The organism is Nonomuraea sp. NPDC003709 (assembly GCF_040610775.1).
GTDB lineage: Bacteria > Actinomycetota > Actinomycetes > Streptosporangiales > Streptosporangiaceae > Nonomuraea > Nonomuraea angiospora_A.
Genome location: NZ_JBEXMW010000005.1, coordinates 513315 through 570985, shown reverse-complemented (window position 1 = coordinate 570985; position 57671 = coordinate 513315). Strand labels below are relative to the sequence as shown.

40 protein-coding genes and 2 pseudogenes (2 of these 42 cut by a window edge) are annotated in these 57671 nt (G+C 72.9%); 16 read left to right on the top strand and 26 right to left on the bottom strand.

The window, feature by feature from the left end; all coding sequences use genetic code 11:
• The 4 genes in view from ABZX61_RS18850 to ABZX61_RS18835 are tightly spaced (at most 2 nt apart) and all read left to right on the top strand, a layout consistent with a single transcriptional unit that may run on beyond the window.
• A protein-coding gene (locus tag ABZX61_RS18850) for an AMP-binding protein (protein ID WP_355196021.1) crosses the window boundary here: on the top strand, window positions 1-1434 show its 3' portion. The gene continues 27 nt to the left of window position 1, outside the view; only the last 1434 of its 1461 coding nucleotides appear in the window; its start codon lies beyond the left edge, outside the window; its stop codon occupies window positions 1432-1434.
• A gap of 2 nt (window positions 1435-1436) precedes the next feature.
• Window positions 1437-2918, top strand: coding sequence for a condensation domain-containing protein (locus ABZX61_RS18845; RefSeq protein ID WP_355196019.1), 1482 nt, complete (start codon window positions 1437-1439; stop codon window positions 2916-2918).
• A complete protein-coding gene (locus ABZX61_RS18840) occupies window positions 2915-8941 on the top strand; it encodes an amino acid adenylation domain-containing protein (RefSeq protein WP_355196017.1) in 6027 nt (2008 codons plus the stop codon). The genes ABZX61_RS18845 and ABZX61_RS18840 overlap by 4 nt, the downstream gene beginning before the upstream one ends.
• Window positions 8938-14319 carry an amino acid adenylation domain-containing protein gene (locus tag ABZX61_RS18835; protein ID WP_355196015.1) on the top strand — a complete coding sequence of 1794 codons (5382 nt, stop codon included), beginning with the start codon at window positions 8938-8940 and terminating at the stop codon, window positions 14317-14319. The genes ABZX61_RS18840 and ABZX61_RS18835 overlap by 4 nt, the downstream gene beginning before the upstream one ends.
• Here the strand turns inward: ABZX61_RS18835 and ABZX61_RS18830 are convergent.
• From ABZX61_RS18830 to ABZX61_RS18820, 3 genes are read right to left on the bottom strand one after another with little or no spacing between them, the layout of a single operon-like run.
• On the bottom strand, window positions 14290-15684 hold the full coding sequence (locus ABZX61_RS18830) for a 2-oxo acid dehydrogenase subunit E2 (protein ID WP_355196013.1): 1395 nt from the start codon (window positions 15682-15684) through the stop codon (window positions 14290-14292). The genes ABZX61_RS18835 and ABZX61_RS18830 overlap by 30 nt on opposite strands.
• Window positions 15677-16729: a transketolase C-terminal domain-containing protein gene (locus tag ABZX61_RS18825; protein ID WP_355196011.1), complete on the bottom strand. Its 1053-nt coding sequence runs from the start codon at window positions 16727-16729 to the stop codon at window positions 15677-15679. The genes ABZX61_RS18830 and ABZX61_RS18825 overlap by 8 nt, the downstream gene beginning before the upstream one ends.
• A complete protein-coding gene (locus tag ABZX61_RS18820; RefSeq protein ID WP_355196009.1) occupies window positions 16726-17607 on the bottom strand; it encodes a thiamine pyrophosphate-dependent dehydrogenase E1 component subunit alpha in 882 nt (293 codons plus the stop codon). The genes ABZX61_RS18825 and ABZX61_RS18820 overlap by 4 nt, the downstream gene beginning before the upstream one ends.
• Before the next feature lie 179 nt (window positions 17608-17786).
• Here ABZX61_RS18820 and ABZX61_RS18815 point away from each other — a divergent pair, with 179 nt between their 5' ends.
• Entirely contained in the window at window positions 17787-18566 is a 780-nt protein-coding gene (locus tag ABZX61_RS18815; RefSeq protein ID WP_355196005.1) for an SHOCT domain-containing protein, read from the top strand.
• Between the two features lie 6 nt (window positions 18567-18572).
• On the opposite strand, the gene ABZX61_RS18810 is transcribed toward ABZX61_RS18815, so the two are convergent.
• From ABZX61_RS18810 to ABZX61_RS18785, 6 genes and pseudogenes are all read right to left on the bottom strand, one after another.
• The gene (locus tag ABZX61_RS18810) at window positions 18573-19055 is read right to left on the bottom strand and encodes a hypothetical protein (protein ID WP_355196003.1); all 483 of its coding nucleotides are present in this window, start codon (window positions 19053-19055) and stop codon (window positions 18573-18575) included.
• A gap of 83 nt (window positions 19056-19138) precedes the next feature.
• A complete protein-coding gene (locus ABZX61_RS18805; protein ID WP_350727965.1) occupies window positions 19139-19570 on the bottom strand; it encodes a cupin domain-containing protein in 432 nt (143 codons plus the stop codon).
• 51 nt (window positions 19571-19621) lie between these two features.
• Window positions 19622-20134 carry a hypothetical protein gene (locus ABZX61_RS18800; protein WP_355196135.1) on the bottom strand — a complete coding sequence of 171 codons (513 nt, stop codon included), beginning with the start codon at window positions 20132-20134 and terminating at the stop codon, window positions 19622-19624.
• Between the two features lie 48 nt (window positions 20135-20182).
• Window positions 20183-20371 (bottom strand): annotated as a pseudogene (locus ABZX61_RS18795) (FAD-dependent monooxygenase); the annotation flags it as partial.
• A 76-nt stretch (window positions 20372-20447) separates the two neighbouring features.
• Window positions 20448-21107, bottom strand: a pseudogene (locus ABZX61_RS18790) (FAD-dependent monooxygenase); the annotation flags it as partial.
• Between the two features lie 172 nt (window positions 21108-21279).
• Window positions 21280-24672 carry a phosphodiester glycosidase family protein gene (locus ABZX61_RS18785; protein WP_355196001.1) on the bottom strand — a complete coding sequence of 1131 codons (3393 nt, stop codon included), beginning with the start codon at window positions 24670-24672 and terminating at the stop codon, window positions 21280-21282.
• A 105-nt stretch (window positions 24673-24777) separates the two neighbouring features.
• Between ABZX61_RS18785 and ABZX61_RS18780 the strand changes: the two genes are divergently transcribed.
• Window positions 24778-25968, top strand: coding sequence for a cytochrome P450 (locus ABZX61_RS18780; protein ID WP_355195999.1), 1191 nt, complete (start codon window positions 24778-24780; stop codon window positions 25966-25968).
• Here ABZX61_RS18780 and ABZX61_RS18775 read toward each other — a convergent pair.
• The 5 genes from ABZX61_RS18775 to pulA form a co-directional block, all read right to left on the bottom strand.
• On the bottom strand, window positions 25888-28032 hold the full coding sequence (locus ABZX61_RS18775) for a hypothetical protein (RefSeq protein WP_355195997.1): 2145 nt from the start codon (window positions 28030-28032) through the stop codon (window positions 25888-25890). The two genes, ABZX61_RS18780 and ABZX61_RS18775, sit on opposite strands and share 81 nt — an antisense overlap.
• Window positions 28033-28094: 62 nt before the next feature.
• Window positions 28095-30311, bottom strand: a complete 2217-nt coding sequence (locus ABZX61_RS18770; RefSeq protein WP_355195995.1) for a hypothetical protein — start codon at window positions 30309-30311, stop codon at window positions 28095-28097.
• Window positions 30312-30379: 68 nt separating this feature from the next.
• A complete protein-coding gene (locus tag ABZX61_RS18765) occupies window positions 30380-31102 on the bottom strand; it encodes a VIT1/CCC1 transporter family protein (RefSeq protein WP_350727894.1) in 723 nt (240 codons plus the stop codon).
• A 142-nt stretch (window positions 31103-31244) separates the two neighbouring features.
• Entirely contained in the window at window positions 31245-31826 is a 582-nt protein-coding gene (locus ABZX61_RS18760; protein WP_350727893.1) for a hypothetical protein, read from the bottom strand.
• A 192-nt stretch (window positions 31827-32018) separates the two neighbouring features.
• Window positions 32019-34556 (bottom strand): pullulanase-type alpha-1,6-glucosidase, encoded by a 2538-nt coding sequence (gene pulA / locus ABZX61_RS18755; protein WP_355195992.1) that lies wholly within the window; start codon window positions 34554-34556, stop codon window positions 32019-32021.
• A 263-nt stretch (window positions 34557-34819) separates the two neighbouring features.
• Between pulA and ABZX61_RS18750 the strand changes: the two genes are divergently transcribed.
• From ABZX61_RS18750 to ABZX61_RS18735, 4 genes are all read left to right on the top strand, one after another.
• Window positions 34820-36103, top strand: coding sequence for an extracellular solute-binding protein (locus ABZX61_RS18750; RefSeq protein WP_355195990.1), 1284 nt, complete (start codon window positions 34820-34822; stop codon window positions 36101-36103).
• 3 nt (window positions 36104-36106) lie between these two features.
• Window positions 36107-37093 carry a sugar ABC transporter permease gene (locus ABZX61_RS18745; RefSeq protein WP_355195988.1) on the top strand — a complete coding sequence of 329 codons (987 nt, stop codon included), beginning with the start codon at window positions 36107-36109 and terminating at the stop codon, window positions 37091-37093.
• On the top strand, window positions 37090-37965 hold the full coding sequence (locus ABZX61_RS18740; protein ID WP_355195986.1) for a carbohydrate ABC transporter permease: 876 nt from the start codon (window positions 37090-37092) through the stop codon (window positions 37963-37965). The genes ABZX61_RS18745 and ABZX61_RS18740 overlap by 4 nt, the downstream gene beginning before the upstream one ends.
• Before the next feature lie 115 nt (window positions 37966-38080).
• Entirely contained in the window at window positions 38081-39280 is a 1200-nt protein-coding gene (locus tag ABZX61_RS18735) for an MFS transporter (RefSeq protein ID WP_355195984.1), read from the top strand.
• Window positions 39281-39367: 87 nt separating this feature from the next.
• Here ABZX61_RS18735 and ABZX61_RS18730 read toward each other — a convergent pair whose 3' ends face one another.
• From ABZX61_RS18730 to ABZX61_RS18705, 6 genes are all read right to left on the bottom strand, one after another.
• Window positions 39368-39592: a LysE family transporter gene (locus tag ABZX61_RS18730; RefSeq protein WP_355195982.1), complete on the bottom strand. Its 225-nt coding sequence runs from the start codon at window positions 39590-39592 to the stop codon at window positions 39368-39370.
• A 5-nt stretch (window positions 39593-39597) separates the two neighbouring features.
• Complete coding sequence (locus tag ABZX61_RS18725; protein ID WP_355195980.1) at window positions 39598-40134, bottom strand: hypothetical protein; 537 nt, start codon at window positions 40132-40134, stop codon at window positions 39598-39600.
• Between the two features lies 1 nt (window position 40135).
• Entirely contained in the window at window positions 40136-40486 is a 351-nt protein-coding gene (locus ABZX61_RS18720; protein ID WP_350727886.1) for a spore germination protein GerW family protein, read from the bottom strand.
• Window positions 40487-40539: 53 nt separating this feature from the next.
• Window positions 40540-41943: a glucose-6-phosphate dehydrogenase gene (zwf, locus tag ABZX61_RS18715; protein WP_355195978.1), complete on the bottom strand. Its 1404-nt coding sequence runs from the start codon at window positions 41941-41943 to the stop codon at window positions 40540-40542.
• Window position 41944: 1 nt separating this feature from the next.
• Complete coding sequence (pgi, locus tag ABZX61_RS18710; protein ID WP_355195976.1) at window positions 41945-43576, bottom strand: glucose-6-phosphate isomerase; 1632 nt, start codon at window positions 43574-43576, stop codon at window positions 41945-41947.
• 187 nt (window positions 43577-43763) lie between these two features.
• Window positions 43764-45470, bottom strand: coding sequence for an IlvD/Edd family dehydratase (locus ABZX61_RS18705; protein ID WP_355195974.1), 1707 nt, complete (start codon window positions 45468-45470; stop codon window positions 43764-43766).
• Window positions 45471-45531: 61 nt separating this feature from the next.
• Between ABZX61_RS18705 and ABZX61_RS18700 the strand changes: the two genes are divergently transcribed.
• Complete coding sequence (locus ABZX61_RS18700; protein WP_355195972.1) at window positions 45532-47835, top strand: phosphoketolase family protein; 2304 nt, start codon at window positions 45532-45534, stop codon at window positions 47833-47835.
• Window positions 47811-48995, top strand: a complete 1185-nt coding sequence (locus ABZX61_RS18695; RefSeq protein ID WP_355195970.1) for an acetate kinase — start codon at window positions 47811-47813, stop codon at window positions 48993-48995. The genes ABZX61_RS18700 and ABZX61_RS18695 overlap by 25 nt, the downstream gene beginning before the upstream one ends.
• Here ABZX61_RS18695 and ABZX61_RS18690 read toward each other — a convergent pair.
• The 4 genes from ABZX61_RS18690 to ABZX61_RS18675 form a co-directional block, all read right to left on the bottom strand.
• On the bottom strand, window positions 48990-49988 hold the full coding sequence (locus ABZX61_RS18690; protein WP_355195968.1) for a PAS domain S-box protein: 999 nt from the start codon (window positions 49986-49988) through the stop codon (window positions 48990-48992). The genes ABZX61_RS18695 and ABZX61_RS18690 overlap by 6 nt on opposite strands.
• Before the next feature lie 80 nt (window positions 49989-50068).
• Window positions 50069-50497: an ATP-binding protein gene (locus ABZX61_RS18685; protein ID WP_355195966.1), complete on the bottom strand. Its 429-nt coding sequence runs from the start codon at window positions 50495-50497 to the stop codon at window positions 50069-50071.
• A gap of 93 nt (window positions 50498-50590) precedes the next feature.
• Window positions 50591-51235 (bottom strand): response regulator transcription factor, encoded by a 645-nt coding sequence (locus ABZX61_RS18680; protein WP_355195964.1) that lies wholly within the window; start codon window positions 51233-51235, stop codon window positions 50591-50593.
• Window positions 51236-51347: 112 nt separating this feature from the next.
• A complete protein-coding gene (locus tag ABZX61_RS18675) occupies window positions 51348-52067 on the bottom strand; it encodes a hypothetical protein (protein ID WP_355195962.1) in 720 nt (239 codons plus the stop codon).
• Window positions 52068-52515: 448 nt separating this feature from the next.
• Between ABZX61_RS18675 and ABZX61_RS18670 the strand changes: the two genes are divergently transcribed.
• From ABZX61_RS18670 to ABZX61_RS18660, 3 genes are all read left to right on the top strand, one after another.
• Entirely contained in the window at window positions 52516-53052 is a 537-nt protein-coding gene (locus tag ABZX61_RS18670) for a hypothetical protein (RefSeq protein WP_355195960.1), read from the top strand.
• Between the two features lie 97 nt (window positions 53053-53149).
• Complete coding sequence (locus tag ABZX61_RS18665; protein WP_355195958.1) at window positions 53150-53740, top strand: copper resistance protein CopC; 591 nt, start codon at window positions 53150-53152, stop codon at window positions 53738-53740.
• A complete protein-coding gene (locus ABZX61_RS18660; RefSeq protein WP_355195956.1) occupies window positions 53730-54743 on the top strand; it encodes a hypothetical protein in 1014 nt (337 codons plus the stop codon). Before ABZX61_RS18665 ends, ABZX61_RS18660 begins: the two co-directional genes overlap by 11 nt.
• Window positions 54744-54747: 4 nt before the next feature.
• Here ABZX61_RS18660 and ABZX61_RS18655 read toward each other — a convergent pair whose 3' ends face one another.
• Entirely contained in the window at window positions 54748-55332 is a 585-nt protein-coding gene (locus tag ABZX61_RS18655) for an NAD(P)H-dependent oxidoreductase (protein ID WP_355195954.1), read from the bottom strand.
• 113 nt (window positions 55333-55445) lie between these two features.
• Here ABZX61_RS18655 and ABZX61_RS18650 point away from each other — a divergent pair, with 113 nt between their 5' ends.
• Window positions 55446-56300, top strand: a complete 855-nt coding sequence (locus tag ABZX61_RS18650; protein ID WP_355195952.1) for a helix-turn-helix domain-containing protein — start codon at window positions 55446-55448, stop codon at window positions 56298-56300.
• Between the two features lie 6 nt (window positions 56301-56306).
• Here the strand turns inward: ABZX61_RS18650 and ABZX61_RS18645 are convergent, their stop codons facing one another.
• Window positions 56307-57671: the 3' portion of a hypothetical protein gene (locus ABZX61_RS18645; RefSeq protein ID WP_355195950.1), read on the bottom strand. The gene runs 495 nt beyond the window's last position; the window shows 1365 of its 1860 coding nt (coding positions 496-1860); its start codon lies beyond the right edge, outside the window — the gene reads right to left on this strand; its stop codon occupies window positions 56307-56309.

Below are 57671 nucleotides of genomic sequence, written 5' to 3'. Positions count from 1 at the left end.
GCCACCGATCCCGACCACACCGCGCTGATCGTCGCCGGCCAGGGCAGCCTGACCCTGGCGGAGTGGGACGCGCGCTCCACCGCCGCCGCCCGCGCGCTCCCAGGACCGCTCAAGGGCGATCGGGTCGCGCTGGTCTTCGGCGCCCGCGAGTGGCTGGACTACGCGGTGAGCTGGATGGCCGTGCTGAAGGCGGGCGGCGTGGCGGTGCCGCTCTCGGACCGGCTCGCCCCGCCGGAGCTGGCGTACATGATCGAGGACTGCGGGGCGACGACGGTCGTCCACGGCGGCGGGGACCCGGCGCTCCCCCCGGGGCCGGCCCAAATCCCGTTGGCAGAGCTCCTGTCGGGACCGGCCGTCCGCGAGGAGCCGGAGGCCCCGGATCCGCTCTCGCTCGCCCAGATCCTCTACACCTCCGGCACGACGGGCAGGCCCAAGGGTGTCGCCGCCACCCACGCGAACCTGACCTCCCCGCCCGTCCACCCCAAACGCCGCCCGTTCGCCCATTCCCGGCATCTGGTGCACGCCTTCCCCATCGGCACGAACGCCGGCCAGGTGATGCTGCTCCACGCCCTCACCGCCGCCCCTGCGGTGGTGACGCTCCCGCTCTTCACCCCGGCCCGCTTCGCCGCCCTGATCGAGGAGTACGCGGCCGGCACCGTCTTCGTCGTCCCCGCGATGGCCGCCGAGCTTCTCAACGCCCGCGTGCAGGACCGCCACGACCTGTCCAGCGTGCTGCTGCTCGGCTCGGCCGCCGCCGCGCTGCCCCCGTCGATCGCCGCCGGCCTGACCGCCGCGTTCCCCAACGCGACCGTCGCGAACTACTACACCTCCACCGAGGCCGCCCCGGCGCAGACCATCATGATCTACGACGCGGACCGGCCCGGCTCGCTCGGCCGCGCGGCGGGCGGCTCCCGGCTCAGGATCGCAAACGCGGACGGCACCCCCGTGGCGCCCGGCGAGACGGGCGAGGTGTGGCTGCGCGCCGCCGCCCATCCCCGCGCCTACTACGACCGGGAAAGCGACGATCAGAAAGGCGCCGGCCGGGAGGACGCGTTCCAGGACGGCTGGGTGCGCATGGGCGACCTCGGCCGCCTCGACGACGAGGGCTACCTGTACCTCGTCGACCGGGAGAGCGACGTGATCAAGTCGGGCGCGTTCAAGGTCTCGACGATCCAGGTCGAGTCGGCGCTGCACGAGCACCCGGCCGTGGCGGACGCGTCGGTGTTCGGGGTGCCGCACCCGGTGATGGGCACGGCGGTGGCCGCCGCGGTGGTGGCCACCGGACCGCTGGCGCTCAGCGACGTGCGGGCCTTCCTGGGCACCCGGCTGGCCGGGCACGAGCTGCCCACGGTGCTGCTCATCCTGGACGCCCTGCCCAGGAACGCCGCGGGCAAGGTCATCAAGCGGGAACTGCGCCGTATGGCAGAGGAGTGACGATGGTCCTGGCATCGCAGGCCCAGCACGGCATGTGGATCACCGAGATGATGCACGGCGGCGGCACGGCGTACCACATGCCGTTCGCCCTGTGGTTGGACGGCCCGCTGGACCGGGGGGCGATGCTGAAGGCGTGCGAGTCGGTGCTCGCCCGCCACCCGGTGCTGGGGTGCGCGTTCGAGGACCGCGACGGGGAGCTGCACCTGGTGCCCGCCGCCGACCGGCCGCCGGTCGCGTTCGCCGGGGCGGCGGACGCGGACGACCTGCTGCGCGAGGAGATCGCGCGGCCGTTCGACCTGGGGCGGGGGCCGCTGGCGCGGTTCACGCTGGCGGAGGTGGGGCCGTCGCGGCATCTGCTGCTGTTCGTGGGGCACCACCTGGTGTTCGACGGCATGTCGAAGGACCTGCTGGTGCGTGACCTGGCGGCGGCGTACTCGGGCGGGCCCCTGCCGCCGCTGCCCATGCCGTACGGGGCCGCCGCGACGATCCCGCCCGAGGCCACGGTGTACTGGCACGAGCACTGGCGCGACCGGCCGACGGTGGTCATCGACGGGATGGCCGGGACCGCGCGGACGGCCGGCCGCGGCGAGACGGTCCTGCTCGACCTGACGGGCGAGATGTCCGGATGGGAGGGGGTCGGGGTCACGCGGTTCGAGCTGTTCCTGGCGGCCGTGCACGCCCTGCTCTTCCGGTACGGCAACGCCGAGCCGGCGGTCGCGGTCGCCATGTCCACCCGGCGGCCGGAGACCAGGGAGCACATCGGCCTGTTCGCCACCGAGTTACCCCTCTACTCCGCGCCCACGCCGGACACCACCCTCGCGGAGCTGGCCCACGACCTGCGGGCGCGGCTGCGCGAGCTGAACCGCTTCCGCGACATCCCCGCGGCCAGGGCGGCGGGCGGCATCCGGCCGCGCCCCGCGCTGGCGCCGGTGTCGATCAGCTTCCGGCGGCGCGCGGCCGACGTGGTCTTCCCGGGGCTGGGCGTGGTGGCCGAGTGGAAGATGTCCAACCACATGGTCAGGAACGTCCTGCACCTGCAGGCCGTGGACGGCGACGACGGGCTCCGGCTCACCCTGCACCACAGCCCCGACGTCATCGGGCGCGAGCACGTCGAGCGGGCCGGGGAGCACCTGCGGGCCGTGCTCGCCGCCGACCCCGGCCTCCGGCTCGCCGACCTGCCCCTGCCCGCCGCCACGCCGGTGCCGGCTCCCGGGCCGGTCGAGGCCCCCGTACCGGGCGCCGCGGCAGGGTCGGTGGACGGCGAGCTGGTCGAGCAGGTACGCCAGATCTGGATGGAGGTCCTGCGGATCGAGGAGCTCGCCCCCGACGAGGACCTGTACGACCTCGGCGGCCACTCGCTGACCATCACCCAGATCGGCGCCCGGATCAGGAAACGGCTCGGCGTCGAGGTGCCGTTCGACGTGTTCCTCGACGATCCGACGGTCGCCGGGGTGGCGGCGGCGGTCAGCGAGCTGCGCGCATGATCTCCCTCGGCCAGGAACGGCTCTGGTTCCTGCACCGGCTCGACCCGGCCGACCCCGCCTACCGGGTGGCCGTCGTGCGGCGGATCTCCGGCCCGCTCGACGCCGACGCCCTGACCGGCGCGTTCGGCGACGTGGTGGCGCGGCACGAGTCGCTGCGCACCCGCTTCCCCGACCACGACGGACAGCCGGTCGCGATCGTGGAGCCGCCGGGCCCCGTACCGGTCGAGCGCGTCGACCTCGACACGCCCGAGCAGGCCGCGCGGCTGCTCGAAGAGCGCGCGAACACCCCCTTCGAGCTGGGCTCCGCGCCTCCCCTGCGCGTCACGCTGGTCCGGCTCTCCCCCGGCGACCACGTTCTGTGCGTCGTGCTGCACCACATCATCGGCGACGGCTGGTCGCTGAACGTGCTCATGGACGACCTGGGCAGGTGCTACGCGGCCCGCCTGGACGGCACCCCGGCCGGGCTGCCGGAGCTGGCCACGACCTACGCCGAGTACGCCGACGCGCAGCGCGAGGCCGACGCGGACGTGGACCACTGGACGGCCAGGCTCGACGGGGCCGCGCCGCTGGACCTGCCGGCGGACCGGCCGCGCCCGGCCCGCCGGGGCAGCGCGGGCGGGGAAGCCTGGTTCGACCTCGACCCCGTGCTGGTGGCGGCGCTGGCGCGGCTGGCCCGGGCGGAGCGGTGCACGCTGTTCATGGTGCTGCTGGCCGCGTACCAGGCGCTGCTGGCCCGCCACACCGGGCAGGACGACATCGTGGTCGGCACGCCCACGGCCGGGCGAAGCCGGCCGGAGCTGGAGCCGATGGTCGGGCTGTTCGCCTCGACGCTGGTGCTGCGGGGCGACCTGTCGGGCGATCCGGCGTTCACGGAGCTGCTGCGGCGCACCCGCCGGACCGTGCTGGAGGCGATGGCGCACGGCGAGACGCCCGTCGAGCGGGTGCTGTCGGCACTCGACATCGAACGCGACCTCAGCCGCACGCCGCTGTTCCAGACCATGTTCGGGCTGCACAACGCGGCCGTCGGGTACGGCGAGGCCGCCACGTTCGCCGGGCTGACGAGCGAACCGTTCCCGCACGGGACGCCGCCCGCCATGGTGGACCTGCGCGTGGACCTGTGGCCGGACGGCGGCGGGCTGCGCGGCGCGTTCGTCTACAGCGCCGAGCTGTTCTCCCGGGACACGGTGGAGCGGCTGGCGGCGCGGTTCCTCGCGCTGCTGGGCTCGGTCGTCCGCAGTCCCGGCGCGCGGGTGTCCGAGCTGGAGGTGCTGCCGCCCGAGGAACGCGGGCTGCTGGACTCCTGGAACGACACCGCGGCCGATGTCCCGTCCGGCACGGTCGTGGACCTGTTCCTGCGGCAGGCGGAGCTGCGGCCGGACGCCGTGGCGGTGGAGTGCTCCGGGGAGGCGCGCACCTACGCCGAGGTGGCCTCCCGGGCCCGGCTGGTCGCGGCGGGGCTGCGTGCGCGCGGGGCGGGGCCGGGGTCCGTGGTGGCGGTGTGCCTGCCGCGCTCGGCCGAGCTGCCGGGGACGCTGCTGGGCGTCATGATGGCGGGGGCCGCGTACCTGCCGGTGGATCCGGCGCTGCCCGCCGGGCGCGTCGCGGCCATGCTCGCCCAGGCGGGCGTGCGGGTCGCGCTGGCCGGCCCGTCGGCGCCCCTGCCCGGGCACGTCGAGCGGATCGAGCCCGCCCCCGAGGCGTCCTGCGCCACATCACAGGCGGCGGCCGGTGCCCCCGCGTACGTGCTGCACACCTCGGGCTCCACCGGCACGCCCAAGGGGGTGGCGGTGCCGCACTCCGCGCTGGTCAACCTGCTGGCCGGGATGGAGCGGCTGCTCGGCTCCCGTCCGGAGGACGTGTGGCTGGGCAGCACGGCGCTGTCGTTCGACATCGCCGGGCTGGAGCTGTACCTGCCGCTGGTGACGGGCGGGCGGCTGGTGCTGGCCGGCGACGACGCCGTGCGCGACGGGGTGGCGCTGGCCCGGCTGATCGGCGCGTCCGGGGTCACCCACGTGCAGGCCACGCCGTCCGGGTGGAGCATGCTGCTGTCCGCCGGGCTGGACCCGTCGGGGCTGGTGGCGCTGGCCGGGGGCGAGGCGCTGCCGCTCGCGCTGGCCAGGCGGCTGCGCAGGCGGGTGGGGCGGCTGCTCAACATGTACGGGCCGACCGAGACCACGATCTGGTCCACCGCCTGGGAGGTGCCGCCCTCCCCCGACCGCGTGAGCATCGGGCGGCCGCTCGCGAACACCACGGTACGGGTGCTCGACCGCTCCGGCTCGCCCACGCCCATCGGCGTCCCCGGGGAGCTGGTCATCGGCGGCAACGGGGTGGCCCTCGGCTACCTGCGCTCGCCGGGCGAGCCGCCGGAGGCGTTCCCGGACGGGTGGTACCGGACGGGCGACCGGGTGCGGTGGCTGGCCGACGGCACGCTGGAGTTCCTGGGACGCGGGGACGGCCAGGTCAAGCTGCGGGGGCACCGGGTCGAGCCGGGCGAGATCGAGGCCACCCTGGAGCGGCACCCGGGGGTGCGCCGGGCCGCCGTGGTGGTGCGGGGCGGCGACCTGGTCGCCTACGTCGCCTCCGCCGGGGCGGCGTGCCCGGACGATCTGCTGGAGCGGGCGGCCGGGTGGCTGCCCCCGTACATGCTGCCCTCGGTCGTCGTGCCCGTGGAGGCCCTGCCGCTGACTCCCAACGGGAAGGTGGACCGGCTGGCGCTGCCCGAGCCCGCGCGCCCGGCGGCGGGCCGGGGCGGCGCGCCGGTCACCGCCAGGGAGCGGCAGGTGGCGCGGATCTTCGCCGAGGTGCTGGGCACCGGCGACCTCGGCGCGGACGACGACTTCTTCGCGCTCGGCGGCCACTCGCTGCTGGCCACCCGGGTCATCGCCCGGCTGGCGGCGGCGGGCACGGCGGCGCCGCTGCGGGAGCTGTTCACGCATCCCACGGTCGCCGGGTTCGCCGCGACGCTGGACGAGCTCGCGGGCGAGCCGGGCAGCCCCCTCGTGCCGCGCCCGGCCGGCACGCTGCCGCCGCTCTCCCCCGCCCAGGAACGCCTGTGGTTCCTGCACCGCCTGGATCCCTCCGACGCCTCGTACAACATGTACATCGTGCGCAGGCTCCGGGGCCCGCTCGACGAGGCGGCGCTGGAGCGGGCCCTGACCGGGCTGATCGCCAGGCACGAGTCGTTGCGGACCCGCTTCCCCGAGGTGGACGGGCGGCCGGTGGCCGTGGTCGAGCGGCCCGCGCCCGCCAGGATCGAGCGGCTGGAAGCCCGCGACGAGGCCGAGGCCCGCGCGCTCGTCGCCGCCCGCACGAACGCCCCGCTCGACCTGGGCGCCGCGCCGCCGCTGCGCGTCACGCTCGTCCGGATCAGCCCGGACGATCACGTGCTCTGCGTCGTCCTGCACCACATCGTGGCCGACGGCTGGTCGATCACCGTCTTCCTGGACGACCTGGCCGCTCTGTACGCCACCGCCGAGCTCGCGGCGCTGGCCGTGCAGCACGGGGACGTCGCTGGGTGGCGGCGGGAGCAGGACCGCGGCGCGGCCCTCGACTACTGGCGCGCGCGGCTTGCCGACCCGCCCACCCTGGACCTGCGCACGGACCGGCCGCACCGCCCCGGGGCGACGCGCGGCGACTTCCACCTGCTGGAGGTGCCGGGCGAGCTGCTCGCCCAGCTGGAGTCGACGGCTCGGCGGCATCGGGTGACGCTCTTCATGGTGCTGCTGGCGGCGTACCAGATCCTGCTGTCGCGGCACACGGGGCAGGACGACGTGCTGGTCGGGTCGCCGACGGCGGGCCGGGACCGGGTGGAGCTGGAGCCCCTCATCGGCTACCTCAGCACCACGCTCGTCCTGCGCGGCGACCTGTCGGGCGACCCGGCGCTGGAGGAGCTGCTGGCCAGGACGCGCAGGACCGTCCTGGACGCGATGGCCCATCACGACGTGCCGTTCGAGCAGCTGCTGGCCGAGCTGGACGTGGAACGGGACCTCGCCAGGAAGCCGATGTTCCAGACCCTGTTCACCCTGAACAGCCAGACCGCCGACGGCGAACGCGACCGCCTCGGCCCGGTGCGGATGTCGTACTTCGACGACGGGTACCGGCAGGCCAAGTTCGACCTGACCGTGGAGGCGTGGCGGTCGCCCGGGCGGCTGCGGGTGGCGTTCGGGTACGACGCGGGGTTGTTCGACGCGGAGACGGTGGCGGAGCTGGCGGAGCGGTTCGCGGTGGTGCTGCGGGGGGTGGCCGACCCGGGCAACCGGCGGGCGCCCCTGTCGCGCCTGCCCGTGCTGACGCCGTCCGACGAGGCCCTGCTCGCGTCGCTGGACCGCCCTCCGGCGGGCGTGGTGGGGACCGTCGGAGGGCTCATCGCCGAGTCGGGGTCGGCGCACCCCGGCGAGGTGGCCGTGAGCTGCGGCGCCGAGGCCGTGACGTACGCCGAGCTGGAGCGGCGGGTGGCGCGGCTGGCCGGGGAGCTGGCCGGGCGGGGCGCGGGCGACGGGGACCTGATCGGGCTCCGGACGGGCCGCTCGGTCGAGGCGGTGGTGGCCATGCTGGCGATCTGGCGGGTGGGCGCCGCCTACGTGCCCCTGGACCCCGAGTACCCGCCGGAGCGCCTGCGCACCATGGCCGCGGGGACGTCCCTCGTCGTCACGGCGGGGATCGAGCCGGGGCCGGGCTCCGTGGAACGCCGGCCCGGCCTGGCGTACGTGATCTACACCTCGGGCTCCACCGGCACCCCCAAGGGTGTCGCCGTCGAGCACGCCGGGCTGGCCGAGCGGGTCCGGTGGATGCGCTCCGCGTACGGGCTGCGTCCCGGCGACCGCGTCGTCCAGCTCGCCTCGCTGAGCTTCGACACCCACGCCGAGGAGATCTTCCCGGCGCTGGCCGCGGGCGCCACGGTCGAGCTGCTGCCCGGAGGCGGCGCCACCCTGCCCGACCTGCTCGCCCGGCGGCCCGACGTCACCGTGCTCGATCTGCCCACCGCCTACTTCCACCACCTGGTGGACCTGATCGACGAGATCCCCTGGCCGGATGGGCTCCGCCTGGTGATCCTCGGCGGCGAGCAGGTGCGCGCGCAGGCCGTGGCCCGCTGGCGCGAACGCTTCGGCGACCGGGTGCGGCTGGTCAACACGTACGGCCCCACGGAGGCGACGATCATCGCCACGTACGCGGAACTGGAGGGCGGGGACCCGCACCCGCCGATCGGCCGCCCCGTGGAAGCGACTCCCGTCCGGGTCCTCGACCGCCACGGGGCGCCCACCCCGCCGGGCGCGCCCGGCGAGCTGTACGTCGGCGGCCCCGGCGTGGCCCGCGGCTACCTCAACGCCCCCGATACGCCGTTCGTGACCCTGCCGGAGGGCCGCTACTTCCGGACGGGCGACCGGGTGCGGCTGCGGCGCGACGGCCGGTTGGAGTTCCTCGGGCGCCTGGACGCCCAGGTGAAGATGCGCGGGTTCCGCGTCGAGCCGGGCGAGGTCGAGCATTGCCTGCTCGCCCATCCCGACGTCCGGCAGGCGGCCGTGCTCGCGCGAGAGGGCGACCTGGTGGCGTACGTGGTATCGCGTGAAGGGACGAGCGCGGCGGTGCTGGCCGAGCACGTCGCGCGGGCGCTGCCGCCGTACCTCGTGCCCGCGCACTGGGTGCTGCTCGACGCGCTGCCCCTCACCCGCAACGGCAAGCTCGACCGGGCCGCGCTCCCCGAGCCGGACGCCCCCGTCGGGAGCGACGACACGCCGCCCAGGACGGACGCCGAGGAGCTGGTGGCCGACGTCTGGGCGGAGGTGCTGGGCGCGGACAAGATCGGCGCGTTCGACGACTTCTTCGTCCTCGGCGGCCACTCGCTGCTCGCCATCCGGGTGGCCGCCCGGTTGCGCGCCCTGGCGGGGGTGGATCTGCCGATCCGTACGCTGTTCGACCGCCGTACCGTGGCGGCGCTGGCGCAGGCCGTCGAGGAGGCGCTGGTGGCCGAGGTGGCGGGGCTGTCCGACGAGCAGGTCATGAGACTGACGGAGGAAGGCCCATGACCGAGTTGACGCAGGCGCAGCGGGCGCTGCTCACCCAGCGGCTCCGCAGGCGCGGCGGATCGAGGCCGGCCATCCCCGCGCTGCCCGCCGACCGGCCCCCGCCCCTGTCGTACGCGCAGGAGCGGCTGTGGTTCATGGAGCAGTACGCCCCCGGGAACGCCGCCTACACGATCCCGCTGGTGCGACGGGTACGCGGGCCTCTCCAGCCCGACGTCCTGGCGGCGGCGCTGCGCAGGGTCTGCGAACGCCACCAGCCGCTGCGCACCCGCTTCCCCGCCGGCGCGGACGGGCAGCCGGACGTGCTGGTGTCGGACGAGACCGAGGTCCCGCTGACCGTCGCCGAGGCCGGGTCGGCGCAGGCGGCCAGGGAGCTGGTGGGGCCGTTCCTGGCGGAGCCGTTCGACCTGGTGGCGGGCCCGGTCATGAGAGCGCTGCTGGTACGGCTGGCGCCCGACGACCACGTGCTGGCGCTGGCCGTGCACCACATCGCGGCCGACGGCTGGTCGGCGAACCTCCTGCTGCGCGAGATCCTGGCGTTCTGCACCGGCGGGACCGCGCCCGAACTGCCCGTCACGTACGGGGACTTCGCCGCCTGGCAGCGCGAACGCGCGGACGGCGACGTCGGCTACTGGCGCGACCGGCTGGCCGGGCTGGAACCCCTGGAGCTGCCGACCGACGCGCCGCGGCCGCCCGAGCTGACCTACGCCGGGGCCGCGCACCACTTCGCGATCGCCCCCGAGCTGGCCGAGCGGCTGGACCGGCTGGGCAGGGAGCATGGCGCGACGCCGTACATGGTGCTGCTGGCGGCCTTCGCGGTGCTGCTCGGGCGGTACGCAGGGCAGGACGATGTGGCGATCGGCTCGCCGGTGGCCGGGCGGGCGCTGCCCGAGCTGGACAACCTGGTCGGGTGCTTCGTCAACATGCTGGCGATGCGGGTGGACCTGTCCGGGGGTCCGTCGTTCGGGGAGCTGCTGGGACGGGTGCGCGAGCTGGCCACGGACGCGTACTCGCACCAGGAGGTGCCGTTCGAGCGGCTGGTGTCGGAGCTGAACGTGGCGCGGGAGCCGTCCAGGTCGCCGGTGTTCCAGGTCATCCTCGCCATGCAGAACTACGGCGGCGAGCCGGAGCCGGGGCCGCTGACGCTGGAGGGGTTCGAGCCGGGGGTGTGGGCGACCCGGTTCGACCTGGAGCTCTACACCGGGGGCGGCGGGTCGTTCCTGTTCGTCTACAACACCGCGCTGTTCTCCGGCGAGCGGATCGAGCGCATGGCCGGGCATCTGGCCACGCTGCTGGAGGGGATGGCGGCCGATCCGGCGGCGCCGGTGTCGGAGCTGGAGCTGCTGACGCCGCAGGAGCTGGAGGAGCGGCGGCGCTGGAACGACACCGCCGTCGACCTCGGCGCGCCGGGCCTGCTGCACGAGCCGGTCATGGCCGGTGCGGAGAGCGGGGCCGTGGCGGTGCGGCATGCCGGGGGCGAGATCACGTACGGGGAGCTGCGCCGCCGGGTGCGGGCGCTGGCCGCCGAGCTCAGGACGGCCGGGGCCGGGCCGGGCCGGTTGGTGGCCGTCGTGATGGAGCGGGGCTGGGAGCAGGTCGTCGCGGTGCTGGCGATCAACACGGCCGGGGCGGCGTACCTGCCGATCGACGCCGACCTGCCCGACCGGCGGCGCTTCGAGCTGATCGAGCGCGGCGGATGCGCGATCGCCGTCACCCAGCCCTGGCTGGACCTGTCCTGGCCGGACGGGGTGACCCGGCTCGCGGTGCTCCCGGACGCGGACGCCTCGCCCTTCGACTGCCCGGCCTCCCCCGCCGACCTCGCGTACGTGATCTTCACCTCCGGCTCCACCGGCGCCCCCAAGGGGGTGATGATCGAGCACCGGGCCGCCCTGAACACCGTCCGCGACCTCAACCAGCGCTTCCGCGTCGGCCCCGCCGACCGCTTCCTCGCGCTCTCGGCCCTGAGCTTCGACCTGTCCGTGTACGACGTCTACGGCGCGGCGGCCGTCGGCGCGACCCTGGTCATGGGCGACCCGGCCGCCGACAAGGACCCCGCCGCCTGGGCCCGCCTCGTGGAGCGGGAACGCGTCACCGTCTGGAACTCCGTGCCCGCCCTCATGGAGCTCCTGGTGGACCACGCCGAGCACGAGGGCACCGACCTCGGCTCCCTGCGCCTGGTCCTGCTGTCGGGCGACTGGATCCCGCTGACGCTCCCCGACCGCATCCGCGCCCTCGCCCCGGACTCCGAGGTCATCAGCCTGGGCGGCGCCACCGAGGGGTCGATCTGGTCCATCTCGTACCCGATCGGCCGGGTGGACCCGTCCTGGACCTCCATCCCGTACGGCCGCCCCCTCGCCAACCAGACGTTCCACATCCTCGGCCCCGGGCTGCGTGACACCCCCGTCGGCGTGCCCGGCGACCTGTACATCGGCGGCGCGGGCGTGGCCACCGGCTACTGGCGCGACCCCGAGCGGACGGCCGCCTCCTTCCGCACCCACCCCCGCACCGGCGAGCGTCTCTACCGCACGGGCGACCTCGGCCGGTACGCCGCCGACGGCGTCATCGAGTTCCTCGGCCGGGCCGACGCGCAGGTCAAGATCCGCGGCTACCGGATCGAACTCGGCGAGATCGAGACCCATCTCGCCCGCCACCCCGACGTGACCGAGTGCGTGGTCACGACCGACGGGCGGGGCACGGGGGCGCAGCTCGTCGCGTACGTGGTCACGCCGCATCCGGACCCGGTGCGCCTGCGCGCCCACCTCGCCGAGACGCTGCCCGCGTACATGATTCCCGCCCGTTTCGTCGCCCTCCCGAGCCTCCCCCTCACGGCCAACGGCAAGGTGGACCGCCGCCGCCTGCCCGTCCCCTCGGCCGCTCCGGCCGGAACGCGCACCGCGCCGGAGACGGACACCGAGCGCCTGGTGAGCGCCGTCTGGGCGGAGGTGCTCGACGGGGCGGACTTCGGCATCGACGACGACTTCTTCGACGTCGGCGGGCACTCGCTGCTGGCCATCAAGGTCGTGGCCCGCCTGCGCAGGCAGCTCCCGTCGCCGGTTGCGGTGGTGGACCTGTTCAAGCATCCGACCGTGCGCGAGCTGGCCGCGTTCGCCGACGACGGCGCCGCCGGGCCGCGCGGGCTGCTGCACGAGCTGACGCCGCGCCGCGCGCATGCCGAGCTCACGTACGTGTGCGTCCCGTACGGCGGTGGCGCCGCGGTGGCCTACCAGCCGCTGGCCGACGCGCTGCCCGCCACGCACGCGCTGTGGGCGGTCGCGATCCCCGGGCACGACGTGGGGCTGGACGAGGACCGGCTGCCCCTGGAGGAGGTGGCCGACCGGTGCGTGCGGGAGATCCTGGAGAAGGTACGGGGGCCGCTCGCGCTGTACGGGCACTGCGGGGTCGGGTCGGCGCTGACGGTCGCGATCGCGCGGCGGCTGGAGGCGGCCGGGCGGCGGCTCGAAGCGGTCTACATCGGGGCGATCTTCCCGTTCGCCCGGCCGGGGAACCGGGTGCTGGCGGCGCTGTCCCGGCTGGCGCGGCGGGAGTACCTGCGCAGCGACCGCAGCTACGCCAACTGGCTGACCTCGATGGGGCTCGACATGAGCGAGCTCGATCCGGGGCAGGCGCGGCACATCATCAGGAACATGCGCGAGGACACCGAGGCGGCGGAGGAGTATTTCACCGGGCTGTTCGAGAGCGCGGTGGAGCCGTTGCGGGCGCCGGTGATCAGTGTGGCGGGCGAGCGGGATCCGGCTACCGAGTACTTCGAGGAGCGGTATCGCGAGTGGCACTTCCTGAGTCCGACGGCCGCGGTGGTGGAGCTGGATGAGGCCGGACACTTTTTCCTGAAATATCGGGCGCAGGAGCTGGCCGAGATCGTCACCCGCACCCACCTCGCCCTGGACACGGGCGAGCCGCTCTCGGGCCCGAACTGGCGCCTGCACGACACCTCCCACCTCACCTCATCGCCCCCAGCCACAGGCCCATCCGCACGCTCGGTCCCCGCCACTCCCCCTGACCCCGCCCCGGCCCCGGCTCGGGTCCCGCTCGCGGGGCCGCAACCCAGCATGCGGCGGTTCCTGGTCGTGGCCGGGGGGCAGCTGGTGTCGATCATGGGCTCGGCCTTGACCGAGTTCGCCGTTCCCCTCTGGATCTACCTCACCACCGGCTCCCTGGCCCAGTTCGCCCTGCTCGCCGTCCTCGGCCTGGTGCCGGGCATGGTGGTGGCCCCGCTGGCGGGCGCCATCGTGGACCGCAGCGACCGCCGTACCGTGATGCTCGGCGGCGACTTCGCCGCCTTCGGGACGCAGCTCCTGCTCGGCGTGCTGCTGTGGACGGGCAACCTGCAGACCTGGCACATCTACCCGCTGCTCGCGCTGCTGTCGGTGGCGCTCACGTTCCAGCGCCTCGCCTACAGCTCGGCGGTGCCGCAGCTCGTGCCCAAGCGGCACCTCGGCCACGCGAACGGCATCGTGCAGATGGCCGGGGGGATGACGCAGCTCATCGTGCCGCTGGCGGCCGCCGGGCTGATGGCGGTCGTCGGGCTCGGGGGCATCCTGGTCCTGGACGTGGTCAGCTACGTGTTCGCGATCACCGTGACGCTGCTGGTGCGCTTCCCTCGGACGATGGCCTGGCGGCGCAAGGAGCCGGTCATGACGGAGCTGGTGGCCGGGTTCCGGTATTCGTGGGGGCAGCTTGGGTTCCGGCGGATGCTGCTGTTCTTCGCGGTCCTGAACGTGTTCCTGTCGCCGCTCTTCCTGATGATCTCGCCGCTGGTGCTGTCGTTCGCGGGGCTGCAGGACGTGGGGCGGATCTCGTTCCTGTCGGGGCTCGGGGTGCTGCTCGGCGGCCTGGCGATGACGGTGTGGGGCGGGCCCGGTCACGGGCGGATGCGGGCGGTGCTCTGGTGCACGCTCGCGCTGGCCGCGTTCTGCCTGGTCACGGGGTTGCGGGCGGATCTGGTGACGATCGGGATCGGGGCGTTCGGGATGTCGTTGTGGGTGACGCTGCTCAACGGGGTCTACGCCACGATCGTGCAGGTGAAGGTGCCGCAGCGCTTCCACGGGCGGGTGTTCGCGCTGAACACGCTGATCGCCTGGTCGACGCTGCCGCTGGGGTTCGGGCTCGTGGCGCCGTACGGGGCGGCGGTGTTCGACCCGCTGCTCGCCCCGGACGGGCCGCTCGCCTCGACCGTCGGCGCGCTGATCGGGACGGGGGCGGGGCGGGGTGTGGGGTTGATGTACGTCCTGTTCGCGGTCGCGATGGCGGTGCTGGCGGTCGTGGCGCTCCGGTCCCGGCTGCCGTCCCTGGTGGACGACGCCGCCGACGCCGCCCCCGACGACCTGGTCGGCCTACAGTCCCTGGAACGACGCCGCCTCTAGCGCTTCCTTGAGCGCCTGGAGGAACAGGACGGCGTCCCTGCCGTTGACCAGCCGATGATCGTAGGCCAGCCCGATCACCGCCACCGTGCGCTCGCCTTCCCGCTGCGGCGAGGTGAGCGCGAGGGCGCACGCCTGGCCCGGGAAGACGATGGGGATGGCCATGACGATGTCGCGGTCGTGGTGCAGGGTGACGACGATGTTGCCGCCGTCGAAGTGCTCCTGCCTGAACCCGCCGCGCTGGGCCAGCCGCCGGAACCCGGCCAGCTCCCCGGCGATCTCCTCGATCCCCTTGCCGTGGGCGTCCCGGATGACCGGCACGTACAGGCCGGTGCCGAGATCGATCGTGACGCCCACGTTGGGGGCGTCGGGGACGGCGGCCGTGCCCTCGTCCATGAGGGTGGCGAAGCACAGCGGGAAGTCCTGGTGCAGACGGGCGACGGCGGCGATGAGGAGGTCGGGCAGGCCGACGAGCTTGCGCAGGCGCTTGGTGAGGTCGCGGGCGGTTGTGGTGGCCTTGCCCACGTCCACTTTGATGGCGGTGTAGGCGGCGGGGATCGTCTGATGCGAAAGGCTCACCGTCCTTCCGACGGCCTGCTGATTCCCGCTCAACCCCCGCACACTCCCCCCGACCGGCGCGGCTCCAGGTGACGCGGCGGCGGCCGACGTAGCGGAGGCGGGCGCAACCGTGGGCGCAACGGCGGGAGAGATGGCGGCGGGCGTGGGCGATGGGGGCGTCTCCGCGACGGCGGCCACGGGCGATGAGGGCGTCTCCGCGACGGCGGCCTCCGCGGACGGCGAGGGTCCTTCGGTGGCAGGCGGCGTCGGCGGGCGGGGCGGGGGTGAGCCCGCTGCGGCCAGGCGCTCGACGTCGGCGCGCCGCACCACCTTCACGGGCAGGTCGCGCACGCGGGCGGGGTCGATGCCCAGCTCGTCGATGAGCGCCTGCGCGGGCGCCGTGATCAGCGGCGCTTTGGCGGGCAGGCCGTCACCGGAGACCGCCGCAAGCGCGCCCGAGGCGGGCGAGGGGACTGCCGAGGGAAGCGCGAACGAAGGCGGGGTGGGCGCGGGGGTGGGCGCAGGCGTGGGCGAAAGCGGGGCGGGGGTGGGTGGAGGTGGGGTGGGGGGTGGTGCGGGGTGGGGGGTGATGTGGGCGATGGGCTGGCCCGGGGTGCAGTCGGCGCCCGCCGGGATCAGCTGGACCAGGATCCCGTCCTGCCCGCTGACCAGCTCCTCCACCGTCTTGGACGTCTCCACCGACGCCACCACGTCATCCCCCCGCACCGGCGCGCCATCCGCCACCAGCCATTCCAGCAGCACGTACGCCGAGTCATTGGTGTTCAGCTTCGGCACCCGGATCTCAGCCATCCAGCCCCTCCAGCCCTTCCAGCACGGCACGGCGGATCGTGGAGTCCTGGACGAGCACCTCGCGCTCCAGGTGGGCGGCCGTGGGGATCACGCTGTCCGCCGAGCTCACCAGCCGGACCGGGCGCCGCAGGCGGCCCCAGAGGCGGGTGTGCAGGTCGGCGGCCACGTGGTCGCCCCAGGTGCCGCCCGCGCTGCCGTCCTCGGCCACGCACACCAGCGGCGCCCGCCCGAGCAACGGCAGCAGCTCCGACGGGTCGAAGGGGTACAGGCGCGAGGGGACCATCAGGACGCCGGTCAGGTCGTGGTCGAGCAGCAGGGTTCGCATGGCGGCCAGCGCGCGGTGGGCGACCCCGCCGGGGGTGATCAGCACGTAGTCGAGATCGCCGGAGGGGATGTCGAGGCCGCCGGGTCCCCCGGTGTCGAGGCGGACCACCGCCACGTCGTCCACCAGCTCCCACGTGAACAGCTCGTCCACCTCGTACATCCGCCGCGTGTACAGCACCTTGTCCTCGAACAGCAGGCACGGCTCGCCCAGCGCCAGCATGCGGTCGAGCACGGCCCGGTTGTCGTGGAAGGGTGACATCTCGAACAGCGACAGCCCGGGGATCCCGATGAAGTGCTTCTGCGGGCTCTGGCTGTGGGTGGGGCCGTAGCCGCGGTGGCCGCCGGACGGGCACCGGATCACCAGCGGGAGGGGTACGCGGGTCCCGTACATGGTGACGGATTTGCCGGCGAAGTTGAGGATCTGGTCGAAGGCGAGTGCCACGAAGTCGGCGAACATGATCTCCACGACCGCCTTGCCGCCCGCCAGCGCCAGCCCCGAGGCCGCGCCGACGATGGCGCCCTCGCTGAGCGGGGTGGTGAGCACGCGGCCGGGGAAGCGGGTGGACAGGCCCTTGGTGATCTTGAAGGCGCCGCCGTAGGGGTCGAGGAGGTCCTCGCCCAGGACGTACACGGAGGGGTCGTCCTCGAGGAGCCCGTGCAGCGCGCGGTTGAGGTTCTCACCGACCCGCACCCTGCCCGCGGGCACCCCGCCGACCGTCACGCCGGCGTCCAGACGGACGGCGGCCGGGCGGCGACCTCGGCCGCGATCCGGTCGATCCGAGTACGGGCCTCCGCCTCGATCCCGGCGGACTGTACGGGATGCGCGGCCTGGTAGGCGGCGTACCAGTCGAAGCGGGGAAAGTCCGGCGGCCGGGTGTCGTCGCCCTTGCTGTGAGGGCCGAGGCGATGGGTGGCGAACTCCACGACCAGCGGGAGCGACTCCGTCCGTACCCGGTCGACGAGCGGCGCCAACTGGGCGCGGATTTCGTGAATTTCCACGATATCCACCCGGTGGTGCGCCACGCCGAACGCCCGCGCCCGCCCCTCCACCGTGCCCGCCATCTGCAGCCCCGTCGGCGTGGACTGGGCGATGCCGTTGTGCTCGACCACGACCAGGAGCGGGAGCCGCCAGAGCTGGGCCAGGTTGAGCGCCTCGTACACGGCTCCCTCGCCCCAGGTGCCGTCGCCGATGTAGACGCACGCCAGCGCGCCCGGCTCGTGCCGTTTCAGCCGCAACGCGACCCCGGCCGCCACGGGCAGGCTCTGGCCCTGCACGCCGGTGGACAGGTAGCGGTCGCGCTTGAGGTGCTGGCTGCCGCCGACGCCGTCGCAGATCGCCCCCTTCCTGCCCATGATCTCGGCCAGCAGCCCCTCCGGGTCCTCGAACCTGGCCAGATAGTGGCCATGGCCCCGGTGGTTGCTGAAGATCCAGTCGCTCTCGCGCAGGAGCGTCCGCAGGGAGACGGGGACGTACTCCTGGCCGAGGCAGGTGTGGGTGGTGCCGTTGAGCTCGCCGCGCTCGAAGAGCGAGAGCAGCTTCAGCTCGAAGAATCGGATCAGCAGTAACAGTGCCAGGTCGTCGTCAGAGAGTTTGTCCATTGAGTCTCTCGAGCACCAGGAGAACCTCCTGAAAGGCTAACAATCCGCATATTTCCCATCCAGGGCCGCCTCCAAGCGTCGATGGAACGGTCCGATTCTTCCTCAAACGGATCCCTGGCCGAGATCACCGCTCGTTACTCTGGCACCCGATCCACCGCCCCACTGACGGGAGCAGGCCGATGTTCGGGCGTTATCTGAGGTCACAACTGGTCGTCCTGCTCTGCGGAGGGCTGGTCGGCCCGATCTTCGTGATCGTCTACCTCGCGCTCGGCCCGGCCGAGCGCGCGGAGATCCAGTGGATGTTCTACGTCGGCCTGGTGCTCACGGTGTCCGACGTGGTGGTCGCGGTGGCCCTGGCTCGCCGCGGCGCGAAGGCGGCCGCCAGGACCGCCGCCCTGGAGCGGAGCGGGGTGCTGACGCTCGCGCAGATCACCGGCATGTCGGAGACCGGCACCAGGATCAACGACCAGCCGCTGATCAGGCTCGGCCTGCGCATCGAGGGCCCGGGGTTCGCGTTCGACACCCAGGACCGCGTGCTGGCCAGTGTGACGCGGACGGGCAACTTCAACGCGCGCAGGCTCGTCGTACTCGTCGATCCGGCCACGCAGGAGCACCAGATCGACTGGGAGCGCAGCGCTCTGGTGAACGGGCTGATGCCGGCGAAGTTCAGCCTGGCCGAGGAGAACAGGACCTACGACCTGAGCGGCCAGGCCGGACCGCTCATGGAGATCCTGCAGCTCCTCAAGGCCAACGGCATCCCGCTGAACGGCATGATGGACGTGCGTTCCAAACCGGAGCTGCGTCAGCAGATCCAGGCCGTGGTGCGCCGGGCCGCCGCCTCGCCGTCCGAGCGGGCCGCCGCCCAGCGCCTGGAGGAGCTGGAGGCGCTCCGCACGACGGGGGCGATCACGGACGACGAGTACGCCGCCAAACGCCGGCAGATCATCTCCGAGATCTGAGGGCGCCTACTTCGACAGGTAGAGGGTCTTCCAGGTGCCCGCGTACTGGCAGACGAGGGACGGCTTGGCGGACTTGGACTCCGAGCAGACCTTGAGCTCGACCTGGTAGACGTCCCGGTAGGAGAACGAGAACCGCTTCGGGGTGCGGTACGAGCAGTCGCGCACCGCGTGCTGCCGGAACGGCAGGTTGCTCCCGGAGCGGTACGTGATGCGGAAGACCGCCCAGCCGCAGGTGGCGGCGGGCCGCGTGTGGTCGTACACCTTGCCCGAGACCCGGACGACGTCGGCCGTCGGCAGGTCGGAGTGGTCCTCCCCCGTGGCCGTCAGCGTGCCCACGGCGTGGGCGGCGCGCCCCGGCGCGTAGTACGGGCCCCACGCGGCCGAGTCCGCCGCGGTCGCGGCCTGTGCGGCGGGGGCGATGGTCGTGACAGCGGCGATGGTGGCGGTGGCGGCGATGGCCAGACCGGCGAGGGTACGGGGGATCGTCATCAAGGGCCGTCCTTTCGTGGCGAGATGACGACAATGTGCGATACGCCGATTTCAGCTGACTTGCCGCGGACCGACGTACGCTTTCAAGAGCCTTGCGGGCTCTGCCCAGCGGTGGGGCGCGGGGCACGCAGGTGGGCCCGCTGCGCCAGCTCCGCCTCGTCGACGTACGTCAGCATCGGCTGGCCTGGCGCGCACAGCATGAACACGACGAACTTGGTCGGAGCGTCCGGCAAGGCGTTGCCGTCCTGGTAGTGGATCACGTCGCCGCCCGGCTCCCAGAACGTCTCACCGGCCTCGACCACCCGCTCCGGCTCACCTTCGAGCTCGAACCGTATCGCGCCCTCGATCACGTAGCCGAAGGCCGGCCCCGCGTGGCGGTGCGGAGCAAGGCCGGGGTGGCCGGGAGACCACTCGACGAGGATGGTCATCCCCGAAGCACCCTCGGGGATGAAGGGCGGCTTGATGTCCGCCAGCATCTTGAATCCGGGCTCCGCCGCCGAGTCCTTGTTCGACATGGTCACCACACCTCCATGGGCCTGTTACCCACATACGCGCAGGTCAGGCCATCAACCGGGCAGCCTCGTCCCGACCGGGCCGGTCACGGTCGACTCCGGCGGCAGGCCGCACCATTCCGCCAGGGCGGAACGCAGGCCGAGGACACGGGTGGCGGGATCCGCGGCGGCGCTCGCCCAGGCGATGTAACCGTCCGGACGGACCAGCATGGAGGGCAGGCGGGCGCTTCTCGGCGTGGCGTGCCTGACCCGCGCCGGCGGAAGGCTCCCCGTCACGGCGGGCTCGTCGGCGGGGGCCAGGAGCACGAAGCGCCCGTCGCGCAGCGCATCGTACAGCCGGCTCGCGTCGCCGGTCAGGAGGACGTCGGGGACCCGCCGCCCGACCAGCGGGTGCGCTCCCCGGGGCGCGGAGTAGGAGATCGCGAGGCCGGAGATGGCCTCCCGCAGCCGGCGGGCGGCCGGCGGGAACCGGTTCATGATGATCGGGAGCGTCGCCCGCAGGACCCTGTCACGCCGCGTACGGGCCAGGGCCGTGGTGAGCAGGCGGCCGCTGAGCCGTACGATCATGCCGCCCACCGGATGCCGTTCGGCGTGGTAGGTGTCGAGCAGGCCCTCCGGCGCCCAGCCCTGGACCGCCGCGGCGAGTTTCCAGCCGAGGTTGGCCGCGTCCTGCATGCCGGTGTTCATCCCCTGCCCGCCCGCGGGGGAATGCACGTGCGCGGCGTCGCCCGCCAGGAACACCCGGCCCACGCGGTAGCTGGGAACCTGCCGCTCGTCGCTGTGGAACCTGGTCAGCCAGCGCATTGTCGTGCAGGCCGAGGTCGCCGCCCATGACGCTGCGGGTGATGTCACTCACCTCCTGGAGCGTGACCGGCGCGCTGCTGGGAAGCTGTCGTCGCCGGTCCCAGGCGATGATCCGGTAGCGCCCGTCCCCGAAGGGGGCGACGAAGCAGAAGCCCTCGGCGCCGGTGTTGAGGCCCAGTTCCCGCGTCGGGGGCCGGCTGAGGCGCACGTCGGCCAGCATCACCGAGTCCACCGCGGAACGCCCGAGGAACGGAACGCCGAGCGCGTCCCGTACGACGCTGCGCACGCCGTCGGCGCCCACCACGAACTTCGCGCGCCGGCTGTGGATGGTGCCGTCGATGCGCATGCTCACGTCCACGCCGTCGGCGTCCTGGCGCAGACCGACGACCTCGACCCCGCGCATGACCTCCACGCCGAGCCTGGAGGCACGGTTCTCCAGCACGTGTTCGGTGTTGTACTGCGGGGTGCACAGCAGGAACGGGAACCGCGACCGCAACCGGGACAGGTCGATCTCCAGGTTGCCGAACATCGACATCGTCCCGAAGATCGCGCCCGTCTCGATCAGCTCGTCGGCCACGCCCCGGGCGTCGAGCTGTTCCAGCGTCCTGGCGTGCACGACGAACGCCCGCGACAGCTTCGACCCTCGAAGCTCCCGATCCACGATCATGCACGCGACGCCTCTCGCGGCGAGGTCGCCCGCGAGCAGCAGACCCGTCGGGCCGGCTCCGACGATCATCACATCGGTGTCAAAGAGCGCCATCAGCGTCTCCCGTCTCCTCTGAGCGTCTTGCGACGCGATCGCCCGGGAGGAGACGGCGACTCGCTGTTATGAATGCATTCCCTTCATGGTACGACCGGGCTGTTCAGGAGCCCGGGCGGGCCGCCGCGGCGGCCCGCCCGGAGGGAGGTCAGGCGGCGGCCTTGGCGGCCAGCGCCACGGTGGCCTGGCGGGTGACGCCGCTCACCGTGACGGCGACCGTCACCTGCCCCCGCCGCAGCGCCGTCAGCGTCCCCGTCGCGGGGTCGAAGTAGGCCACGTGCCACGGCTTGACGCCGTCACGGCCGCCGACGTACAGGTTGGGCGAACCGGACCACGCCGCCGAGACCGGGTAGGCCGCGGGGACCGTACGGCTCCCCTGCTTGACCGCCGCCGTCACCGCGCCGGGCGCGCCGATCGCGACGGTCGCGGGGGCGGTGAGCACGAGGTCGTCCAGGTGCGGCCGGACCTGCGTGCCGATCCAGTCGGGCGCGTCGGCGAACCAGTTCCGCCGCACGTGCTCGGCCTCGGCCGGCGACACCGGGTCGACGCCCCACAGCGACCACCCGGTGAACCCGCCGTCGTCGGCCGCGGTGGCCGGGTTCTTGCCGGAGTTGCCGTTGATGAAGTACGGCACCGCGTCCACGTGCGAGGCGTGGAACGTCCCCACGTGCGCCCCGATGTACGCGGCCCCCTTGCCGGTGGTGCGCTGGAAGTCCGCCAGCCAGCCCTCCACCAGCGCCGCCTCCTTGCGGTCGCCGAGCTGGCTGCCCTTGCCGGGCGTCGGGTCGCGCGGCGGCACGTGGAACAGCACCGCGACCGAGCCCACCGACGCGTCGCCGGCGGCCTTGTCCAGCTCGGACCGGAGCATGGCCACCTGGTCGTAGCCGCCGCCGCGCAGGTTCAGGCGCGAGGTGTCCAGGGTGACGAAGCGCGTGCCCTTGTGGTCGAAGGTGCTGTACGTGTCGCCGAAGACGGCCTTGAAGTTGTCGATCTTGCCGCCCATGACCTCGTGGTTACCGGGAATGTAGTGATATTCCAGGGTTCCGCCGAGCTCCTCGTCGAGGATCTTCTTCGCCAGCGCGAAGTCCTCCGGCGACGCCTCGTCCACCAGGTCACCGTTGATCAGCAGGAAGTCCGGCTTGGCCGCCTTGATCTCCCGCAGCGTGCGGCGCGCGTTCTTGACGATGTCGCTGTCCGGGTCCCGGGCCACGAACTGCGCGTCCGACATGACCGCGAATCGCCACGGCATCCGGCCCACGTCGGCCTTGACCACCGGATCGGCGACCTTCGGCGCGGCGGGCGCGGAGATCGACGGCGACACCTTGGCCACCAGACCGTCGATGAGGATCTCGTTGGTGTACTTCGCGTCCGCCTTGGTCTCGGCCACGTAGAAGCGCCGCAGCTTGAGCGGGTAGTTCACGCCCGGAGGCACGGCGAACTCGACGTACTTCCAGCCGGTCCACGTCATGTACGGCCCGCGCAGGATCTGCGACTGGCCGAGCGCGTCGTAGAACTCCAGGCTCGGCCACTCGCCCTTGCCGGTGGAGTTGATCCAGAGCCCGAACGCCTGCGGCTGGCCGTCCACCACGATCTGCTGCGGCGGGCTGGCGTACGCGGCCCGGGTCGCGGTCGAGGTGGTGAAGTCGTACGAGAGCTTGAGGCCGCCCCCGCTCTGGCCGGGCGCGGCCGACAGCGAGCCGGTGGCGCGGGCGGCGGCGAACGTCCACTTCGCCGCGTCCTCGAAGTCCGCGACCGGCTTCTCCTCGAACCCGACGGTCACCGGCACCGCCGTGCCGATCTTGCCGACCTTGGCGGTGATCAGGCCGGACCCGACAGCCTTCTTGGCCTTGACGGTGAAGTAGCCGTGCTCGGCCGCGGTGACCTCGAACAGGCTCTTGTCGTAGTCGAGCGTGAGGTCGGAGGGCTCGACGGGCGCGGAGTTGCCGTTGCGGTCGTAGCCGACCACACCGAACGTCGCCACGCCGTCCGCCCCCGCCAGGCCGAGCCGGTCGGCGGTGGCGCCGAGCCGCTGGAGCGGCTGGAGGACGGTCAGGTCGATGGTGCCCTTGGCGCCGCCGCGGGAGGCGGTGACGGTGGTCTGGCCAGGCACCAGAGCGTGGAATTTCCCGTCGCGGATCACGCCGTGCACAGCCGGGTTGGCCCGCCACGACGGCGTGCCGGCGGCCGGGCCGTACGTCTCGTCGTATCCGGCGGCGGTCAGCCGCCGGGTGAGGCCGGGGAAGACGCGGTCGGGGCGGCCACCCGAGACCGGGCTGACGCCGGGCGCCTTGGCGGGGTCGCTCGCGGTCTCCAGCCAGAAGCCCTTGAGCTTGCCGCTGCCCTCGGGCGCGTAGAGCGCGAGGCCGTTGGGCACGTGGCGCTCGCCGCCGTCGGAGGGGCTGTTCTCCACCTGGACGTCGGCGGCGCCGGGCTCGCGGGCGAGCATGGTGGAGGAGCCGCCGCCGTCGAGGTTGAGGGCGTTGGCGGCGCCGAGGTCGACCATCATGGCGGCGAGCTCGTTGAGCGTGACGCCGCGGCTGTCGACCTGGCGGCCGTCCACGGTCAGCAGGTACATCTTCCTGCCGTCGGCCGAGAACCCGACGGCGGTGCGGGGGTGCGCGGCGGGGTCGGTGGAGTTCTGCACGACCCCGTCCTTGACCAGTACCCAGTTGCCGCCCACGGCCGCCTTGACCTGGCTGCCGTCCGACGACTTCGGCTGGTACTTGACGTCCACGCGGTCGCCGGCCTTCAGCGCGGACAGGGCGGTGGCCCCGGCGTCGCGGCCCAGCAGGATCGTGGTCCCGGCGGGGATGGGGCCGGTGCCGGCGGACGTGCGTACCTCGGAGACCACCCCGTCCACCAGGACGACCTCGGCGACGGACGTGGCGCCCTCGACGGCGCGGGCCCGGTTGAACGAGCCCCACAGCGGCGTGAACAGCCCGACGCCGCCGCTCTTCACGATCTGGTTGAACTGGGTGAGCGCGATGGGCGAGCCGCCGGCCGGGGTGGCGGTGCCCTCGAAGTACATCTTGAGCACGCGACCGAGGCCGTCGCCGGTGATCGCGACCGCGTTCTCGTGGCCCGTGACGGGCGACTGCACCAGCGAGCCGTCCTGCACGCCGATGCCCTGGGCGGCGCCAGAGTTGTTGATGTCGAAGAAGTCGCCGTTGACGGCCGCGACGGCGTGCGCGCGCTTGGCGGGCCCGGACAGCGGCTCGGTCTTGGACACCTCGCCGGAGTACAGGTAGTCGGCCTTCGCGCCGCCGAGGTCGGCGGTGACCGCGTCCGCGCGCAGCCAGCCGAGCGCGTCGTAGGTGTCGAACGAGGTGAGCGAGATGCCCGGCGCCACCGGCCGGGTCCTCTTGGCCGTCTCCAGCCGCTGCCCGGCATCCTGGGCGAGCAGCGTGGACGGCGGCGGGTAGGACGACGCCTTGAGCGCGTCCTCTACGGGGGGCGCGGGATCGGCCTGCGCCGGGGCCGTGGCCAGGGCGAGGGGGCCTAACGCCAGCACCGACGCTGTGAGGATTCTGAGGGACTGCACGACCGAACTCAATCGCTCGTGGATATAACTTTCAAGACTTAAGAGTGAACTAAAAGAAAATTTCAGATCTTGTCGACCCTCCACCGGGCTTGCAGGATGGTACGCGTGGATCGAGAGGCGCTCTACCGCGACCCGTATCCCGTCTACGCCCGGGCCCGCGCCGCGCCGGGGCTGACCTTCGTCGAGGAACTGGACGCCTGGCTGGTGGCCCGGCACGCCGACGTGCGCGAGGTGCTGGGGCGCCCGGACGACTTCTCCTCCATGGGCGCGCTGCGGCCCGACGTGATTCCGAGCCCGCGGGCGTTCGCGGAGCTCGCGGGCGCGCCCGGCGGCGCCCCGGTGGTGCTGAGCACGGACGGCGAGGCGCACGCGCGCTACCGCCGGCCGCTCACCCGCGGCCTGTCCCCGGCCAAGGTGGCGGCGGCGCTGCCGTTCGTCCGGGCGACGGCGGGCGACCTGGTCGCGTCGTTCGCCAAGGCGGGGCACGTGGAGTGGATGTCCGGGTACGCCAGGCCGCTCCCGGCCGCCGTGATCGGCCACCTGCTCGGCCTCGACCCGGCCGACGTGCCCGCCGCGATCCGGGCCGGCAACCGGGCCGAGGACCTGCTGTTCACCCCGATGCCGGAGGACGACCAGGTCGCCGCGGCCCGCGAGGTGGCCGCGCTGCGGCACCTCTTCGCCGCGCACGCGACCAGGTCGAGGACCGCCGAGAGCCTGACCGGCGAGCTGTCGCGCGGCCTGGCCCCGGGCCCCGGCGAGCCGACGCCCGAGCAGCACGACGAGATCGTGGCCAACACCCAGAACGTCATGCTGGCCGGCCACCTGACCACGACCGCCCTGCTCGGCACCGTCGTGCACCGCCTGCTGCGCGAGCGCGGCCAGTGGGAGCTGCTGTGCGAGCGGCCGGAGCTGGCGGGCGCGGCGATCGAGGAGGCGGCCCGGTACGAGGCGCCCGTGCAGGGCTTCCGCCGCACCGTCACCAGGCCGCTGGAGTTCGCGGGGACCGCGCTCGGCGAGGGCGAGACGGTGTTCGTGTCGTTCGGCTCGGCCGGGCGGGACGAGGCGGTGTTCGAGCGGCCGGACGAGTTCGACATCGCGCGGGAGCCGGTGCGGCACCTGTCGTTCGGGCACGGCGTGCACGGCTGCCCGGGCGCGCTGCTGGCCCGCGAGCAGCTCAAGGTCACCCTCGAGCTGCTCGTACGCGAGCTGCCCGGTCTACGTCTCGCCCGCGAGGACGTCGTCATGGCGGCCACGTTCATCCACCGGGCCCCCGAGGAGCTCCACCTCGGCTGGTGAGTCCGGCTCCTCCGCCGAACGCACGCCCGCGTGCAGCACCAGCGGCACGGCCAGCGCGACCGCCATGGACAGCACGGCCGTGCCCGAGTCGTTGACCAGCATGCCGACCACGCCGCTGACCAGCGCCCCGACGAGCCCGGCCCGCAGCATGGGCGCCCGCGCGAACGCCTTCGGCACGATGCCGGCGCTGATCTGCCCGGGCCGCAGCACCGCGAAGATCAGGAACGCCAGGCCGGCCAGCACGATCGGCATGAGGTTCGGGGAGAGCATGGTGTTCAGCATGGCGCCCAGCTTGCGCCCGATCATGGGCAGGAACGTCCCGTCGATCACCTGCCCCACGAACCGCCCCAGGTGGGTCTGCGAGGCGGGCGGGCGCAGGTGGTCGAGCACCGCGATGATCGACACCGCCACCCCGCCCAGCACGCAGAACCCGGCCAGCTTCAGCACCGACACCCGCTTGCCCGCGACGAGCAGCGCGGTCACCGCGATGCCCGGCACGAATGCGATCACGCCGCCGAAGTCGCTGCCCACGCCGGGCCAGCCGGCCAGCAGCATCGCCACCACGCCGAGCCCCGTCACCCCGGCCACGGCCAGCCGCTTGCGGCCGACGCGGACGAAGTGCTCGGCGGCCACGGCGGTGACCATCAGCACGGCCGTGGCCAGCAGCGCGAACGGGATGTTCGCCAGCCCGTAGTAACGGCCGCCGACCACGGCGGTGTAGCCCATCAGGCTGTTGAACTGCAGCGTCGTCCCGGTCAGCAGGTCGCCCACGAGCACGGCGGCGGTGGTCGCCGCCACGGCCGCGGGCGGGCCCAGCGGGTGGCGCCGCCACGGGCCGCCGAGCGCGACGGCCGCGATGAGCGCTGTGCACACCAGCACCCCGCCGAGCAGCGTCGTCACGGGAGCCGGGCTGCGCTCCCACGGCACCAGGTTGACCGCGTACGTGGAGACGGGGAGGGAGGCGAGCACGATGGCGGTCACGCCGACCCCGCCCAGCCGCCTGCGCCTGGACAGCAGGAAGTAGGCCAGGGCGTAGAAGGCGACCTGGGCGATGGCGAAGACGGTGAAGAAGACGCCGGTCGTGCCGCGTACGGCGGTGCCCTTGAGGTCGGCCCTGCGCAGGTCGTCGATCGTGGTGCGCTCGCCGAGCCGCCACGGCAGCCCGATCACGGTGGGGGGCGTGGCGATGCCCGCCGCGGTGAGGAGCGTGGGCGTGATGTCGGGCAGCACGACGATGTCCGCGCGCCGGGTGGAGTTCGCCCCCACCGACGGCCCGGCGACCTCACCGCCCGGCGCGGCCGCCATGCCCGGGCGCTTCCACAGCGCCACGCGCAGGTGCGGCACCGAGCCGTGGTCGCCGATCCCGGCCAGCACGATCTCGGTGTCCGGGGGCAGCTTGTCCAGCGCCGCGCCGACCTTCGCGTCGGCCTCGCGGACCAGGGCGCGCCGCCGATCCGGCCCGAGCAGCTCCGGCTCCAGCGGCAGCTTACCGTCCACGATGTACGGCTTGACCAGCGTGTCGACATCGACGGCCAGCATCCGGCAGCGCGACCAGTCGGCCAGCCCGGCGGGCTCGGCGGCGTACAGGTCGACCTTGCCCGTCCGGTCGGCGAGGGCCAGCGCCGCGCCGGGCCCGACGGCGGCCGTGCACTGCCCGGCGGCGTGCACGGCGGTCCCGAGCGTGCCCGCGAAGGTCCCGTCGCGCAGCTGCAGCAACCCGGGGACCTCGGAGACCACGGCCCCGGACCCCTGCACGACCGGCTCGGGCGACATCCCGCACCGGCGCCCGACCGCCGACCGCACGCCCGACGCCACGGTCAGCCACCCGTCGTACGCGCAGGTCACGGTGCCCACGGCCTTGACCGACAGGGACCCGATCCCGCTCTGCCCGGCCAGCCGCCACAGGCGGGGCGTGTCCGCCGGGTCGAGATCGTCCCACATCAGCCCCGGCACCCCGATGAAGGCCACCCGCCCTCCGGCGTCCTCCTGCGCCGCCTGGGACGACGCCGCCTGGGCGGGCGGGGCGGCCCACCACAGGGCGGACGACACCAGGAGCAACAGCACCCACCTCACCGACCGACCCCCGCTCTTGTTGGAAACGCCCGAAACCCTACCGGGCCGGGGGCTCAGGCGAAGGGCTTCGCGACGATCAATCGGCTCAGCGCCTCGTCGTACTCCGGGTCGAGCCAGTAGTCGGAGTGCCAGCGGGCCTCCGGCAGGGGCTCGCCGGGGGCCGGCCGGTGCGGGTCCCAGCAGAACACGTCCACGCCGTTCGGGGCGCCGGGGGTCAGGGGGTCGACGCGGCCGAAGACGGGCCCGCCGATGGGGTCGCTCAGCCGGTAGAGGTTGTACCAGGGGACGGCGTCGCGTACGGCCGACAGCCCGGCGGTGCCGAAGTAGGCGGGGAAGAAGGCGGCGTAGAGGCGGCGCAGCGGCGAGCCGTGGGTGAGCATCCTGACCCGGGCCCGCACCTCGGGGCCGAGCTGCAGCACCAGGGCGGCGGTGATGACGCTCCCCTGGCTGTGCCCGGACAGGACCACCTCGTCCCGCTCCTGCTTGGCCAGCCGGCCCACGCGGTCGATCAGCTCGGGGATGACGCGTTCGGTGTAGCACGGCGGGGCCAGCGGGTGGATGGCGCGGGGCCAGAAGGTGGAGATGTCCCAGAGGATCCCGATCGTCCGGCGCAGCCCGGAGTCGCTGTACGTGCGGCGGCCGAGGAAGACCAGGCCCACGATGACCGCCGCCATGGCCCAGCTGCCGAGGGTGGCGAGCAGCCCCACGATCCCGCCGTTCGGGGTGAACAGGTGGAACTGGTAGATCACGGTCACCGCGGCGAACCCGGCGACGCCGATGCCGGTCAGCACGGCCAGCACGAGCCCGGCGCGGTCGGTCAGGGCGGCGAGCGCCCACTTCTCGGCCACCGCCCCGCCGTCGCGCTCGCCGTAGAGGGGTGTCAGCTCGGGGGTCAGCCGGCCGGCGTCGGACCCGCGGATCGCGAACAGGGTGACGGCCAGGCCGGCGAAACCGACGGCCAGCAGCGGCACCAGCGCGGCCGTCCACCACACCGGGTCGTCCAGGAAGAGCTTCTTGCCGACCGGCTCCGGGGAGGCGGAGGTGCCCGGGACGCCGAAGAACGTGGCGGTCCAGAACAGCAGGCCGAGCCCCAGCACGTTCGCGCTGCCCGCGGCCACCATCAGCACGAACCACGCGGCGATCCCGCCCATCGCCCGGGGCTCGCCGGAAGCGCGGTCCATCCAGGCCAGCACGCAGGTGGCGACCAGGATGAACGCCCCGATCCCGACCGTGAGCGCGAACTGGAACGTCCCCACCCCCACGCCGGGCAGCTGCCGTCCGGGCGCGCCCGGCGCCATCCCGGCCAGCGCCGCCCCGAGGGTGGCCAGGCACACCAGCGGCGCGAGCACGCGCAGCGCCCGGCACGCGAACGTGAGCCAGCCGGGGATCCGCTCGTCAGAGCCGGGGTCCAGCCGCCGGGCGATCCCCGGCAGCACGACCAGCACCACGGCGGCCAGTTCCACGGCCGCGTTCGCGACGGTCAGGGCCAGCCCCAGCGGCGTGCCCGCGAACGGCGCGGCCACGGCCACCCCGATCGAGGCGATCGCGAAGCAGACGTGCACGACCCGCAGCCGCCACACCGGCTCGTCGCCGTGCCACAGGCGCGGCCGGGCCAGCGGCAGCTCGGTGCCGCCGGCGCCGTCGGGCGGCACGGCCGTGCGTTCGTCCCGCTGCCAGGTGCGCCGGGCGATCCACCACAGCAGCGCCACGACCAGCAGCGGGACGAGCGCGGTGACCGCCAGCCGCCGGGACGGCTCGTTGCCCCACAGCGCGCCGAGCCAGTGCACCCACACGGGCGCGGTGTCGTAGGTGCAGGCCCGCCCGGCCGCGGTGCACTGCCAGCCGACGAGGTCGACGCTGGCCCGCGTGACGGCCCCGACGAGGGTGCCGGTCAGCAGCAGGGCGAACAGCCGCTGCGCCGCCTCGGTCACGTGCCGCAGGCCCGTGCCGCGCGCGGGTCTGGGGAGCATGAAGTACGACAGGTTCGCCAGCGCGAACGGCAGCAGGAGCAGCCACAGGGCGATCGTCTTACCGCCGGAGGTGAGGCCGCCCCACGCGTACGCCTCGCGATGGCGGGAGTCCGGCACGTCCGCGTGCTCGCCGTCCGGCGGCCCGTCGGTCCACCAGCGCCGGTAGAACCCGGTGGTGCCGTCGCCCGCGACGATCCAGGGGTGGGGGTGGTTCAGCATGCCCTCGGGGGGTGTGCCGGAGACGCCGTGGACGCGCAGCTCGGTCACTCCCGAGCGGGTCTCGTCGAGGAATCCGTCCATGCCGACATGATCCGCCCAGGGAGACGTCACGTACAGTCACGAGAATGTCACACGTTCCGGGCGGGGTCTCACGAGACGGTGACGCCCAGAAGATGTCCGAGCCCGAACGTCACGGCGGCGGCCCCCGCGCCCAGCGCGAGCTGGCGCAGCCCGCCCAGCCACCACGGCCGCGCGGTCATGCGCGCCACCGCCGCCCCGAACCCGAACAGCGCTAGCACGCTCACGATCATGGCGACCACCAGCCCGGACGCCCCGAACAGGAACGGCACCAGCGGCACCAGCGCCCCGGCCGCGAACGCTCCGAACGACGACGCGGCGGCCACGTACGGCGAGGGCAGGTCGTCGACGTCCACGCCCAGCTCCTCCCGCACGTGCACCCGCAGGGCCTGCTCGGGATCGGCCGACAGCCCCTCGGCCACCCTGCGCGCGAGGTCCGCGTCGAGCCCCTTCGCCCGGTACATCGCCGCCAGCTCCGCCTGCTCGCCCTCGGGATTGCGGGCCAGCTCCCGCCGCTCGACGGCGATCTCCGCCCGCATCAGCTCGGTCTGGGACTTCACCGAGGTGTACTCGCCGGCCGCCATGGAGCAGGCACCCGCGATCAGCCCCGCGACCCCGGCCACCACCGCGCCGCGACCGGCGCCGGCCGCGCCCACGACTCCGGCGATCAGCGCGAGGTTGGACACCAGCCCGTCCATCGCCCCGAAGACGGCGGGCCGCAACCACCCGCCGGTGACGTCACGGTGGCTGTGGTGCTTCTCCGGCGAATAAGGATGAGTCAGCTCAATAGTCACGAAAGTGCCTCCATTCCCAATATTTCCTCTGGAAATGTAGACACAGGTCACCAAGATCCGCAACGAAGGAGAGGCTTCCCTGAGCTGCGAAGAAGCCCGATCACGGGCGGCGCCCGGCACCCGGGCGCCGCCCGTGAACCGGTCAGGCGTGGGCCGGGGCCGGGGTGGTGCGCTCCGGGGTGCGGATGAGGGTCACGCAGTCGTCGATCGCCTCTTCCAGCAGGCGGCGCAGCAGCGCGTCCGGGTCGGCGATGCAGGCCTGGACGATGCCCACCACCGACAGCTGCACCGCGTTCGGCGCCGCGTACCGGCGGAAGCCCTTCTCCGTGATCCGGGCCGCGCGGCTGAAGCGCCGGGCCTGCTCGGCCGCGTGCGGCACCTCCTCCATGGCCCGGCGGCTCCGCTCGCTGAGCTGACCCGACGGGGCTCCTTCGAGCCTGGCGAGCATCTCCTCGGCCGCCAGCACCGACACCGCCAGCGCGAGCTGGCGCTCGGCCGCCGCCACCGGCAGGGCCGTCGTGGCGCAGCGCAGCGCGATGCGGGCGTCCAGCCTCAGGTCGTCGCTGGTCAGGCCGATGATGGTCGGGACGAGGTGGACGAGCTGGGCGCGGCTTTCGTCGCTGGTGTTGTCGTTGACCAGGCGGGCGAGTGCGGCCAGCAACGGGTGGGTGCAGGCCGGGTGGTCGCTCCACCGCTCTCCGGCCAGGTAGGAGGCCAGTTCCATGAAGCAGGCACCGCGTTTCGGATTGCGATGTCTGCCGCGGGACAGGACCGGCATGTGATCAAGGTGATTGTCCACGGGTGCTCCACTGCTCCACGCGATCGCCGTCCATCCAGTTTGCGCTGTCGCGATCGCCAACGCCAGTGATGTATGTTCTTCGTCCTGAATGTTCCCCCTACCCGAGCCGTCCCACCTCTATCCCGGGTGGGTTTTGGCGACGAACACCGCCACCGTGCGGGCCGGGACCGTGAGCGTGCCGGTGTCCGGGTCGAAGGCGGACTCCCGGACGACCGGATCGCCGGAGGCGGCCTGCACGGGATGCAGCGCCACCGATCCCTTGGACCGCCCCGCCAATTGCTCCATCGGCTGGGCCTGCGTGGCCGGGGTGGCGTTGAAGACCACGGTGACCGACGACCAGCGCGGGTCCAGCCCGGACGTGTCCACGTGCATCGCGATCACGCCGTCCGCCGCGTCGGCGAACGTCAGCCGCTCACGCACCTCGGATCCCAGCGCGAACGCCGGCGACGAGGCCCGGATCCGCAGCAGCTCCCCGAACCCGGCCCGGCACTCGCCGATCGCCGCGCAGCCGGGGAGCAGGGCCGGGTCCGCCAGCAACGGCCCGGCGTAGGGCCATCTGGGCTCGTTGTCGGCCCTGGGCGGCAGCCCGCCGCCGAACCCGTTGCCCAGCGAGCAGTCCCACAGCAGCCGGTTGAACCAGTCGCCGGAGTCGAAGGAGTTGCGGTCGAGGGACTTCGAGCGCAGCCGCTCGCTGCCCGCGTGCACGAACGCCGTCCCCTGCGCCAGCAGCACGGTGGCCAGCGACAGCACCTGCATGCGCACCCGGTCGGCCATCGGCGTCGGCTGCGGCAGCTTGTACACCAGCGCGTCGAACAGCGTCTCGTTGTCGTGCGCGTCCACGTACGACACCGTCTCGCCCGGCTCGGCCGCGTACCCGGCGGGTGCGCCGTTGTAGTCGATCTCCGAGCCCTTCTTCCCGGAGGGCAGCACGTAGTCGCGCAGGTTCCCGGCCAGCCCGAGCCTGATCAGGTCGGTGTAGCCGGCCAGCCGGGCCCGCTGCTGCTCGGCCGTGCCGTTGACCGGGGCGCCGTTCGGCGCGCCCGCCAGGCCCGAGCCGAACCCCTGCACGCGCGGGTCGGCCTCGAACGGGGTGCCGCCGCGCACCGCGTCCCGCAGCCGGTCGGTGAACGTGCCGATGCCGGTCCCGGCCAGGTTGGCCTGCGTGGCCTGCTCAAACCTGGCCCCGTCGGCCACCTCGCCGAAGTTCCAGCCCTCGCCGTAAAGGATGATCGACCTGCCGTCCACGCCGTCCCCGTCCACGGTGAGCTCGTCGAGGGCGCGGCGGACGGCGAGGAGGTTGGCCTTCGGGTGGTGGCCCATGAGGTCGAAGCGGAAGCCGTCGATCTTGTACTGGCGGGCCCAGGTGACGACCGAGTCGACCACCAGCCGGCCCATCATCGTGTGCTCGGGCGCGGTGTTGGGGCAGCACGTGGAGTCGGCGACCGCGCCGTCCGCCAGCAGGCGGTGGTAGTAGCCGGGCACGATCGGGTCGAGCACGCCGGTGGAGTGGGTGTGGTTGTAGACCACGTCCATCACCACGCGCAGCCCGGCCCCGTTGAGCGCGGCGACCATGGCGCGGAACTCCTTGATCCGCTCGTCGGGGTCCGTCGCGTACGAGCCCTCGGGCACGGTGTAGTGCAGCGGGTCGTACCCCCAGTTGAAGGAGTCGGTCGCGGCCGTGCGCGCCACGCACTCCTGCTGCCGCCGCGAGTCGGGCGGCAGCGCGGCGAAGTCACAGTCTGGGTCACAGTCTGGCTCGATCCTGTCGGCCCTGCGCTCGGGCACCGTGGCGAAGTCGAACACCGGCAGCAGGTGCACGTGCGTCAGCCCGTCCTCCGCCAGCGCCCGCAGCTCCCGCATCCCGGCGGAGTCGAGGCCGAAGGCCGCGTACGTGCCGCGCAGCCCAGCCGGGACGGTGGCGTCGGAGGCCGAGAAGTCGCGCACGTGCAGCTCGTAGATCGTCGCCCGGTGCTGGGGGACGGCCGGGGGCTTGGCGAGCCGGTCCCAGCCGGGCGGCTTGAGCGCGGGGCCGTCGAGGTCGACGAGCCTGCTGCGCCCGCCGTCCGGGGTCACGGCCAGGCCGTACGGGTCCGTGACCTCGTTCGTCCCCGAGTGGTGCGTGACCAGGAACGTGTACTCGCGGCCCCACCAGGCCGGCAGCCCGCGTACCGACCAGACGCCGGTCTCGTCGTCGCGCCGCATCGGGTGCACGCTCCGGCCGCGCCCGTGAGTGGGGCCGTACAGGGCCAGCTCGACCTTGCGGGCGGTCGGCGCCCACAGCGACAGCCTCGGGGTCGCCCGTCCCCTGGGGCCGAGCGGCGCGGTGGCGGCCCCGGCGTAGAGGTCGTCGAGCACGCCGGGGAGCTGCACGCCCGTCGCCGCCGCGAGCTCGCCCGAGCCGTCCCGCGCCACGGCCAGGACCCGCTCGCGCAGCGCCTCGCGGACGAGACCGGCGTCGCGCGGGTCCACCTTCAGCGCGGTGTACGACGCCAGGTGCGGCCACGCGCTCCGCTGATCGTCGCTCAGCGTCCCGGGCGACAGCCGGATGACCCGCTCGGCGCCGCACCCCAGGCTGTGCTCGAACGACGGGTCGACCTGCCACGCCACCGTGTCGCGGTCGATCCAGTGGGCCCTCGCCTCGCCCTCGCGGATCACGACGCTTTGCAACCCTTTCTGGAAATTTCTGAAACCGCTGGGACCGCTCCCTGACCGGAGGGCCGGCGGACGCGCGGCGGGCAGGGCTCCACCATAGGAGATCACCTGCGAAAACGTCGGGGAACACGCGGTCCGGCGGCCGATCCGCCAGATCCGTGGATCAAGGTAACAACTTGCAAAACCTTACGTACCCATCTTTCAAGGAGCGTCACCTCGGCGTAACGTCCGGCGTGTTCCCCCCTCGGAAAGATGAGGAGAAGGACATGCGACGACTCTTACCCGCCGCAGCGGTCGTTGCGGCACTCGCCTTGGCGGTCTCCGCCTGCGGCGGTGGGACCGCGGCACCCCCGACCGCGACCGTTTCCGATCCCTCGAAGGTCAGCGGCGAGATCACGTGGTGGGACACGACGCGGCCGGACAGCGAGGGGCCGACGTTCCAGGCGTTGATCAAGGCGTTCGAGGCGAAATATCCGCAGGTCAAGGTCAAGTACGTGAACGTGCCCTCCGACCAGGCCCAGGGGCAGTTCCAGACCGCCGCGCAGGCGGGGGCGGGGGCGCCGGACGTGATCCGCTCGGAGGTGGCCTGGACCTCGCAGTTCGCGTCGCTGGGCTACCTGCAGCCGCTGGACGGCACGCGGGCGGTCGACAACGAGGCCGACTTCCTGCCGGGACCGCTGAGCAGCACCAAGTACAACGGCAAGACCTACGCCGTGCCGCAGGTCACCGACACCCTCGCGCTGCTCTACAACAAGCGGCTGCTGAAGGAGGCGGGGCACGAGGAGGCGCCGAAGACGATCGCCGAGCTGAAGCAGACCGCGCTCGACGTCAAGGCCAAGGCCGGCGCCGAGGGGCTGGCGCTCAACGTCGACTCCTACTTCCTGCTGCCGTTCATCTACGGCGAGGGCGGCGACCTCCTCGACGTGGCCAACAAGAAGATCGTGGTGAACTCGCCGGCGAACGTGCGGGCGATCCAGACCGTGGCCGACCTGATCAGCTCGGGCGCCGCGCCCAAGCCCGCCACCACGGAGAGCTACGCCAACGCGATGACCGCCCTCAAGGAGGGCAAGGCGGCGATGATCTACAACGGGCCGTGGTCGTTGTCGGAGATCTACCAGGGCAAGGAGTTCAAGGACAAGAAGAACCTGGGCATCGCGCCGGTCCCGGCCGGCTCGGTCAAGGCCGGGGCGCCGACGGGCGGGTGGAACCTGGCGATCTACGCGGGCTCGAAGAACATCCCGGCCGCCTACGAGTTCGTCCGCTTCATGACCACGGTGGAGGCCCAGGCGAAGATCGCCAAGGAGATCAGCCTGCTGCCGACCCGTACCTCCGCCTACGCCAACCCCGACGTGCAGGGCAACTCCGACGTCGTGGTCTTCAAGCCGATCATGGACACCGCCGTGCCGCGGCCCTGGATCCCCGAGGGCGGGCAGCTGTTCCAGCCGCTGCTGGAGGGCTACCAGGCGCTCGTCGGCGGCAAGTCCGCGCCCGCGGACCTGCTCAAGAAGGTCGACGAGCAGTACCGCGGGATCATGAAGGACTGGAGCTGACCGGTGGCGGTCTCGACCGGACGGGTGGCGGCCGCGGGCGAGGGGGCTCGCGGCCGCCACGACAGGCCAGGGCGGTTACGGCGCGCGCTGTCGGCCCACTGGTACGCGTGGGCGATGATCGCGCCGGTGGTGGTCGTGATGGCGGTGCTGATCGGCTGGCCGCTGGCGCGCGGGGTGTACCTGTCGCTGACGGACGCCACCGAGGCGAACATCGGCCGGACCATCGGGGTGAACGTCATCCCGGCCACCTATGAGTTCGTCGGCCTGGACAACTACCTGCGGATCCTGACCTCCGGCCTGTTCTGGGACAAGCTCGCCTGGACCGTCGTGTGGACGGTGGTCTGCGTGGGCCTGCACTACGGCATCGGCCTCGGCCTGGCCGTGATGCTCAACCGCCGGCTGCGCTTCCGTTCCGTCTACCGTGTGCTGCTGATCCTGCCCTGGGCGGTGCCCGCCTTCGTGGCCGCCTTCGTCTGGCGCTACCTGTACAACAGCGACTATGGCGTGATCAACGGCTTGCTCAAGGTGGCCGGGCTGCCCGCGGTGGGCTGGCTGGACGACCCGACCACGGCCAAGATCGCGGTGATCGCGGTGAACGTGTGGATCGGGGTGCCGTTCATGATGGTCGCCATGCTCGGCGGCCTGCAGTCGATCCCGGCCGAGCTGTACGAGGCGGCCGAGGTGGACGGGGCGAACGCGTGGCAGCGGTTCCGGGCGATCACGCTCCCGGGACTGCGCCAGGTGTCGTCCACGGTGATCCTGCTCGGCACGATCTGGACGTTCAACATGTTCCCGATCATCTTCCTGGTGACGCGGGGCGGCCCCGGCAGCGAGACCGAGATCCTGGTCACGTACGCCTTCCGCGAGGCCTTCACCGGCGTGCGCGACTACGCGGGCTCGGCCGCCTGGGGCGTGATCATCCTCCTCATGCTGGTGGTGCTGGCGGTCGGCTACCGCCGCACGTTGCGTAGTCAAGGAGATCCCTGGTGAGCACGACGACGCGCGGGCACGGTCGAGGGCGCGGTCGAGGGCGCGGCGAGCGCGGCCCGCTGGCCTCGATCGGCCTGCACGCGGGCCTGCTGCTCGCCGTGGCCGTCTCGCTGTTCCCGGTCGTGTGGCTGGTGCTGACCTCGCTCAAGCCGCGCGACAGCTGGCTGTCGGCGGAGCTGCGGCTCTTCGACCACTCCTCGCTCGACAACTACGTCCGCGTGCTGACCGCGACCGAGTTCCCGCGGTGGCTGCTCAACAGCGTGCTCACCGCCGGTCTGACCATGCTGGCCGGGGTGTTCCTGGCGGCGACCACCGGGTACGCCGTCAGCCGGTTCCGCTTCCCCGGGCACCGCTCGGTCATGTGGCTGCTGCTGATCACCCAGATGTTCCCGGTCGCCATTCTCATCGTGCCGCTCTACAACCTGATGGCCGGGCTCGGGCTGCTCAATCAGATCCCCGGGCTGGTGATCGCGTACATGACGATCTCGGTGCCGTTCTGCGCCTGGATGATGAAGAGCTACTTCGACACCGTGCCGGTGGAGATCGACCAGGCGGCGATGGTGGACGGGCTGACCCCGTTCGGCACGTTCTGGCGGGTGGTGCTGCCGCTGGCGCGGCCGGGGGTCGCGGTGACCGCGTTCTACTGCTTCATGACCGCCTGGGGCGAGGTCGGCTACGCCACCGTGTTCATGTCCCAGGAGGACAAGCGCACCCTGGGGGTCGGGTTGCAGCAGTTCGTCGGCCAGCACTGGTCCGACTGGGGGCTGATGACCGCCTCGGCCGTGCTCATCGCCATCCCGGCCGGCGCCGTCTTCCTCCTCGTCCAGCGCCACCTCATCACCGGCCTCACGGCCGGCGCGACGAAGTCCTGAGGGTGGCCTGATTCTTTCGCATAGTGGCCCACCGGCCACTGGTGAAGGTCAGGCAGCGCTGGCAATAATTGCAGACGCCGCATAAAGGCGGACGCACTGCAATGGAGGATTTGACATGCCTGTCGGGCTTCTCGCCCTGGCACTCGGGGGCTTCGGCATCGGGCTCACCGAGTTCGGGATCATCGGTCTGCTGCCCGAGGTCGCGGCGGACTTCGGCGTCAGCGAGCCGGTCGCCGGATATCTGGTCTCGGGTTACGCGCTGAGCGTGGCGGTCGGCGCCATCGGGCTCACCGCGGCCATCGCCCGGTTCGACCGCAAGAAGGTGCTGCTGGCGCTGATGGTGCTGTTCGTCGCGGGCAACCTGATCTCCGCGATCGCGCCGGTCTACCCGGTGCTGATGGCGGGCCGGATCGTGGCGGCGCTGTGCCACGGCGCGTTCTTCGGCGTCGGCTCGGTGGTCGCCGCCGACATGGTCGCGCCGAACCGGCGGGCGGGCGCCATCGCGCTGATGTTCGGCGGGCTGACCGCGGCCAACGTGCTCGGGGTCCCGCTGGGTACGCTGCTCGGCCAGCAGCTCGGCTGGCGCTCGACGTTCTGGGCGATCACGGTCATCGGCGTGGTCGCGCTGGCCGGGATCCGGCTGCTGGTGCCGCCGACGCCGGCGCCGGCCGGGACGAGCCTGCGCGCCGAGCTGGGCGCGTTCCGCCGGCCGCAGGTCTGGGTCTCCGCCGCGGTCACCGTGCTCGCCTTCGGCGGCATGTTCGGCGCGTTCACCTACATCGCGTTCACGCTCACCGAGGTCAGCGGGTTCGCCGGCGCCACGGTGCCCTGGCTGCTGGTGCTGTTTGGGGCCGGCACGTTCGCGGGCAACTTCCTCGGCGGCAAATTCGCCGACCGGGCGCTGAACACGTCGCTGGCCGCGATCCTGGCGCTGCTCACCGCGGTGCTCGCGGTGTTCGCGCTGACCGCGCAGAGCAAGGTCATGACGATCGTCTCGCTGCTGCTGATGGGCGCGGTCGGACTGGCCACCGCGCCCGGGCTGCAACTGCGGATCATGCGGTACGCCCAGGACGCGCCCACGATGGCCTCCGGCGCCAACATCGCGGCCTTCAACGTCGGCAACGCGCTGGGCGCCTGGCTGAGCGGGCTGGCCCTGGGATCCGGCTTCGGGTTCGTCTCACCGCTCTGGGTCGGCGCCGCGATCACCCTCGCCGGCCTCGCCGTCCTGGCCGCCGGCTCGGCCCTCCCGAACCACCGGACGCCGGCCACCGCCGAACCGGCCCTCCCGGACCACCGGACGCCAAACACCGCCTGACCACCGGACGCCAAGCGCCGCCGGACGCCACACGCCACCGCACCGGCCGGGACACGCAGCCCGGCGCCGGCGGTGGCCGAAGGGCCGTTACGGGCGGGTGGTAGCGGCCGGCTTGAGGCCGAGGGCGACGAGGGCGGCGCCGGTCAGGCCGGCCACCACCCGGACGAACACGCCCACGGCGATGCCCATGGCGGCCGCCGTGCCGTGCAGGCGCCCGGAGACGGCGGAGCGGCGGACGACGACCGCGAAGTCGGGACCGGGCGACCTCGCCCCGAGCAGCACGACTCTCCCGAAGGCCACGGACTGCGTCACAGAGGTCAGGGCGCCCACCTCACGAGGACCCGCCCCTCGGGGATCAGGGCCGACCGCTCCCACGTCCAGGTCGGCACGGTGATCATCTCGGCGGGGCCGCCGAGGGCGACGGGCGTGTCCAGGAGGACGGAGTGCGGGGTGAGCCGCAGGCCGCCCTCGGGGATGACGACGCTCTCCAGGGGCGTGCGCAGGCTCGGGCCGTCCGGCTCGTCCAGGTCGCTGGGCACCCAGGTGTCCTCATCGGCGAAGGCCGTGAACGCCAGCGCGCCGCCGGGGGCCGCGCCGGAGTGGCGCAGCGTCCCGGCGGGCAGCCAGCCGTGCTGCCCGGCCGCGTACGTGATGCCGGAGACGGACAGCTCGCCCTCCAGCAGCACGAACTCCTCCCCCGCCAGGTAGTGGCCGCGCTGGGACCGGGCCCAGCCGGGCGGGAAGCGGACGAGCGAGGACATGCCGTCCAGCCGGGCCTGGCGCACCGGCAGGTTGGAGCCCGGGATCAGGAAGTCCCGGGCGGGCAGCTCAGCGTCGAGCAGGTCGATCAGCACGTCAGCGCCCGCGCCGCCGCTTCTTGAGGATGGAACGGACGGTCAGCGCCGCCACGATCAGCACGATCTGGCCGCCGAGCACGATGCGGTTGACGTCGACGGCGGGCCGCCAGCTGACCTCGCCGTCCTTCAGCACGTAGACGCCCGCGGGCGTGGCGCTGAAGCCGAAGCCGCCGCCGCTGCCCCCGCCCTCGCCGCTCTCCCCCTTGCCCCGGCCGTCCCCGCCGCCGCCCCCTTGGACGACCCGGGCGACCGGGATGACGACGACGTCGCCCTGCTGGACGGGCTCACCGAAGACGCGTTTGACGGTCGCGGCGTCCTTCGCCTGCTCGACCACCTTCATGATGTCCATCCCACCATCGTCAACCACAGCTCGCCCCTCTCGCCACCGGCGTCGCTCCCGCGTCAGTCGAACGTCGTCGAGATCTCGTGCCAGCCGCCCGGCGCGATCTTCGCGGCCGCCTCCGGCCCCCAGGAACCCCGCTCGTACGGCAGCGGCCGGTCCGGCAGGTCGAGCACCCGACGGACGATCCGCCACGACTCCTCCACCAGGTCGAACCTGGCGAACCGCCGCGGGTCGCCGCTGACGGCGTCGGCCAGGACGCGCTCGTAGGCGGCCTCCATCGGCCCGAGCACCTTGGTGAAGTCGACGCTGACCGGCACCGGCCTGGTGTGCTGCTTGCCCGGCTCCTTGGCCAGCAGGTCGAAGGTGACCCCCGCGTCCGGCTGCAGCCGGAACCTGATGAGGTTGGGGCCGGGGGGCGCGTCGCCGCCGTGGAACATCGTCACCGGCGGCTTGCGCAGCTCGGCGACGATCTCCAGGTCGGTGGTCGGCAGCCCCTTGCCGGAGCGGATGCACCACGGCACGCCGGCCCAGCGCCAGTTGTCGATGTAGGCGCGCAGGGCGACGAACGTCTCGGTGGTGGATTCGGGCCGGACGCCGTGGGTGTCGAGGTAGCCGGAGTATTGGCCGCGTACGACGTCGGCGGGGTCGATGGCCTGCACGGCGCGCAGCACCCGCCACTTCTCGTCGAGCTGGGCGCGGGCGTCGGTGGACGGCGGCGGGTCCATGGCGAGGATGGCCAGCAGCTGGAGCAGGTGATTCTGCACCACGTCGCGGATCGTGCCGTTGGCGTCGTAGAAGGCGCCGCGGTCGCGCACGTCGAAGTCCTCGGCCATGGTGATCTGGACGCTGCGGATGTGGCTGCGGTTCCAGATGGGCTCCAGCAGCGTGTTGGCGAACCGGAACACCATGAGGTCCTCGACCGGCTCCTTGGCCAGGAAGTGGTCGACCCGCCGCACGTGGTCCTCGTCGAAGTGCTTGAGCAGCTCCTCGTTGAGCTCGCGGGCCGAAGCGAGGTCGTGGCCGAACGGCTTCTCCACGACGAGCCTGGCGTCGTGGTTGAGCCCGGCCCCGGCCAGGCCCTCGGCGACCGTGGCGAACAGCGACGGCGGCACCGCGAGGTAGTGGACGAGGAAACCCTTGCCCGCCGCCTCCTCGCGGAGCCTGGCGAACGTCTCGGGGTCGCGGTAGTCGCCCGCGACCAGCCGCAGGTTGCCGGCGAGCTTGTCGAAGGCCGCGTCGCGCGCGCCGCCGACCGCCTGGCGGACGTGCTCGCGCAGCCCGTCGAGGCCGAGCTCGGTCTTGGCCACGCAGATGACGGGCAGGTCGAGCCTGCTGTCGGCGGTCAGGCGGTAGAGGGCGGGCAGGATCATCTTGCGCGCGAGGTCTCCGGTGACGCCGAACAGCACCAGCGCCCCCGCCCGCTCCGCGCCCCTCCTGTGCTCGGTCCCGGACGCGTGGCGCATGTCAGACACGCCTTCCGCGCAGCTCGCGGTATCTCCGCACGAGCTGTTCGGTGGAGGCGTCGGGGAGCCCGGTGGGCGGGTCCTCGGAGGTGAGCGCGGGCGCCAGGTCGAGCGCCATTTTCTTGCCCAGCTCGACGCCCCACTGGTCGAAGGAGTCGATCCCCCAGATCGTGCCCTCGACGAACACGATGTGCTCGTAGAGCGCGACGAGCTGGCCCAGCGTCGAGGGGGTCAGCTTGGGCGCGAGGATCGTGGAGGTGGGCCGGTTGCCGGGCATCACCTTGTGCGGCACGATCTCGGGCGGCGTGCCCTCGGCGGCGATCTCCTCGGCCGTCTTGCCGAACGCCAGCGCCGAGGTCTGGGCCAGGAGGTTGGCGGTGAGCTGGTCGTGCATGCCCTCGCGGTCCTCGAACGGCTCGGCGAAGCCGATGAAGTCGGCGGGCACGAGCCGGGTGCCCTGGTGGAGGAGCTGGTAGAAGGCGTGCTGCCCGTTGGTGCCCGGCTCGCCCCAGAAGATCTCGCCGGTGGCGACCGGGACGGGGGTGCCGTCGGCGCGCACGGACTTGCCGTTGGACTCCATCGTGAGCTGCTGCAGGTAGGCGGGGAAGCGGTGCAGCCGCTGGCTGTAGGGCAGCACGGCGCGGGTCTCGGCGCCGAAGAAGTCGTTATACCAGATCCCGAGCAGGCCCATCAGCACCGGCATGTTGGCCTCGAACGGGGCGCTGCGGAAGTGCTCGTCGATGAGGTGGAAGCCGGCCAGCATCTCGCGGAACCGCTCGGGGCCGATCGTGATCATCAGGGACAGGCCGATGGCGCCGTCGTAGGAGTAGCGGCCGCCGACCCAGTCCCAGAAGCCGAACATGTTGTCGGTGTCGATGCCGAACTCGGCGACCTTGGCGGCGTTGGTGGAGACGGCCACGAAGTGCTTGGACACCGCGTCCTCGCCCAGCGCCTCGACCAGCCAGCCGCGGGCGACGCGGGCGTTGGTGAGCGTCTCGAGCGTGGTGAACGTCTTGGAGCTGACCACGAACAGCGTGGTCGCGGGGTCGAGGCCGGCGAGGTTGCCGGTGATGTCGGCCGGGTCGATGTTGGAGACGAACCTGGCCGCCACGCCCGCGTCGGCGTAGTCGCGCAGCGCCTCGTAGGCCATGGCGGGGCCGAGGTCGGAGCCGCCGATGCCGATGTTGACCACGGTCTCGATGGGCTTGCCGGTGGCGCCCCTCCACTCCTTGGACCTGACCCGGTCGGCGAAGGCGCTCATCTTCCCGAGCACGGCGTGCACGTCGGCGACCACGTCCTGCCCGTCCACGACCAGCTCGGCGGCGCGCGGCAGGCGGAGGGCGACGTGCAGGACGGCGCGGTCCTCGCTGACGTTGATGTGCTCGCCGCCGAACATCGCGGTGATCCGCTCGCGCAGCCCCGCCCGCTCGGCCAGGGCCACCAGCAGGTCGATCGTCTCGCCGGTGGCGCGCTGCTTGGCGTAGTCGAGGAAGAGGTCGCCGGCGGTCACGGTCATGCGCCCGGCACGGCCCGGGTCCTCCGCGAACAGCTCCCGCAGCCGCCTGCCCGCCAGCTCCTCATGGTGCTTGCCGAGAGCCGCCCACTCCTGGCTCTGGGTGATGTCGCCGTTCACGCTTCCTCCTCGTGTCGCCAAACCGGATCACCATTGTCCCTGCCAACGGGAAACCTGCTCGTCTGACCGCCGCACCTTTGTTGTGCTCCGTTAAGACCGTGGCGTCAGCCAGCTTCGCAGATCTCCCACTGGAACCGCTTACCCACAGGGCCTCATTCCGCGCACGGCGGAGCGGAGTTTTTGGGGCTCAGTGGGATTCGCGGCCCACGTGGTCGCCGCTGGAGCCGATGAGGAAGTCGAGGTCGGCGCCGCGGTCGGCCTGGGTGACGTGCTCGACGTAGAGGCGTTCCCAGCCGCGTACGGGCCGGGCGTACCCGATCTTCACGGGCTCCCTGGCGGCCAGCTCGGCGTCGGGGATGTCCACGTCGAGCCGCCGGGCGGCCACGTCGAGCACGATCGGGTCGCCGGTGCGCACCCTCGCCAGCGGGCCGCCGGCCGCCGCCTCGGGCGCGGTGTGCAGGACGACCGTGCCGTACGCGGTGCCGCTCATACGGGCGTCGCTGATGCGCACCATGTCGCGCACGCCCTTCTCCAGCAGCTTGGCGGGCAGCGGCAGGTTGCCCACCTCGGGCATCCCGGGGTAGCCCTTGGGGCCGCAGCCGCGCAGCACGAGCACCGAGGTCTCGTCGATGTCGAGGTCGGGCGAGTCGAGGCGGGCGTACACGTCCTCGATGCTGTCGAAGACGACGGCCCGGCCGCGGTGGCGCAGCAGCTCGGGCGAGGCGGCGGCGGGCTTGATCACCGCGCCGCCGGGGGCGAGGTTGCCGCGCAGGACGGCGATGCCGGCGTCGGGCAGCAGCGGGTCGGAGCGGCGCCTGATGACGCTCTCGTCCCAGATCTCGGCCTCGGCGAGGTGCTCGACGAGCGGGCGGCCCGTGACGGTGATCGCCTCCGGGTCGAGCAGGTCCTCGACCTCCTTGAGCACGGCCGTGAGGCCGCCCGCCCGGAACAGGTCGTCCATCAGGTGGCGTCCGGCGGGCTGGAGGTCCACGAGCAGCGGCGCCCCGGCGCCGGTGCGGTCGAAGTCGTCCAGGCTGAGGTCCACGCCGAGCCGGCCCGCGACGGCCAGCAGGTGGACGACGGCGTTGGTGGAGCCGCCGACGGCGGCCAGGGTCACGATGGCGTTGAGGAACGCGGCCCTGGTCATGACCTGGCTGGGGCGGCGGCCCTCCAGGACGAGGTCCACGGCCAGGCGGCCGGTCTCGTGGGAGCGTTCGAGCAGGCGGCTGTCGGGAGCGGGGGTGCCCGCGGTGCCGGGGATCGTCATGCCGAGGGCCTCGGCCATGCAGGCCATGGTGGAGGCGGTGCCCATCGTGTTGCAGTGGCCGCGGCTGCGGATCATGGACGACTCGGACCGCAGGAACGCCTCGCGCGACAGCGTGCCCGCGCGTACCTCCTCGCTGAGGCGCCACACGTCGGTGCCGCAGCCGAGTGGCGCGCCGCGGAAGTGCCCCGTCAGCATGGGGCCGCCGGGCATCACGACGGCGGGCAGGTCCACGGAGGAAGCGGCCATGAGCAGCGACGGGATGGTCTTGTCGCACCCGCCGAGCAGCACCACGCCGTCGATGGGGTTGGCGCGCAGCATCTCCTCGGTGGCCATGGCGGCCAGGTTGCGCCAGAGCATGGCGGTGGGGCGCACGTTCGTCTCGCCCAGGGAGACGACCGGCAGGTTGAGCGGCACGCCGCCGGCCTCCCAGACGCCGTTGGCGACGCTCTCGGCGACCTCGTCCAGGTGGGAGTTGCAGGGGGTGAGGTCGGAGGCGGTGTTGGCGATCGCGATGTGCGGCTTGCCGCCCTCGAACGCCTCGCGGGGCAGGCCGCGCCGCATCCAGGCCCGATGGATGTAGGAGTTGCGGTCGTTCCCCGAGTACCAGCGCGAACTCCTGAATGCCATATTCGGCACCTTATCCGGCGTTTGGTGGATTCAGCGTGTTCTGTGGAGGAAGCAGCAGAGCATGGACCATATCGACGCGTACTGGCGGGCGGCGAACTATCTGTCCGTCGGGCAGATCTACCTGCTGGACAATCCGCTGCTGAGCGAGCCGCTGCGGCCCGAGCACATCAAGCCGCGCCTGCTCGGCCACTGGGGCACCACGCCGGGGCTGACCTTCTGCTTCGCCCACCTCAACCGGGTGATCAGGGAGCGGGACCAGGACATGATCTACATCGCCGGTCCCGGGCACGGCGGCCCCGCCGCGGTGGCGCACGCGTGGCTGGAGGGCACCTACACGGAGCGCTATCCGGACGTCTCGCAGGACGTGGAGGGCATGCGGCGGCTGTTCCGCCAGTTCTCCTTCCCCGGCGGGATCCCGAGCCACGTGGCGCCCGAGACGCCGGGGTCGATCCACGAGGGCGGGGAGCTGGGCTATTCGCTCGCGCACGCGTACGGAGCCGCCTTCGACAACCCGGACCTGGTCGTGGCCTGCGTCATCGGCGACGGCGAGGCCGAGACGGGCCCGCTCGCGGCGAGCTGGCACTCCAACAAGTTCGCGGACCGCGACCGCGACGGCATCGTGCTGCCCATCCTGCACCTGAACGGCTACAAGATCGCCAACCCCACCGTGCTCGCCCGCATCCCCGAAACCGAGCTGCTCAAGCTCATGGAGGGCTACGGCTACCGCCCCCACGTGGTGGGGCCGGACCACGAGGAGATGGCGCGCGCCCTGGACACCGCCTTCGACCAGATGGCCGCGTACAAGCAGGGCAGGGCCGACCGGCTGCCGATGATCGTCCTGCGAACGCCGAAGGGCTGGACGGGGCCGCGCGAGGTGGACGGCAAGCAGGTCGAGGGCACCTGGCGGGCGCACCAGGTGCCGCTGGCCAACGTCCGCGAGAATGCCGCCCACCTGGCCATGCTCGAGCAGTGGATGCGCTCGTACCGGCCGGAGGAGCTGTTCGACTCCGATGGCGGGCCCGTGCGGGAGGTCCTGGAGACCGTGCCGCGCGGCACGCGCCGGATGAGCGCCAACCCGCACGCCAACGGCGGGGAACTGCTGGAGCCGCTGCGGCTGCCGGACTTCCGCCGGCTCGCGGTCGAGGTCAAGGCGCCCGCCGGGCAGTCGAGCGAGCCGACGCGGGTGCTGGGCGGGTTCCTGCGTGACGTGATCATCGCCAACCCGCGGACGTTCCGGCTGATGGGGCCGGACGAGACCGCCTCGAACCGGCTGTCGGCGGTGTTCGAGGCCACCGACCGGGCGTGGAACGCCGAGATGCTGCCGACGGACGAGCACCTGGCCCCCGGCGGCCGGGTGATGGAGGTGCTGAGCGAGCACCTGTGCCAGGGCTGGCTGGAGGGCTACCTGCTGACCGGCAGGCACGGGCTGTTCAACTGCTACGAGGCGTTCATCCACATCGTGGACGCCATGTTCAACCAGCACGCGAAATGGCTGGAGTCATCGCAGAAGATCCCCTGGCGGCGGCCCGTCGCCTCGCTCAACTACCTGCTGTCCTCGCACGTGTGGCGCCAGGACCACAACGGCTTCAGCCACCAGGACCCCGGCTTCCTCGACGTGGTGATCAACAAGAAGGCGTCCGTGGTGCGGGTCTACCTGCCGCCGGACGCCAACACGCTGCTGTCGGTCGCCGACCACTGCCTGCGCTCGCGCGACTACGTCAACGTGATCGTGGCGGGCAAGCAGCCGGTGCTGGACCTGTTCACGATGGAGGAGGCCGTCGCGCACAACACGCGCGGCCTGGGCATCCTGCCGTGGGCCTCCACCGACGAGGGCGCCGAGCCGGACGTGGTGCTGGCCTGCGCGGGCGACGTGCCCACCCAGGAGACGCTCGCCGCCGCCGCGATCCTGCGCGAGCACCTGCCCGAGCTGAAGGTACGCGTCGTCAACGTGGTCGACCTCATGCGCCTCCAGCCGCCCACGGAGCACCCGCACGGCATGTCGGACGCCGAGTTCGACGCCCTCTTCACCGCCGACAGGCCGGTCGTGTTCGACTTCCACGGCTACCCGTCGCTGATCCACCAGCTCACCTACCGCCGCCACGGCCACGCCAACATCCACGTGCGCGGCTACAAAGAAGAAGGCACCACGACGACACCGTTCGACATGGCCATGATGAACGACATCGACCGCTTCCACCTGGTCATGGACGTCATCGACCGGGTGCCCGGGCTCGGCACCACGGCGGCGCACCTGCGCCAGCGCATGAGCGACGAGCGGCTGCGGGCCCGCGCCCACACGCGCGAGACCGGCGAGGACACCCCCGAGATCAGGTCGTGGACGTGGCCGGGCGCATCCTCGTACTGAACACGGGCTCATCGTCCATCAAGTACGAGCTCGTCGACGTCCGCACCCGCGAGCGCCCGGCCAGGGGGCTGGTGGAGCGCATCGGCGAGGAGCGCGGGCGGCTGACGCACCACGCCGGGGACCGGCCTCCTTACGTGTCGGAGGAGCCGTTCCCCGGGCACGAGGCGGGGCTGGCCGCGGTCATGAAGGCGTTCGAGGCGGCGGGGCCTGAGCTGGACCCGGTCGCGGTCGGGCACCGCGTCGTGCACGGCGGTACCCGGTTCACCGAGGCGGTGCTCGTCGACGACGGCGTCATCGGGGCGATCGAGGAGCTCGCGCCGCTCGCACCCCTGCACAATCCGGTCAACCTCGCCGGGATCCGGGTGGCGCGCGGCGCCTTTCCGGGGGTGCCGCAGGTGGCGGTGTTCGACACCGCGTTCCAGCTGGCGCTGCCGCCCGAGGCGTACACGTACGCGGTGCCGCGCGACTGGCGCGAGCGGCTCGGCGTGCGGCGCTTCGGCTTCCACGGCACCTCCTGCGCGTACGTCTCCCGCCGCGCCGCCGCCTTCCTCGGCCGCGATCCGGCCACCCTCGACCTCATCGTGCTGCACCTGGGCAACGGCGCCAGCGCGACCGCGATCTCCGGCGGGCGCAGCGTCGACACCTCCATGGGCCTGACGCCCCTGGAGGGACTGGTCATGGGCACCCGCTCGGGCGACGTCGACCCCGCGCTCGCCGGCTACCTGGCACGCGTGAACGGGATGGACGCGCGGCAGGTGGAGAGCGGGCTCGACCGCCACGGCGGCCTGCTGGCGCTCGCCGGGACGGGCGACATGCGCGAGGTGCGCGCCCGCGACGACGCCGAGGCCCGGCTGGCCCTGGCGGTCTACACGCGGCGCATCCGCAAGTACGTCGGCGCCTACTACGCGCTGCTCGGGCGGCTGGACGCGATCGTGTTCACCGGCGGGGTCGGGGAGCACGACGCGGCCACCCGCGCCGAGTCCCTGGCCGGGCTCGACCGGCTCGGCGTCACCGTGGACCCCGCGCTCAATCAGGACGAATCGGCGCGGGAGCGGGCGGTCTCGCCGCCGGGCGCGGAGGTGGCCGTGCTCGTCATCCCGACGGACGAGGAATGGGAGATCGCCCGCCAGACCCTCGCGCTGATCACGCCGGGATCATGACGAGCGGCGCGCGACGGCCGGCACCCAGAAGTCCACCGTCGTGCCCGCGCCGGGCGCGCCGCGGATGCTCCACCAGCCGCCGGCCGTCTCGGCCCGCTCGCGCATCTCGATCAGCCCGAAGTGGCCGTCCTGGCCGTCCTGGCGGGTGATCCCGACCCCGTCGTCGCGCACGCGGACGTGGACGCCCCCGTCGAGCCAGGCCAGCTCCACGGCGACGGCGACGGCCCCGGCGTGCTTGCGGACGTTCGTGAGCGCCTCCTGGCAGATGCGGAAGACGGTGATCGCGGCCTCGGCGGGCGGCTCGCCGTCCAGGCCGTTCACCAGCTCGTACGCCACCCCCGCCATCTCCCGCTCCAGGTACGAGGCGAGCCCCTCCGCCAGCCCCTCACCGGGCAGGCGTAACCGGAAGGCCAGGTCGCGCAGGCGCCCCACGGCGGCCTCGACGGCGTCGCCGAGCGCGCGCACGTCGGCCGCGTGCTCCTCGGGCAGGCCCTCCTCCATCGCCCGCAGCCGCATCCCGACGGCGACCATGGACTGGATGGTGTCGTCGTGCACGTCGGAGGCGATGCGGCGGCGCTCCCGCTCCTGGGCCTGGACCAGGTGGCCGAGCAGGAGGCCGCGCTCGTCCAGCGCCCTGGCCATGCTGCGCCGCTCGGTCAGGTCACGCGTCACCTTGCCGAACCCGCGCAGCTCGCCGCGCCCGTCGCGCAGGGCGGTGATGACCACGCTGGCCCAGAACCTGGTGCCGTCCTTGCGGACCCGCCACCCCTCCTCCTCCCAGCGGCCGTCGGCGGCGGCCGCCTCCAGCCCCGTGAACGGCTTGCCGGCCGCGACGGCCTCGGGCGGGTAGAAGACGGAGAAGTGGGTGCCGATGATCTCCTCGGCCGTGTAGCCCTTGATGCGCTGGGCCCCGGCGTTCCAGCTCACGATCCTGCCGCGGGGATCGAGCATGAAGATGGCGTAATCGCGGATGCTCTGGACGAGCAGCTCCATATCCGCTTGTGGAGGATTATCCACGGCCATACCGCAGCTTTTCACGACGTGGCCTGATGACCCAAACCCGCCCGGCAGGTTCAGGAGTCGTAAGCGCGGGCCTGGAGCGGGGCGAGGCGGGGCGCCAGCTCGCACCACACCACCTTTCCGCCAGTCTCCCCGTCGACGGGCGTGGTCCCCCAGCCGGTGGACAGGAGCCGGACGACGTGCAGGCCCCAGCCGTTCGACGGACCGGGTTCGCGGGGCTCGGGCAGCCGCTCCCCGGCGTCGCCCACCTCGACCCGCACCTGCGCCGCGCTGCCCCGCATCCTCAGGGACGGCGGGCCGTCGCCGTGCACGAGCGCGTTGGTCACCAGCTCGGACACCACGAGGAGGACATCCTCGTGGTAGCCCTGGTAGCCGCACTCCGCCAGGGCCCGACGGACGATCCGGCGCGCCGCCGTGATGCTGTCCATCTCCTTCGGCAGGGGCGTGTCCACCTGGTACTGCCAGGCCTTCTCGCTGACCACCCCTCTACTTTCGGGTAGCCATTATCCGATCACGAGACGCATCCGCGCCAGGCCGCCTGGTACACCTGTGGGACGCGAGATGGTGCACATGCGTCAGTCGAGCAGCCCTTCCCTGCGGGCCAGCGCGACCGCCTCCAGCTTGGTCCGGGCGCCCAGCTTCTCCAGCACGTGCTGCACGTGGTTGCGCGCCGTGTTGCGGGCCACGCCGAGCCGTTCGCCGATCTCGCGCGCGCCCATGCCGTCGGCCATGAGCAACAGCGTCTCCCGCTCGCGAGCCGTCAGCGCGGACCCCAGGAGCCCCGCGCGCCCGGTCAGCCGGTCGAGCACCCCGGGCAGCAGCCCGGGCGCGAACACCACCCCGCCGGCCGCCACCTCCCGCACCGCCGATTCCAGCTCCCCCAGCCGGGACGACTTCACCACCAGCCCGGCGCCCCCGGCCGCCACCGCGCGGGCCGCCACGGAGACGGTCGCCTCGCCGGTCAGCACCAGCACCCGCGCCTTGGGCGCCGCCGCCACCAGCCGCCCGATGGCCGCGATCCCGTCGCCGTCGGGCAGGCGCCGGTCGAGCACGACGACGTCCGGCTGGCACCTGCCGGTCTCGGCCACCGCGCCGGCGACGCTGCCGGTCTGGGCCACCACCTCGATGTCGGGCACCCGCGCCAGCGCCAGCCCGATGGCCTCGGCGACCATGGCGTGATCCTCCACGAGAACCACCCGGATCGAAGGGGGAGTCGCCATGTCTGCCGCTGCCTCTGTCCGCGGTTTCCGCGCCCGCGCGGGGCGCACGCCGGCCCGGCGCCACGAGCAGTGTCCCACGGCCCGCGCGCCCGTGGCCAACGGCGCCGTACGCTCACGGCTTCCAGGGCAGGCGGCGGTGCTTGAAGGTCGGATACTTGGTCTCCCAGTAGCGCCAGCCCTCGACCCTGGCGGGGATGTTGGCGAATCCGCTGGCGACCCTGACGTCGCGGCACGTGCCCATCACCTGCCAGGCCGACCAGCCGATGCGGTAGCCGAAGACGCGGTACCACAGATGGCCGTACATCCCCTTGGTGATCTCCCGGCTGTATTCGTGGCCGGTGAAGACCATGTGACGCTCTTCGAGGTGCGGAAGCCCCATCCTGCGCATCTCGTGCACCACTTCGCGGGTGGTGATCGGTTCCACGAGGGTGAGCGGTTCAGTCGTGGAGACGGCTTTCCGCCTCTCGTTCTCGGTCTCCAGGAACGCGCGGACCTCGTGCTCCCGGGTGACCGACGCCGTGACCGTGCCGCCGGGGCCGTCGACGAAGTTGGTGCGGGGCAGGAAGAAGTTCCGCGGAGAGAGCGAGTGCACCTTGAAGAAGAGGTGCGGGCTGCATCGGTCGCCGTGGATGAGGGGGAAGTGACGGTGACGGTGACGGCGGCGGCGGTCGGTGGTGTTCGCGGTGTTCGCGGTGTCCGCGGTGTCTGCGGTGTCTGCGGTGTCCGCGGCGGCGGTGTCCACGGTGTCAGCGGTGCGGTCGGTGTCGTCGTCGTCCGCTCTCGCCGCCGGCACCAGGGCGGCGACCAGGACCATCGAAAGAGAGCCGCTCACTGCCCATCTCATCGCGTGACGCGCCTTGGGCCAAGCGGAATTGACTGGGGCAATTGTCCGTGAATTGGGAGTGGACATGTACCGTACCTTTCGGGATGCGTCAGGCCAGGGTCCGGCCTGTGCCGCCCGTCGAGCGGGCCGACAAGATCGGTACGATGGTTACAGTTGCGGCGAGGCGCTCTTCAACGCCACGCCGCAGGCGAATATCCCATGCTGGGAAAGCGCCGGTGAAAAAGTGTCAATAGCGGGTCGTCCCTTTCACAAACGCACATCGCGGTGTTCCGGCATCGCCGAGCCTGTGTCCGGAGAGTCGGATATAGGCCGGATGACCTGCTACGACGCCGATCACGGGGCCGCCCGGACCGGCCAAAAGGGTAATTCCCCGTGGAAATCTGAGAATTTCTCCCGACCTTCCAGGAGAATGTCGGCTGTGTCCTGCGCGTCGTCAGTGCTGCGTCTTGTGCGGGCCGTCGTGTTCGCGACGGTCTGCGGCGCGGTGTCGGCGGGCGGGCACGCGCTGGCGGGCGGTGGCCTGGTGCCGTTCGAGGTCTACCTGGCCGGGGTGCTGGCCGCGCTCGGGCTGGCGTACCTGATCGACGGGCGCGAACGCGGCCCCGTGGCGGTGCTGGTGGCGACCGTGGGCACCCAGATGCTGCTGCACCAGCTCTTCGAGCGGCTCACGCCCGCGGCCGAGGCCGGTCCGGCGCACGGGCATCCCGCGCCCGGCATGGCGCTGGTCCATCTGACGATGGCGGGGCTGACGGCCTGGTGGCTGCACCGGGGCGAGCGCGCGCTGTGGCTCATGATCCGCCTGTACGGCGCGCCGCGGCCGATCGTCCCGCTGCCCGCCGCCGCCGTCCCGGCCGGGACCGTGCGGCCCTCGTGGCGGCCGGTCACCCCCTACCTGACCGCGTACGCGGGAAGGACCGTTTCCGGCGCGATCCTCAGGCGAGGCCCACCCCAGGGGCCGAGGCACTTCGGCTGACGCACAAGTTCCTTGGCGCGCCCGGCGGGGCGCGTACCCTTGCCTGTGTCCGGACGGCGCCACGCGCGCGTCCGGGAGATCGTTCTGGAGACCCATCATGGCGTTCCTGCCACGACACATCATCGGGGCGGCACTCGCGTGCGCCCTCGTCCTGATATTCCCCGCGTCGCCGGCGTTCGCGCACGACGCGCTCAAGAGCAGCTCGCCTGCCAAGAACTCCCAGGTCGGCTCGGTCGACGAGATCGAGCTCGAATACAGCGCGAGCGTGAAGTTCCCGTTCGTCGTGCTGCATGACGCGGCGGGCAAGGAGGTCCCGCTCGGCAAGCCGGTGCTCGAGGGGCCTAAGGTGCTCACCGACGTCCCGCAGCCGCTCCCCCCGGGCCCGTACGTCATCGCCTGGCGGGTGGTTTCGTCCGACGGGCATCCCATTGAGGGCGAAATCCCCTTCAGCGTGAAAGGATCACCTTCTTCATCGGCTTCGCCCTCGTCCATCGGCGGGGGGCCGACGGCGAGCACGCCGCCCCGGGCGGTCGGGTCCGCCGCGGCGGCCGGCGAGCGGCCCGCGGCCTCCGCGGGGGTTCCCGGCTGGATCTGGGGCGGGCTGGTGGTGCTTGTCGTGCTGGGCGCGTTCGTTCTGATCCGGACCGCGCGCCGCGGCCCAGATCGGGAGGAAGTGGATGCGGATTGAGGAAGCCAGACAGATCGCTCGGCAGTGGGTGCTGGAGGAAGGCGCCGCGCTGCCGGGCTTCGAAGGGGCCTTCCTGACCGGGTCGGCCCTGTGGGCCGACCCGGCCGCCGAGCTGGCCGCGACCTCGGACGTGGACGTCATCGTGATCGCGGACCAGCCCGTCCGCCTGGGCAAGTTCGCCTACCGCGGGGTCCTGCTGGAGGTCTCCTCCATCTCCGAGCTGGGCTCCACGCACGAGGTGCTGAGCGACTACCACCTGGCCGGCAGCTTCCACCTCCCCTGCGTGCTGGCCGACCCGTCCGGGCGGCTGACCGAGATCCAGCGGGTGGTCTCGCGCGACTTCGCCGAGCGGCCGTGGATCCTGGCCCGGTGCACCAACGCCATGGACCGGGTGCGCGGGTTCATCAACGGCATCGACGAGCGGGCTCCCCTGCCCGACCAGGTCAACTCGTGGCTGTTCGGCACCGGGGTGACCACCCACGTGCTGCTGGTGGCGGCGCTGCGCAACCCCACGATCCGGCGCCGCTACGTGGACGTGGGCGAGCTGCTCGCCGAGCACGGGCGGCTGGACTTCCACGAGAGCCTGCTCGAACTCCTGGGCGCCGCGCACCTGAGCGCGGCCCGGGTCGAGCGGCACCTGGCCGTGCTGGAGAAGGTGTTCGACGCCACGGCGGCCGTCCGCGTCCCCTCCTACCCGTTCGACTCGGACATCACCCCGGCCGCGCGGCCCATCGCCATCGACGGCACCCGCGAGCTCATCGGGCGCGGCCTGCACCGGGAGGCGGTCTTCTGGATGGTGGCCACCTACGCGCGCTGCCTGGCCAAGCGGGCCCTGGCGGGTGAACAGGCGGGCGAACAGGCGGACGAGCACGGATACGAGGACGGCTTCCGCGACCTGCTGGCCGACCTGGGGGCGGAGACGCGCCGGGACCGGCGCCGCAAGGGAGACCTGGTCCTGGCGGCGCTGCCCGGCGTGTGGCAGACGGCGATGGCCCTGTGCTAGGGCCTCAGGCCACGTAGGGGGTGGTCCGGCGGGCGTCCCGCAGCACCCCGCTCCACCAGCCGAGCTGGTCGAGCAGCGCCTTGGCGGCGACGTCGGGCCCCTCTGGGTCCAGCAGCTCGCCGTCGGGGCCGAACCGGCTCCAGTGCTGGTCGAAGCTGATCGTGTTGCGGATCGTCATGGCGTGCACCTCGGCGAAGACCGGCCGCAGGTGCTCGGCCGCCCGCACCCCGCCGCCGTACCCGCCGTAGGAGACGAGCGCGACCGGCTTGGCCATCCACGCCGTGAAGTGCCAGTCGATGGCGCTCTTGAGCGAGGCCGGGAAACTGTGGTTGTACTCCGGCGTCACCACCGCGAACGCGTCCGCCGCCGCCAGCCGCGCGGCCAGCCGCCTGAGGTCCTCCGGGCGGGACTCCACGTCGGCCAGCTCCTCGGGGGTGGCGGGCATCACCGCGGGCAGCGGCGTCTGCGCCAGGTCGATCACGTCGAGGTCGAACAGCCCGTGCGTGCGCGCCCGCTCCGTGAGCCACTCCGTGATCCTGGGGCCGAACCGCCCTTCGCGAACGCTGCCGGTGATCACTGCCAATGTCATGTTCTCCATGCGTCCCAGGCTCGTGGACACCGGGCGGGCCAGGGAGACCGCGCTGAGACTGGCCCTCGCGGGGCCACGCTACGGGCCGGTCGCCGGGCCTACACTCGTGGCCCGTGGATGACAACGAACTGGGGGCGTTCCTGCGCTCCCGCAGGGAGGCCGTCAAGCCCGAGGACGTCGGGCTGCCCGGCGGCCCGCGGCGGCGCACGCCGGGGCTGCGCAGGTCCGAGCTGGCCACCCTGGCGGGGGTGAGCGTCGAATACCTGACCAGGCTGGAGCAGGGCCGCGACCGCAACCCGTCCACGCAGGTGCTCATCACGCTGGCCGACGCGCTGCGGCTGACCCACGAGGAGCGTGTCCACGTGCGTCAGCTGGCCAAGGTGGCCAGCGGCGACGTGCGGCTGTGCCCGGCCGCGGCGGAGGCCCCGGCCCGCACGGTGCGCCCGACGGTGCGGGCGGTGCTCGACCGGCTGGAGCCCGCGCCCGCGGTGCTGCTCAACCGGGTGGGCGAGGTGCTCGCCCGCACGACGGGGTTCGAGCGGCTGTACGGCCCGGTCGGGCTGCTCGACGGCGATCCGCCCAACATGGTCAGGTACGTCTTCGCCGACGCGCGGGCCAGGGCCGCCTACCCCGACTGGGACCGCGTGGCCGACGAGCACGCGGCCGCGCTCAAGCTGGCGGCGACCAAGGCCGACCCGTTCGCGCAGGAGCTGGTCGCGGAGCTGTCGTTCGCGGCGGGCGAGGCGTTCAGCGGGCGGCCGGCCCGGCCCGCCCCGCCGCTGCCGGCCCCGGTGGAGCGGCTGGCGCATCCGCTGGCCGGGGAGCTGCGGCTCAAGCGCGAGCAGCTCGAGCTCTCCTACGACGACCAGCGGGTGGTCGTCTACCTGCCGGCGGACGCCGCCACCTCGGCCGCGCTCGACCGCCTGACCGGCCGCCTTCCGGGCGCCCTGCGCGCCGTCAGCGGCTGACCGCTCCTACGCGCGGCGCAGCGACCTGGTCAGGCCCGCGGCGATCGTGGTGGCCAGCACCCAGCCGGCGGCGATCAGCCCGTACGCGAGCCACTGCGTCCCGCCGAGCGGGTTGAACGCCTTCTCCTGCCCGAAGTCGATGAGCGGCAGCAGCAGGTCCAGCGTGTAGACGAGGGCGTGGAACGGCGGCGCCTCCCCCGGCTTCAGCGGCGGCGGCTCGGCCAGGCCGAACACGATCGTGCCCACGGCCAGGAGCGCCAGCAGCCAGGCGGCCGCGCGTAAGGGGCGGAAGCCGTACCCGACGGTGACGTCCTGCAGGTGGCCCCAGAGCCCGGCGTACCACGGGAGGCTGGCGCGCCGCCGCCGCTGGCCGGCCAGGAGCGTGTCGCGGGCGTCGGCATCGCTGCCCAGCCGCCGGTACATCGCGGCGAGCTGCTCGTACGCGTGCGGCAGGTAGCCCTCGGGATCCCTGCGCAGCCAGCCGAGCCGTCCGGCGGCGGGCAGCATGGGGTCGAGCACCTCGTACGCGAGCCCGTCCATGCGCATCGCGTCCGGCCAGACGCCGGGGTCGTCGCGCAGGACGCCGATGCGCGCGTGGCGCAGCTCCACCGTGCCCCGGACGGGTGCGGCGGTGCGCAGGGCCAGCTCGCGCGCCTCCACCCGCCAGCATTTGAGCGCCACCTCGCCGGGGGCCTCCAGCGTGGCGTCGTCGAAGCACAGGCGGCTGCCGACCTGGGCGTTGGTCAGCCGGACCCGGCCCTGGGCCGAGAAGCCGCTGCAGAGGTTGAGCACCTTTCCGACCGTGATGCCGTTGGCGGTCAGGGCCGAGCCACCGGGGTTGGCCAGCCTGGCGCCCTCGAAGTGGGCGGGGCCGGTGACGGAGGCGTCGAGCAGGCTGATCTCGCCCTCCACGGTCATCCCGTCGCGGGCGTGCAGGGCGCCGTCCACCGTGAGGCCGTCGCCGAACAGGGCTACGCCGCCCGGGTTGCGCAGGGTGGCGCCGTCGAGGTTGAGCGAGCGGGCGACGGCGGCGCTCTCCAGGCGCACCTGGCCCTCGGTCTCGACCAGCGACAGGGAAAGACCGCCCTCGGCGTTGAGCCCGCCGCCGCGCACGGCGAGGCCCCCGGGGTTGCGCACGCGCGAGCCGCGCAGCGTGATCGGCCCGCCGACCCGGGCGAAGCGCACGGAGATCTCCCCGTCGGCGGTCACCCCCCGGGCGAACAGGCCCGCCTGGGCGGTCAGGTTGGACGCGCCGAAGGCCATGCCGCCGGGCGCGTGCAGGCGGGCGTCGTCGAGGTTGACGGCGGCGCCGATCCGCGCGGCCGTGAGGAAGATCTCGCCGTGGCTGCTGAAGCCGTCCTGGGCCCGCAG

What these genes read in the sequence shown, in the direction of transcription:
- ABZX61_RS18810 (WP_355196003.1), bottom strand. Translation starts at nt 19,055, where the DNA reads ATGACGATCCCCCGTACCCTCGCCGGTCTGGCCATCGCCGCCACCGCC.
- ABZX61_RS18815 (WP_355196005.1), top strand. Translation starts at nt 17,787, where the DNA reads ATGTTCGGGCGTTATCTGAGGTCACAACTGGTCGTCCTGCTCTGCGGA.
- ABZX61_RS18750 (WP_355195990.1), top strand. Translation starts at nt 34,820, where the DNA reads ATGCGACGACTCTTACCCGCCGCAGCGGTCGTTGCGGCACTCGCCTTG.
- ABZX61_RS18840 (WP_355196017.1), top strand. Translation starts at nt 2,915, where the DNA reads ATGATCTCCCTCGGCCAGGAACGGCTCTGGTTCCTGCACCGGCTCGAC.
- ABZX61_RS18805 (WP_350727965.1), bottom strand. Translation starts at nt 19,570, where the DNA reads ATGTCGAACAAGGACTCGGCGGCGGAGCCCGGATTCAAGATGCTGGCG.
- ABZX61_RS18835 (WP_355196015.1), top strand. Translation starts at nt 8,938, where the DNA reads ATGACCGAGTTGACGCAGGCGCAGCGGGCGCTGCTCACCCAGCGGCTC.
- ABZX61_RS18690 (WP_355195968.1), bottom strand. Translation starts at nt 49,988, where the DNA reads ATGGAGCTGCTCGTCCAGAGCATCCGCGATTACGCCATCTTCATGCTC.
- ABZX61_RS18770 (WP_355195995.1), bottom strand. Translation starts at nt 30,311, where the DNA reads ATGGACGGATTCCTCGACGAGACCCGCTCGGGAGTGACCGAGCTGCGC.
- ABZX61_RS18660 (WP_355195956.1), top strand. Translation starts at nt 53,730, where the DNA reads ATGCGGATTGAGGAAGCCAGACAGATCGCTCGGCAGTGGGTGCTGGAG.
- ABZX61_RS18655 (WP_355195954.1), bottom strand. Translation starts at nt 55,332, where the DNA reads ATGACATTGGCAGTGATCACCGGCAGCGTTCGCGAAGGGCGGTTCGGC.
- ABZX61_RS18845 (WP_355196019.1), top strand. Translation starts at nt 1,437, where the DNA reads ATGGTCCTGGCATCGCAGGCCCAGCACGGCATGTGGATCACCGAGATG.
- ABZX61_RS18735 (WP_355195984.1), top strand. Translation starts at nt 38,081, where the DNA reads ATGCCTGTCGGGCTTCTCGCCCTGGCACTCGGGGGCTTCGGCATCGGG.
- ABZX61_RS18705 (WP_355195974.1), bottom strand. Translation starts at nt 45,470, where the DNA reads ATGGCATTCAGGAGTTCGCGCTGGTACTCGGGGAACGACCGCAACTCC.
- ABZX61_RS18720 (WP_350727886.1), bottom strand. Translation starts at nt 40,486, where the DNA reads ATGGACATCATGAAGGTGGTCGAGCAGGCGAAGGACGCCGCGACCGTC.
- ABZX61_RS18820 (WP_355196009.1), bottom strand. Translation starts at nt 17,607, where the DNA reads ATGGACAAACTCTCTGACGACGACCTGGCACTGTTACTGCTGATCCGA.
- zwf (WP_355195978.1), bottom strand. Translation starts at nt 41,943, where the DNA reads ATGCGCCACGCGTCCGGGACCGAGCACAGGAGGGGCGCGGAGCGGGCG.
- ABZX61_RS18700 (WP_355195972.1), top strand. Translation starts at nt 45,532, where the DNA reads ATGGACCATATCGACGCGTACTGGCGGGCGGCGAACTATCTGTCCGTC.
- ABZX61_RS18665 (WP_355195958.1), top strand. Translation starts at nt 53,150, where the DNA reads ATGGCGTTCCTGCCACGACACATCATCGGGGCGGCACTCGCGTGCGCC.
- ABZX61_RS18800 (WP_355196135.1), bottom strand. Translation starts at nt 20,134, where the DNA reads ATGATCGTACGGCTCAGCGGCCGCCTGCTCACCACGGCCCTGGCCCGT.
- ABZX61_RS18680 (WP_355195964.1), bottom strand. Translation starts at nt 51,235, where the DNA reads ATGGCGACTCCCCCTTCGATCCGGGTGGTTCTCGTGGAGGATCACGCC.
- ABZX61_RS18830 (WP_355196013.1), bottom strand. Translation starts at nt 15,684, where the DNA reads ATGGCTGAGATCCGGGTGCCGAAGCTGAACACCAATGACTCGGCGTAC.
- ABZX61_RS18760 (WP_350727893.1), bottom strand. Translation starts at nt 31,826, where the DNA reads ATGGAACTGGCCTCCTACCTGGCCGGAGAGCGGTGGAGCGACCACCCG.